The following is a 57,671-nucleotide window of genomic DNA, read 5'->3' as shown; positions in this document are numbered from 1 at the left end:
ACAGGCGGTTGGCGCGCATGCGGATGGCCTCAATCGTGTCGCGGGCCTGCAGGATGACGAAATCGGCATTGTTGCCAACTTCAATACCGTATCCTTCAAGATCCATGATCTTGGCCGGTTCTGTGGTGACGGCGTCAAAGCAGGCGCGGATATCATCGCGCGACGTCATCTGTGCGACATGTAGCCCCATCGATGCAACTTCAAGCATGTCGCCAGAACCCATCGAATACCAGGGATCCATCACGCAATCATGACCGAATGCAACAGTAAGCCCGGCCTTGCGCAATTCCGGCACACGGGTCATGCCGCGACGCTTCGGATAGGTATCATGACGGCCCTGAAGCGTGATGTTGATCAGCGGGTTGGCAATGGCGGAAACTTCTGCCTCGACCATCAGGGCGATCAGCTTTGAAACGTAATAATTATCCATCGAGTGCATGGATGTCAGGTGTGAGCCGGCCACCCGGCCCTGAAGCCCCAAACGCTGGGTTTCATAGGTCAGCATTTCGATATGACGCGACAGCGGATCATCAGATTCATCGCAATGCATATCGACCATAAGCCCACGGTCCGCCGCCATTTCGCAAAGTTCTTTGATGCTTTGTGCACCATCGGCCATGGTGCGTTCGAAATGCGGAATGCCGCCCACAACATCGACACCCTTATCAAGGGCGCGGATGGTGTTTTCCTTGGCGGTCGGGCTGCGCAAATAACCATCCTGCGGGAAGGCGACCAGTTGCAGATCGATATAGGGTGCGACCTGTTTCTTGACTTCCAGCAAGGCATCAACCGCCAGCAACCGGTCATCGCAAACATCGACATGGGTGCGGATGGCAAGCAGACCCTTTGATACGGCCAGATCGCAATATTTAAGCGCGCGCTCAATCACCGCTTCGGGGGTCAGAAGCGGTTTAAGTTCCCCCCACAACGCGATGCCCTCAAGCAACGTGCCCGACTCATTCATGCGCGGCAGACCAAGTGACAATGTCGCATCCATATGGAAATGGCTGTCGACAAAGGGCGGGCTGACCAGCATGCCACCACAATCAAGTACCTCGACCGAGGGCACATCGATATGTTCGGCAATCTCGATGATCTTGCCGTTCTGACACGCGATATCGACACCGGTTGGGCCGTTGGCGATATTGGCGTTTTTCAGGATCAGATCGGGTTGCATGATGTCATCCTTGGTCTGGTGGTGGCAGTCATAGTTGGGGTGCAGTGCTTAACGCTGGCCCTTGAACCATGGCACAAGAAGTGCCTTGGGGTAATCGGCTTTGCGGGCGACAACAATAAGCGCAATGATCGACAGGATATAGGGCATCATCAGGAAAACCTGCGATGGCAGGAATGCGCCGACCTCGGTCTGCAGGCGTACCTGAAACGCATCAAACGCGCCAAAAAGCAACGCACCGATCAATGCCTTACCCGGTCGCCAGCTGGCAAATACGGTCAGCGCAATACAGACCCAGCCACGGCCATTGATCATGCCGAAGAAGAACGCATCAAAGGCCGACATGGTCAGAAACGCCCCGCCCAATGCCATCAGCGATGAACCGACAACGACCGCCCCAATGCGAAGGCCATAAACCGAAAGTCCCTGTGCCTCGACCGAGGACGGGTTGTCGCCAACCGCACGGATCGCAAGACCAAGCGGTGTGCGATACAAAACCCAGCCGGTGACAAACACCAGAACAAGGGCGAGCATTGTCATGGCCGTTTGCGAAAACAGCGCCTGACCGATGAAGGGTAGGTCGGACAGGAACGGTATATCAAGCGGACGGAACGGTTCGATCCGCGGCGGGGACGAAACATCGGGCAATGCCGTGCGATAGGTGAAATATGACAGACTGGTCGCAAGCAACGTCACCCCGATGCCTGACACATGCTGGCTTAGCCCCAGTGGCACGGTCAGGATCGCATGGATCAGGCCAAAGAAGCCCCCGGCAAGGGCGGCAACCAGCACACCACCCCAAAGCCCGGCACCCAGCCACACGGCCATCCAGCCCGCCATGGCACCGGCGGTAAAGATGCCCTCGATCCCAAGGTTAAGCACACCGGCGCGTTCGCAAATCAAGGCACCCAACACGCCAAAGATCAACGGGGTCGCAATGCGAATGGCGGCTTCCCAGAAGCTGGCGGCAAGAAGAATATCAATGATTTCCATGGTCTTTCCCCTCAGCCTTGCGCCGATTTGCGATCAAAGTGAACCCTAAACCGGGTCAGGAACCCGCCGATCAAAACGCACAGCAACGCCATGGCAACGATCAGGTCTGCGAGATAGCTTGAAACGCCAATCGCACGGCTCATGGAATCTGCCCCGACAAAGACCGATGCAACAAAAAGCGCCGACGCAATCACCCCAATGGGCGACAGACGGGCCAGCATGGCCACCACGATCCCGGCATAGCCATAACCAGGCGAAAGGTCAGTTGCGAGGTACCCGCGCGTTCCAGCCACTTCCGATACACCGGCAAGTCCTGCCAGACCGCCTGATAGGGCGGCGACAAGGATCATGGTTTTGGTCACCGAAATGCCGGAAAATCTGGCAGCAGCGGCATTTTCCCCAACCGCACGAATTTCAAAACCCCAAACCGTGCGTTTGACGAAAATCGCCAGTGCGACGGCCGAAACCAGTGCGATGAGAAGCCCGATATGCACCCGCATGCGGTCAAGAAGGGCCGGAAAAGCTGCACTATCAATGATCGGTTCAGACTGCGGCCAGCCCATCGACATCGGGTCTTTAAGCGCCCCTTCAAGCATCATCTGCACGAACAGCAACACGATGAAGTTCAAAAGAAGGGTGGTGACGACCTCGTCCACACCAAGGCGGGTTTTCAAAAGCGTCGGGCCAATCAGCATCAGCGCACCAGCAGCCATGCCAGCAATAATCACGACCGGGATCATCACCCAGCTTGGCCCGTCAATCACACCCGAACCGACGGCAACGGCGGCCATGGCCCCCATGTAAAGCTGGCCTTCAGCGCCGATGTTCCAAAGCTTGGCCCGAAATGCGATGGCGGCCGCAAGTCCGGTGAGGATCAGCGGGGTTGCGCGGGTCAGCATTTCAGAGGTTGAAAATACCGAACCGAACGCACCGCTGATCATAAGGCCATAGGCCTGAATAATCGGTGCACCGGCAAGGGCAAGTGGAATGGCGGCCAGAAGTATGGCGATGGTTGCGGCCAGAATCGGCACACCATAGACAAGAAACGGGCCGGGATTGCTGCGGGGTTCAAAGCGGATCATGCCGTTTCTCCCGGATTGGTGGTCGTCGTGCCATCGGGGGCATGCTGGGCTGTTTTTTGTCCGGCCATCATCAGGCCAAGCTCGGAGCGATCAATACTGTCGGTTGGCATGGCGGGCGTAATATGCCCGGCATGGATCACCGCGATCTGATCGGAAATGGTCAGAAGTTCATCAAGGTCTTCGGAAATCAGGATCACTGCGGCTCCGCCCTGACGGGCTTCAAGCAATCGACGATGGACTTCGGACTGCGCACCGACATCAAGGCCACGTGACGGCTGATTGGCAAGGATCAGCTTGGGCGACTTTTCCAGAACACGCGCAAGGATCAGTTTCTGTATGTTCCCACCTGACAAAAGGCGCGCCGGGGCATCAGGACCCGGGCAGCGCACATCATAATCGGCAATCGCATGTTCCGCACGTTTGCGGATGGCGTCGAAATCAAGGAAGCCTAGTTTTTGGTATTCCGGGCTTCGGACATCCTCAATCGCAATATTTTCGGCCACCGTCATTGATCCGACCATGCCATCGTGATGGCGGTCTTCGGGGATGCGTGCGATGCCGTTCTGCGCGAAGGTGTGGGCGTCAAACTTGGTGACTTTTTCGCCAAATATTTCGACTGTGCCGCTATCGGGTTTATCAAGCCCGGCGATCAGTTGCGCCAGCGCCGCCTGTCCATTGCCCGATACCCCGGCGATGCCAAGAATTTCGCCTTCCCGGGCGGTAACATTCACCCCATGCAGGGACCGGCGGGAATCTCCGCGATCAATGGTCACATCGGCAAGGGTGATAACCGGTTTTCCCGGCGCGCGCGGTGTGCGGCGGCTGACCGGGACTTCGCGACCGACCATCAGTTCGGCGATGGATTTGTGGTTCGCATCGCTGGTTTTCATTTCGCCAACCTTGGCCCCGCCGCGCAGCACCGCAATCCGGTGCGATACGGCAAGAACCTCGGCCAGCTTGTGGGCGATGATGATCACCGCAAGGCCGGTTGCGGCAAGTTTGCGCAGGATGGCAAACAGGCTGTCGGCTTCTTGCGGTGTCAGAACCGCGGTAGGTTCATCAAGAACCAAAAGCCGCGCATTGCGATAAAGCGCCTTGAGGATTTCAACGCGTTGCTTTTCGCCGACGGTCAATTTGTGCACCGGCTGATCCAGATCGACATTCAAGCCCGATCCGGCCATCAGTTCACCAAGCTTTGCACGCGCTGTGCTGCGATCACGACGGAGCCTGAAAATCGGTTCGGTCCCAAGGACGATGTTATCAAGACCGGTCAGGTTTTCGGCCAATGTGAAATGCTGGTGAACCATGCCGATCCCGGCATCAAGGGCTGCCTGCGGGGCGCCCGGTTCAAGCTGCTCAAGGTTACCATCGCGACCAGCAACCGTAACGGTGCCCTCGTCTGCGACATAGTGACCGAACAGGATGTTCATTAATGTGGTTTTACCTGCACCGTTTTCACCAAGCAGGGCGACGATTTCGCCCTTGTGAACGGTCAGGTCGATGGCGTTATTGGCAACGAGTGGGCCAAATCTTTTGGTGACACCTGCCAGCGACAGCAGCAGGTCTTGCGACGTTTCAGAGGATTTGTGCGCAGCAGATGACATTCGGGTAATCCGTTTTGTTTTTATGCGTCACGCTGTGGGGCAGTGGGCGGCTTTGTGGTGGGTATCATGTCGTAAATGACAAAGGGCAGTTCGATTGTTTAACCGAACTGCCCAGTGATTTCAGCGAAATCTTACATTGATGATTTCGGTTCTTCGTCGTTTACGTCGACCGTGAAGGACCCATCAAGGATTTCAGCCTGTTTGGCTTCGACTTCTTCAACCGTGCCGTCCGGCAGCAGTGCCGGATCGAGAACGACAGAACCGCCGCCATATTCCATGTAGCTGAACTTGCCGTAATCTTCGGCCTTGAATTCACCGGCTTTGACCGCCTCGATCGCGTGGTCAATGGTGGCTTCCATGTGCCAAAGTGCGGAACCCAGAATGGTGCCCGGATAATCAGCCGCGGTGTCGATCACGTTGCCAACGGCCAGAATGCCGCGTTCCTTGGCGGCATCGGAAACGCCAAAGCGTTCGGCATACATTATGTCCGCACCGCTATCGATCATGGCAAAGGCTGCTTCTTTTGCCTTGGGCGGGTCATACCAGCTGTTGATGAAGGTCACCATGAACTCGACATCCGGATTGACCGATTTCGCACCAGCCATGAAGGCATGCATCAAACGGTTCACTTCCGGGATTGCAAAACCGCCAACCATGCCGATCTTGTTGGTTTCGGTCGCCTTACCAGCCGCCATGCCGACAAGGTAGCTCGGCTCGTGGATGAAGTTATCAAAGACCGAGAAGTTTTCCCCGTCCGGTGCAAAGCTTGACCCCATCAGGAACGCGGTTTCCGGATAGTCGGCCGCAACTTTGCGCGCAGCACGCTCAACACCGAATACTTCACCAACGATCAGGTCGGAACCGTTTTCGGCATATTCGCGCATGACGCGCTCATAGTCGGTGTTGGCGACGTTTTCGGAAAACTCATAGGAAATGTCGCCGCGTGCTTCGGCGGCATTAAGCGCCTTGTGAATGCGCGATACCCACTGCTGTTCGACCGGAACAGTGTAGATTGCCGAAACCTTGAGCGGATCGGCGGCCTCGGCCGGTGCACCAAAGCCGAACGATACGACGGCGGCTGCGCCAGCGATGGCCGACAGCATGGCACGACGCGATAGGCGGAAAGTACCAGACTTCATTTTTGTCCCCCTGCGGATTTATTGCCGTTATGCGAAACTCAACCTTTTGCATAGATTGTGGGCAGATTGTATACGCGATCACAAAAGAGGCAAAGCACCTTCTGTCCAAATGGTCAGTTTTCCACTCTTTGGTGTAAGTATTTGGGAATGCACGGGGTTTGGGGTGAATTAACGCGTGCAATTGGCGGGTTTCTGCGCAGCCAAAAGGTGATCGGTGGATATCCCGGTGCCGATTGGTGCTGTTTCGCGCAGGCCCGATACCCGAGTCCTAGCTGTATCAACCGCATTTGTGACCATGCGGTAGCAGGGGCAAAATCTTCCGGTTTTTCGGGCATAGCGGTTAAGATTGTCTAAACAGGTGACGCACTTTCTAACACAATGCGAATCCTTGAAAAATTTCGGAGTCGGTTAACTCTTTCATTAACTATTTCGGTTGATGCTTTCATCAAGATTTCAAGGGGGAACCTAGAAGGCATCATGACAAAAAAGACATCTTTACCACTTGATCAGGTGATGGTTGGCGATTGCATCGAGCTGATGAACAGCCTGCCGGAAAAATCAGTCGATCTGATTTTTGCCGATCCGCCCTATAACCTTCAGCTTGGCGGCGATCTTCTGCGCCCGAACAATTCCAAGGTCGACGCTGTTGACGATCATTGGGATCAGTTCGACAGCTTCCGTCACTATGACGAGTTCACGCGTGACTGGCTGACGGCGGCGCGCCGCGTGCTTAAGGACACCGGTGCGATCTGGGTGATCGGTTCGTATCACAACATTTATCGTGTTGGTAATATGCTCCAGGATATCGGGTATTGGATCCTCAACGATATCGTCTGGCGCAAAACCAACCCGATGCCGAACTTCCGCGGCAAGCGTTTCTGCAACGCGCACGAGACCCTTTTGTGGTGCTCCAAAAGCGAAGAGCAAAAGGCCATCACCTTTAACTACGAAGCGATGAAGCAGCTTAATGAAGGCCTGCAGATGCGCTCTGACTGGTTGATGCCGATCTGCTCTGGCTCGGAACGTCTTAAGGATGACAAGGGTAAAAAGGTCCATCCGACCCAGAAGCCCGAAGCGCTTTTACAGCGTGTTCTGATGGCGACCACCCGTCAGGGTGATGTGGTGCTTGATCCGTTCTTTGGCACCGGTACCACCGGTGCAGCCGCACGTCGTTTGGGTCGTCACTTCATCGGTCTGGAACGCGAAGAAAGCTATGCCGAAGCCGCGCGTGAGCGTATTTCCAAGGTTCAGATGCTGGATGGCGACAGCCTTGAGCTGACCGAGTCGAAGCGTTCCCTGCCGCGTATCCCGTTTGGTGCGGTGATCGAACGTGGCCTGCTTTCGCCGGGTGACAAGATCTATGACAACCGGGGCAATGTGGCCGCCATGGTGCGTGCTGACGGCTCGATCAGTCACAAGGACAATGCCGGTTCGATCCATCAGATCGGTGCCCACGTTCAGGGCGCACAGGCTTGTAATGGTTGGACTTATTGGCATTACAAGTGCGATGGCCGACTGGTTTCGATCGACAATCTTCGCAGTCAGCTGCGTAAGGAAATGGGTCAGGTCCCTGCCTGATCCAAGCCGCAAAACTCCGGCTAAATCCTTGATGCCCAAAAGAACCGGCGTGGTTGCAAAACCCGCCGGTTTTGCTTTTGCGCAAAATTCTTGTTATATTCCGATCATCAAACTTATCCGCAAGGATAGATGGAGAAGAATATGCAAGCAGGTGCAGTAGGGGGTGCAGCATACGCACCCAACCCGGTACAAATTCAGCAGGCAGCCGCGCCAATTGCTGAAACGGGTAACAACGACCTGAATTCACCGCCGACACAGCGGATCGAGCAAGCAGCAGAAACCGAAACGTCGCAGCAGGCAGCCCCGACCCCGACAGAGGGCCGTGGACAGGTGATCGATATTTACGCCTGATCGCGCCGCGCGAAGTTCAAAAAACAAAAGGCCCGTGGTTCCGAACACGGGCCTTTTTAATTGCGGTGCTTTCATTCGGCACAGCTATTTACTTCAGGCGGGCCCGTATTTCAGGGCATGACGGACGATCTTTTTCATTACAGTCGGCAGGGCAAAGTCCGAAAGCCCGTCAATGGTTGTCCAGCTGCCGTCAAGTTTATCGGCCTCACTAGAGGGTAGGGTCGCGGCCAGCACGCTGACATTGAGATGAAAATGAGTGAAGGTGTGTCCAACCGTACCGTCAAGTTCCGACCAGTTGGCGGAAACCGGTGCCTCGGACAACATCACATCATCGGGCGCCTCAATCGCGCGCCAGTCACTACCGGGCACTTCATACAAACCGCCCAGCAATCCCTTTTCCGGGCGGCGACGCACCAGAATGCGGCCATCATCTTCGCGCCGGATCCAAAACGCATAGCCAACCCGGGTTGGTTTGGGTTCCTTTTTGCGTTTCTTGGGAAGGTCGGGCGCGATGCCTGATTTGCGGCCTTCACAATCGGCTTGCCATGGGCAAATGCCGCACGCGGGATTGCGCGGTGTGCAGACCGTCGCCCCCAGATCCATCAATGCCTGAGCATAATCGCCCGGGCGGTCGGATGGGGTTAGGGCAGCCGACTTTTCCTTGATTTCCGGTTTGACGTCGGGCAACGGCGTTTCCAGCGCAAACAGGCGTGAAATCACCCGTTCGATATTGCCATCCACCGGGCTTGCATGGCGGTTAAAGGCAATGGCGGCAACTGCGCAGGCGGTATAGGGGCCGATGCCCGGCAGTTTCAGCAACCCTTCCTCGGTATCGGGAAAAACGCCGTCATATTCCGATGCGACGACTTTGGCGCATTTATGCAGGTTGCGGGCACGCGCGTAATATCCCAGCCCCTGCCAGGCATGCAAAACATCATCAAGTTCGGCATTGGCAAGATCGGTCACCGTTGGCCAGCGTTTCAAGAAGGCAGCAAAATAGGGCCCCACCGTTTGCACGGTGGTTTGTTGCAGCATGATTTCGCTGAGCCAGACATGATAGGGATCTGGCGTATCGCCGGGTTCTGATCGCCAGGGCAGGGTGCGGTGATGGCGGTCGTACCATTCCAGCATGCTTGCTGCTAGGCGTTGGGTATCCTGATGGGTGAAATGCACGTCGATCCCGTGTTATGTTGTTTTGCGGACGCAGAGTTTTGGTCCGAAGGTATGCAGACCCTACGAAAGAAGCGGGCGTGAGCAAGAAAAAAGATAGTGTTGGTACGAAAAGTGGCTCGGTGATGGATCAGGCATCCAAATCGGTTGCGCCCAAAAAGAAGCAGGGCTTTGTCCCGCTAGGCAGCTCGGAACGTCGGATGGGCCTGCGTAATGTTGCACCCCTTGTTGGCAACCTGACCCGGCCGCTGGTGCGCAAGCGCGGCTTTTTCCAAACGGAAATCATCCTGCATTGGGCCGAGATCGTCGGACGTGATCTTGAACAATACACCATGCCGCTGAAATACAGCCCGCCGCCCAAGGAAAGCATGGCCGGTGGTACATTGCTGATCCGGGTTGTCGGGCCGGTAGCCCTTGAGCTGCAACACCGCATGCCGCAGATCATCGAACGGGTGAACAGTTATTTTGGCTATCGTGCAATCAACAAGATCACGATGCTTCAGGGCGATATTTCACGGCCCGAACGTACCGTTCACCGCCCGACCGAGGTGCCCGAAGCCGACATCAGCCCGACCAGTCAGGCCGACCTCGAAAAGATCGAAGATCCGCATCTTCGCGAAGTTCTGACCCGCCTTGGTCGTCACATCGCCGGTGCAAGCGGCGGTTTGCGCCCGAAAACAGGCAAAAAATAACGCCCGAACGACCGTAACCCTGGGCATTTGATAACTTGCCCTGCGGTCACGATCTGTTGTCTTGCGCGTCGTCGATAATCGAATCAGTTTCATGAAATGAACGATCACGGAGTTGCCGCAATTGCGCACCACTTTGGCGACTCGTTGGTGGCATAGCCGTTTTCGGGGGTGTGTTGACTCGCGCGCTGCAACAGGCTTGTAATCACAAAACTTTGTTTTAACGGAGGTTTCCTTGCTAAAGGCAGTTAAGTTTCTTGCTTGTGCGTTTTTGATGATGGTTGGGGTCGCAAGCACCCAACAGGCACAGGCAGTTGAATGGAAAGAACATGTGCTGGGCGACGAAAATGCGCCGGTCACGATGATTGAATATGCATCTTTGACCTGCCCGCATTGTGCGTCCTTCCACACCGAGGTTCTGCCTGAGATCAAGGAAAAGCTGATTGATACCGGCAAACTGAAACTGATCTTCCGCGACTATCCGCTGGATGGTGTTGCGCTGCGTGCGGCCGCAATCGCACAGTGCGCGGGCGAGGATCGTTATTTCGGTGTGCTTGGCATGCTGTTCAAATCCCAGATGACCTGGGCACGTTCGCAGGACCCGATTGCCAGCATCAAGGAAGTGGTCCGCTTTGCCGGCATGACCGGTGATGCGGTTGATGCCTGCATGGCCGATCAGGAATTGATTGATGGTATCGTCGGCTCACGCATGCGCGGCGAACAGGAATTCAACGTTAATTCCACGCCAAGCTTCGTTCTTGATGGCGATACCATTGCCGGTTCGCGTGACGCGGAATTCTTTATCGAAAAAGTCGAAGACCTTATCGACTAAATAAAACAATTCTGCCGGACACCGCATGTGTGGTGTCCGGCAACAAGGGACAGGGTCGGACCGGGGGACATGATTGGTCCAGTTTAAATCGCTAAAGCTGACGGGGTTCAAATCCTTCGTCGATTCAACAGATTTATTGGTTGAAGACGGGCTGACCGGTGTTGTCGGCCCGAACGGTTGTGGCAAATCCAATCTTGTCGAAGCACTGCGTTGGGTGATGGGGGAAACATCGGCCAAGCAGATGCGTGGTTCGGACATGTCCGACGTGATTTTTGGCGGCACATCGTCGCGTCCGGCGCGCAACGTCGCCGAAGTATCCGTCACCCTTGATAATAGCGAGCGCAAGGCGCCCGCGATGTTCAACGACTTTGACATGCTTGAAGTCACCCGCCGCATCGAACGTGGCGGTGGGTCGAACTATCGCGTCAATGGCAAGGATGTGCGTGCGCGTGACGTGCAATTGCTGTTTGCCGATGCCGCAACCGGTGCACGGTCAAATGCCATGGTTTCCCAGGGTAAAATTGGTGCACTGATCGGGGCCAAACCGATCCAGAGACGCCTGATCCTTGAAGAGGCCGCCGGTATTACCGGCCTGCATTCCCGCCGCCACGAGGCGGAATTGCGCCTAAAGAACGCAGAACAGAATATGGAACGTCTTGAAGACGTTCTGTTGCAGCTTGATGGCCAGATTGCATCGCTGCAAAAGCAGGCAAGACAGGCCGAACGGTATCGCAAGCTTTCCGAAAGTGTCCGCGAGACCGAGGCATTGTTGTTCCACATCCGCTGGTCCGAGGCCCAAAAACGCCAGGAAGATGCACGTGAATTGCTGGTCGCGGGCGAAAGTGCTGTGCGTGATCTGACCTCATCGGTGACCGAGGCGACCACGGTTCAGGCCCATGTGGCCGCAAGCCTGCCCGATCTTCGCAAAAAAGAGGCCGAGGCCGCCGCCGCCCTGCAGCGTCTTCTGATCGAGCGCGAAGGCCTTGATAAGGACAAGGCCCAGATCGAAACCCAGATGGGCCAATTGCGTGCGCGTATTCAGCAAATCGATGCCGACCTTGCGCGTGAGGCCGAACTGGCAAGTGATGCGCAAGGCGCGCTTGAAAAGCTCAAGAACGAGCGTGAAGAACTCCGCGAGGCCCAAGGCGGCGAAGATGACGCCCTTGATGAAGCCCGCGAAATGGCATCCGAAAAGGCGCTTCGCGTCGAAGAACTGGAAGCCGATGTTGATCAAATGACCAACAAGGTCGCCGAGGAAGAGGCACGCCTCAAATCGGTGCAGCAGCGTCTGAGCGAACTGAATGCCCGCCGTGCGCGCCTGACCGAACGCCATGACGAGGCGGTTGCCAAGCTTGATGATATCCGGATTGAGGCCGACTTTTCCGAGGCGCTTGAAGAAGCAAGCATGCATCTTGAAGAGTGCGAGGAACTGGTCGAACAGCGCAAAATGGCCGTCGAAGAGGCCGAGATGCGCTTGGCCGAAATGCGTGACCGCGAAGATGGTCTGAAAACCGCCGAAGGCGATGCACGCGATGCCCTGCGTGATGCCGAAAGCCGCAAGGCACGCCTGACCGCCGAGATCGATGCACTTGAAAGCCTGCTGCGCGGCGGTGACGATGATAAATATCCCGGTGTGATCGAAAGCATCACGGTTCAAAGCGGCTTTGAACTTGCCATGGCTGCTGCCCTTGGTGAGGACCTTGATGCCCCGGATGCAACCGATGCCGCAATGCATTGGGCCGCCATTGATCCGGCGACTGATGACCCGGCCCTGCCGGACGGGGTAACGGCCCTTGCCAAATATGTCGAGGCACCCGCACTTTTGAACCGGCGTCTGTGGCAGATCGGCATTGTGGAAGACGAAGCAACCGGTAACTTCCTTGCCAAAAACCTAAAGGTTGGTCAGCGCCTTGTGTCGCGCGACGGGGCGCTTTGGCGTTGGGATGGCTATCGTATTCTGGCCGGGGCGGAATTGCCCGCTGCGGTCCGTCTGCGCCAGCGTAACCGACTTGATGAATTGCGCGGCGAACTTGAAGAAGCCGATGCGGTTGTCGAAACCGCAAGCGAGCGGGCCGAAATCGCCAGCGAAAATGTCGAACGCCTTGATGAAGAAATCGAGGCGGCCCGTACGGCCGAACAGGAAGCACACCGTGCGGTGCGCGATGCCGAAAACGCGGCGTCATCTGCACGCGAAGAAATCGCCAATATCAAACGCGATGCCAGCGCGATTGAAAGCCGCCTTCAGAACGCCGAAGAGGCCGAAAAACGCGCCAAGCAGGACCTCGATGAACTGATTGCCGAACAGGAAGAACTCGCCGCCCTGCCAGAGGAAAGCAGCGAGGGCCTGATGGAAATCAAGGCTGAGCTGATCGAAAAGCGCGCCAATCTGGCCGATGCGCGTGCCGACCATATGGAAGCCCGCAGTCAGCTTGAACGCATGCAAAGCACCATGTCGGGCCGGCGCAAGCGCCTTGAATTCGTTGAAAACGAAATTGCCACCTGGAACGAACGTGCGTCAGGTGCCGGTGAACGGGTTGCCGAATTGCGTGAGCGCCAGGAAGAAGCGCGCATGGAGATCGAGGAGCTTGAACTCAAGCCCGAAGAGATCGAAGAACGCCGTGCCATTCTTTCTGACCGGATCGAACTTTCCGATCAGACCCGTAAAGATGCGGCTGATGAATTGCAGCGCGCCGAAAATGCCCAGCGCGAAGCCGATATCAACCTGCGCGAAGCCGAACAGAAACTGGCCGAGGCCCGCGAAGGTCGCGTGCGCTGTGAAGCGCTGCTTGAGCAAGCCGAACAGCATCGCCGCGATCTAATCGAACGTATCCGCGAACGTGTCAATGCGACGCCGGATCAGTTGGTTGAGCTTGGCAAGATTGACCTGACCAAGGACCTGCCAAGCGAAGGCGACATCGAAGCCCGTCTGCAACGCCAGACCCGCGAACGCGAAAATCTCGGGGCGGTTAACCTGCGTGCCGAGGTCGAACTGGCCGAGATGCAGGAACAGAAAGACACCATGGTGTCTGAACGCGATGATTTGATTGCTGCCATTGAAAAACTGCGCAATGGCATCAATCAGCTCAACCGCGAAGCCCGTGCCCGTTTGAAAGCGGCCTTTGACGAGGTGGACAAGCACTTCCAGCAACTGTTTGTCCGCCTGTTTGGGGGCGGCGGTGCGCATCTGATGCTGACCGATGCGGATGATCCGCTTGAAGCCGGGCTTGAGATCATGGCATCCCCGCCGGGCAAAAAGCTTCAGCATCTGTCATTGCTTTCGGGTGGTGAGCAGGCACTTACGGCCGTGGCCTTGCTGTTTGCGGTCTTCCTGACCAATCCGGCCCCGATCTGCGTCCTTGACGAGGTTGACGCCCCGCTTGATGACGCCAACGTTGACCGGTTCTGTAAACTGTTGGAGGCCATTGGCCGCCATGCCAATACCCGCTTCCTGGTCATCACCCACCACCGTATGACCATGGCCCGCATGAACCGTCTGTTTGGGGTGACCATGGCCGAGCGCGGTGTTTCGTCCCTGGTCTCGGTCGACCTGCATCAGGCTGAAGTCTATTCAAAGAAAGAACAGACCGAGCTCGACTTCACCAGCTAATCCGTGCCGCTTATTAAGCAATCCATTAATAAACTGATAGGGCACACGATGTTACACATCATTGAAACTCAATGATGGTGAAGGCCGAATGTCCCAGAAAGTGCGCGAGCTTTACGAACAGTTTCCCTATCCGTTGCGCGATCCAGGGCAGGAAAAAGACCGCCTGTTAATGCCGCCGATCGATACCTTGTCACGGGTCAATCATTACTGCTTTGGCGGGACAAAGGAATTTGATGCCACCTTCCGTGCGCTGGTTGCCGGTGGCGGCACCGGGGATTCGATGATCTGGCTGGCGGAACAGTTGCGCGATGTCGGTGGATCGGTCACCTATCTTGAACCATCTGCGGCCAGCACCAAGGTCGCCCGCGCCCGGGCAGAGGCACGCGGTCTTTCAAACGTCACCTACGTCAATCAGACCATCTCTGAATTTGCCAGATCGAAGCCCGAGCCGTTTGATTACATCAATTGTGCCGGTGTCTTGCACCATCTTGAAGACCCGGAAGAAGGCCTTCGCGATTTGACGTCGGTGCTTAAGGCCGACGGTGCGATGGGCATCATGGTGTATGGCGAACATGGCCGCCTTGCCGTGACCGAGTGGCGCAAAATGATCGAGCCATTGCTGGAAGGCAAAGACTTGCAGCAACAGTTGGCGATGACGCGAACATTGCTATCGGCCCTGCCCGAAGACAACATGCTGCTTAAAATGGGCGGTGGCCCGGGCTTCATCAAAGGGTTGCTCGAAAACGATCCTGAAATTGTTGATTTGCTGCTTCATCCCGTTGAATGCGCATATGACGTCCACGGCGTGTATGATTTCGCCTCTTCCGCGGGCCTTCATGTTGCGGCCTTTACCGGCTTCTTCGGGTTTGGTGGAACCGGCAAGGCCCATTACAAGATCGACAATCTGGTGCGTGATCCGGCCATTCTGCGCGAATTGGTGGCCAAGCCGCTTCGCGATCAGCAGGCCTTTTGCGAACGGTTCAGTGGCGCGATGCCGCTGCATGCATTCTACCTGACCCGTGAAGACAAGAGCCAAACTGCCGAAATGCTGCCCGACGCAGAACTGGCACCTTACTTCTTCGTCCCGCCCAACAAGACCTTCTTTGATGATCTGGTGGCGCTCGCCGGACAACCTGTTCTGATCGAAGACGGCAGTGGCAATGCGGTTGACCTGACCGGTGGACCGGATCTGGCCCGCTTGCTGGCGGTCTTTGATGGCAAGAAGACGGTCGCAGAACTTGTCGCCATTCTGCGCGATGAAATTCTTGATACCCAGCCGATTGATATGAACTCGATTGCGATTAATACGCTGGGGGCTGTGTGGGCGCTGTTTCACAAGTTCGATTGGATGCTGTCATCGAAGCCTGGCGGCTGGCAAAAAACCGACGGCGAGAGAACACTTAGCGTGCGCAAGATCTGATTGGTTTACGGGGGGAGCGCCACTGCAAGCGTCGTTTGCTCATCGCTGGTGAATCGGGAATGCTCGCTGTCTTTAATCCACCGATATTTCATGGTTTTGGGCAAAAACGCTCCTGATTTTGGCAAATTGCCGGGGCTGGCTGAAAAACACCAAATTTGTCATCTGTGGTCTCAAAGGGTATAAAACTGGCAGGAACCAAGGAAAACCGCCGGTTGCGGGCCAGTGGCGCAGATCACTGTCAATTCTTTTGACTGCGACTATTGCCTAACTCTAAAAGTGTTTTCCTTCACATTTAAGGGGTTAAGTGACTGAAATAATTATTATTATTTCGGTTTTCAAAGGTCCGGGGAGACGGGGTTTTACAGCTTGACAGCCCATGGGGTGCTAAGTATGTTGCCCGCGCATTTCCTTGCGACGTTTGCAGGGCTGCCAAAGCGGGGTTCACGACAATGAGCGATGATAAAGATCGCGCTTCATTAGCAGAGCTTGAGAGCAAACTGGCAGCCGTAGCAGGCAAGCGAGAGGAACTGCACAGCCCGAACCGGGCGACCGGCAAACCATCTCAAGGGATGGCGCTTGGCATGAGGATTTCGGCGGAAATGATCGCTGCGGTTCTTGTCGGCTTGCTGATTGGCTGGGCGCTGGATCGGGTGCTTGATACGACACCTTGGCTGCTTGTTCTGTTTGTTTTTCTCGGAGCAGGTGCCGGAGGTTTGAACGCTTATCGCGTTGCCAAGGGTTTTGACAGTGCTGTCGGACTTGGTCGTGCGATGGGGGAGCGCAAGCAGGGGAACGGGGACAAATCCGAACCCTGATAATATTGAGCGAGGATTACGGTGGCTGGACCGCTAGAGCAGTTTGAAATCAAGCCCTTGGCCGAACTTTCGGTTGCCGGCATTGATATTTCCTTCACCAACTCCGCACTTTGGATGGTGATCGCAGCCGTTCTCGTAACGGGCTTCATGACGCTTTCGATGCGTCGCGGCGCGCTGGTTCCGGGCCGCTGGCAGGGATCTGCCGAGGTGATGTACGAATTCGTCGCCAATATGCTCAAGGACAACGTGGGAAGCGCAGGTCGCAAATATTTCCCGTTCGTCTTTACGCTGTTTATGTTTGTTCTGTTCGGGAACCTGCTTGGCATGATCCCGCACAGCTTTACCTTTACGAGCCACATCGCTGTTACCTTTGCGATGGCTCTGGTGATCTTCCTCGGTGTGACGGTCATCGGCTTCATGCGTCATGGTACGCATTACCTTCGGATGTTCTTCCCTGAAGGTGCGCCGATTGCGACTGCGATCATTCTGATCCCGATCGAAATCATCTCCTATTTCTCTCGTCCGTTCAGCCTGGCGATCCGACTGTTTGCGAACATGACCGTCGGCCACATCATGCTGAAAGTTATCGGTGGGTTCGTTGGCCTGATTGGCATTCTCGGCGTGCTTCCCTTTGCTTTGCTGACGGGGATTACTGTTCTGGAGTTCGGCATTGCTGCGCTTCAGGCTTACGTCTACACAATTCTCACCTGCATCTATCTCCATGATGCAATCCACATGCACTGATGTGTGTGGTTTGGTGTGATCTCTTCTGATTGCCTTTAAGAAATTCGAAAGGGTGAAGTTATGGAACTCGATGCTGCTAAGATGATCGGTGCTGGCCTGGCTGCTATTGGCATGATTGGTGCCGGTATCGGTGTTGGTAACATCTGGTCGAGCCTGATTGCGACTGTTGGCCGTAACCCGGCTGCAAAAGGCGACGTTGAACTGTATGGCTGGATCGGCTTTGCTGTTACCGAAGCTATTGCACTGTTCGCACTCGTCGTTGCGCTGATCGTTCTGTTCGGCTAATCGGCGCCTTTTGCGCGAATACACGGCCCGGCGAGGCACTCCCTCGCCGGCGTCGTTGAATTCGGGAGTAGGCTATGCCGCAGTTTGATATTGCGACGTTCTCGGAACAGATCTTCTGGCTGTTCGTTATTTTCGCCATCTTGTATTTCCTGATGTCGAGAATTGCGCTGCCGAAGGTTGGTGAAGTTCTTGAACGCCGTCAAAAAACCATCGAAGACAACCTTGGCAAGGCTCGGGCGTTGAAAGACGAAACCGATGCCGCCATCGCGAAATACGAGGCTGCTTTGGCAGAAGCTCGTGAAGCCGCTCAGGCTGACATTCGCGAAGCATCGGAAAAGGCTGCTGCAGAGCAAGCCAAGAAAACCGAAGCTATGGTCAAGAAGCTGTCTAAAAAGACATCTGATGCCGAGAAGGCAATTGCGGACGCCAAAGCGGATGCAATGACGGGTGTTGCAGAAGCAGCATCGGAAATTGCCCGTGAAGCAACCGACAAACTTATCGGTGTCAAGGTTCAGGCCAAAACTGCCGACAAGGCTGTTTCGGCAATCGTAGGAGAGTAAGACAATGGCAACCCAAGAGGTTACTTTCCTTACCGATCCATACACCTGGACCACGCTTTCTTTCGTGCTGGTCGTCGGTTTTGGCGGTTTCAAAGCCGTCAAAGGGATCTCTGCCGCACTTGATAAACGTGCACAGAAGATTTCCGACGAACTGGACGAAGCACAGCGTCTTCGCGAAGAAGCCCAGGAGCTTCTGGCCAATTATCAGGCCAAACAGCGTGAAGCGCTTAAGGAAGCTGACGAAATCCGTGCGCATGCCAAGGTGGAAGCCGACCGTATGCTCGAGAACGCCCAGGCAGAACTGAAAGCGGCGCTCAAACGTCGTGAACAGCAAGCTCTGGACCGTATCTCCAACCTCGAAAGCCAGGCTATCGCCGAAGTTCGTGCACATGTTGCCGAAATCGCAGCCAAGGCAACCATGGCCCTTGTCAGTGACAAGGTTTCTGGTGCAAAGGCAGACGAGTTGGTTGATAGCGCGATCGCGGAACTCAAAGGTCGTCTGAACTGATTTTTTCCGGTTTCCGGAAACTGAAAACCCCGCAGCGATCCTGCGGGGTTTTTTATTGTCGACTGATAGGCTTGGTTTCTTCGGAAACGTTACCGCTTTTCAGCTGCAAGCACGAGGAATGGCGGACGTCGGCGATGATTATCCCAGCGTTCATCGTGTCCATACTCTTGGGGTTCAGGCTCGAGAAGACGTAGAAGGTTAAACCCTGCGTCTAGTAACCCATTTACATAGCTTTCGACGGTTCTGTGATATTTGATGACGCCGTCAATGAACCAGCTCGTTTCGCGAGGGCCCTCATCGCGATAATTATCCAGAGGCCAGTGCAGCTTATTTCCATCGGCATCCAAAGCCCACTTTTGTGCGGCAAGCGCAGTGCAGATAGGATGTTCGACCGAAAACACAAGCCTGCCTGTGGCAGGAAGCCATGAAGCGAGCTTAACCAGAATATCTTCGTAGTTTTGTACATAATGCAGCGCCAACGAAGAGATTATGCAGTCAAATTTGTCTGTGACCTGAGGTTCGAACGTCTCAATTGCAGCATTGAGATAGGTTACTGCATTGTCGTCAGTCTTCTCGCGTGCGGCAGTGATCATATTCTTTGACGGATCAATTCCAATAACCGATGTGGCACCTTTTGACCTGGCAAAGCGCGCAAAATCGCCAAAACCGCATCCAATATCAAGCAGGTGCAAACCTTCGAGTGATTGAGGAAGCAAGCTACGAATTGCAGGTTGCTCAAGTACGTCGTTCAGTGCGGTTCCCGACTTGCGAAGCTCTTCGTATCCCTTATAGAAATCGGGATCGTCGTAAATGTTTTGCGGCTTGGGCATATAGACCTGCATCTCGTAAGCACAAAATGGCATGGGTTCCTTGAGAACAGGCTATTCTGTTCTCAAGGAACCTGCCAAGTTTTTGATCATTAATGATATGCGATTTGCCGCGGCAACGTCTTAAGAAAGCCGATCCCGGTCATGCGGTTCATCAAGGTCCAAGACCGGGCCCAATGGCACCACGCCGGACGGATTGATCGTCGGGTGGCTTTCGTAATAGTGGCCCTTGATATGGTTCATAAAGACCGTCTCTTTGATCCCCGGGTGCTGATACAGATCGCGGGTATAGGCCCAAAGATTGGGATATTCATTCAGCTTGCGCAGATTGCATTTGAAATGGCCATGATAGACCGGATCAAAGCGCAACAAGGTCGTGAACAGCCGCCAGTCGGCTTCGGTAAGCTGGTTGCCAACAAGGTAGCGTTGCTTTGAAAGGCGTTCCTCAAGCCAGTCCAGCGCATCAAACAGCGTGGTGACGGCTTCTTCATAGGCGGATTGCGTGGTGGCAAAGCCGGACTTGTAAACACCGTTATTCACATCGTGATAAACCCGCTCGTTCACTGCATCGATTTCGGTGCGCAAATCTTCGGGATAGAAATCAACCGCCGTTGCGCCAAGATCGTCAAACGCGCTGTTCAGCATGCGGATGATTTCAGCCGACTCATTGCTGACCAGCTTGTTGGTCTTCTTATCCCAAAGCACCGGCACGGTGACGCGACCGGTGTAATCCGACATCGCATCGGTATAGACCTGATGCATGAAGTCACGGTCTTCGAGATGGTCAGGAAGGCCCGCATCGCGGTCAAACTTCCAGCCGTTCTCACCCATGTGCCAATGAACAACCGATACACTGATCATGTCTTCCAGTCCTTTAAGGGCACGGAAGATCAGCGTGCGATGGGCCCAGGGACAGGCGTAGGATACATACAGGTGGTAGCGGCCCTTTTCGGCCGGAAACTCGGCATCCTGATCGGCAGACACCCAGTTGCGAAAAGCTGAATCCTGGCGTTTGAATTTTCCGCCGTTGCTTTTGGTGTCATACCATTTGTCGTGCCAGACTCCGTCGACAAGTAATCCCATGTCCGTTTCCCAAATTTTGTTAATCGGTTCTGGCAGGCATTCTGCCGCGGTTAGGCTTTATTGTGCTTATTTGCGCGTTGAAGACAATCCGTTGATGTGACATTAATTTGTTTCCAATCGTGCAACAGTACCCCGCTCAGGAGCCGCATAATGCTGATCGGAAATCTTGACGGCATGACCGTCTTTGCCCGTGTCGTCGAGGAACGCAGTTTTTCCGGTGCGGCGCGCAAGCTTGGCATGTCCAAATCCGCTGTCAGCAAACATGTAACCAAGCTTGAAGACAATCTTGGCATCCGGCTTCTGAACCGAACCACCCGTCGGCTTAGCCTGACGGATGCCGGGTCGACCTTCTATCAGCACTGTGCGCGTGTGGTTGAAGAAATCGAAACAGCCGAACATGCCCTGACCGATTTGCGCGGCACGCCGCGCGGCACATTGCGTATTTCAGCCCCCCTGACCTTTGGGCAGATGTATCTGCCACAACTGGTGACCGAGTTCATGGATAAGTATCCCGGGCTGCACGTCGATATCCATCTGGCCGATCATATGGTTGATCTTGTGGCCGAGGGGATTGATATGGCGATACGCATCACCCGGCTTAAGGATTCAAGCCTGATTGCCCGCAAACTGGCCGATTTTACAGGCCATGTGGTGGCCTCACCGGGTTATCTGGAACAGTATGGCGAACCCAAAACGCCACAGGAACTGGCCGAGCACAGAACGATTTCCTACACCAACGTGCCAAGCCCCAATATCTGGGACTTTGATGGACCTGATGGTCAGGTTTCGGTCCGGGTTAATCCGGTGATGTCATGCAACAATGGTGAATTCACATCCGTCGCGGCCATTCGCGGCCTTGGCATTGCCCGTGAACCGGAATTCATAGTTGCAGAGGCGCTGAGCGAAGGGCGTCTTGTTCGCATCCTTCATGATTACGATCCGCTCAGCAGTGGCGGTATTTACGCGGTCTATCCGGAACGCCGCCACCTGCCCAGCAAGGTACGTGTGTTTATCGATTTTCTGGTCGAAAAATTCAAAGGCGGATTGTGCAACTTCCATCAGGAAGCCTGTGCGGAGTACCGTGAAGGACGTGGCCGTCAAAGACCACGGCCCTAATCACTTGCTCTCAACCCGCCAGCCCAGCAAACAGATCGCGCCGATCAAAAGGGCGACAAACGGGATCGGCAGCAAGTTTGTAATGCCGCCAATCACGGTCTTGAAACTGTCGGTCTGAAGGAACCCGGCCCAGTTGCTGCCATGCCAGATACGATCATCGGGCACATGTCGGAAATCGGGCAACCCATCTTCGATCCGGCCGATATAGCCATCATTTTCCGCAACCAGCCCGGCTAACAGATCCGGGGTGGAATTGGTGTTTCGGGTTTCGGCGGTCAGGACATCACGATCGACATGCAACGCGGTTTGACTGCGATCATCCTGATCACGTACCCGAACCCGGATCAGACCCCGGGTTTCAATCGGAACAGTCGCCTGCCAGGATTGATCGGGCAGTTGTTCGAAGGCGGCATTGATCTGCTCGCCGGTTTCCGGATTGATCACGCTGGCTGCTTCGGGGGCTGCGCCAATCTTGCGCCAATTGAGGATAAGGCTCTCGCCATCCGGGCTGCGTTCGGTCAGGACGGTGTTTTCATCAAGAGCCGGTTCCTTCATCAGCCAGTGTGACAAGCGCCGCAGCAACTCTGCCACAGGGCCGCCGCCATCATGGCCGCGCTGCCAAAGCCACATCTGATCGGAACTCAGCATCGCCACACGGCCTTCCTCGACCCGCTGCATGGTCAGAAGGGGCAGTTCATCCACACCGGTCAGAAGCGTCATGGCATCGGGATCTGAAATGCGCGTTTCGATCTGACGATACCACTGGCCCCATTTCGGGGGCGTGTTGGGGGATCCGGCAATGGCGGTTGTAACCGGGTGCAGGCGGCCGGCCTGATTAACACGGGGGACAAAGGCCTGTTCGATAACCCGGCCGGTCGGGGTGGCAGGCATCAGGTCATTCAAGGCGGTGCTGGCAAGCCCGTCCGGGCCGACATATTCCGGCCCGGCGACGACCAGTGCCGCGCCACCCCATTTGACGAAATCAACTACCTTTTCCAGATAGTGCGGCGGCAAGACGCCGCGCATCTGATAGCGGTCAAAAATGATCAGATCAAACTGACGCAGGCGCACTTCAAACAGATCGCGGATCGGAAACGGGATCAGCGCCAGTTCATTGATCGGCGTGTCATCGCCCTTTTCAGGCGGGCGCAAAATCGTGAAATGCACAAGATCCACACCGGGGTCGGCCCGCAAAAGGTTACGCCAGGCACGCTCGCCCGGGTGGGGTTCACCAGATAACAACAACACGCGCAACCGATCACGCACACCGGTGGTTTCAAGGATCAGCCGATTGTTGGATTTGTCGGTTTCTTCCTCAAGCGTATCCATGCGCAATTCGGCAAGAACCGATCCGGCATGCGGCACCGGGATGCTGACCCGGCGTTGTTCGTTGGCGGGCAGGGCAATTTCACGTTCCGTGCCGTCTTCAAGCAGCATCCGAACTGGGATCGCCGTGCCGGGGGGCAATTGTGGATCGACCGCCTCGATCATGAATTCGGCATCCTTGCCGACAATGCCGTAATCGGCACTTTGGCGGATGACCAACCGGCGATCACGTTCATCGCGCCCGCCACTGATCAAAACATGCAAGGGCGCGTTCAAATCAAGGCTGCTTGGCACGTCATGAACCTGACCGTCAGTGATCATCATGACCCCGCCCAGCCGTTCACGCGGCAAGCCGCCCAGCAGCCGGTCAAGCACGGCAAACATTCGGGTATCGCTATCCCCCGGAACATCTTCAAAGCGAAGCTCCACCGATGGATCCTCGGCAAAGCGATCTTGCAGTTCGGCAATCGCCGCATCGGTTTGTGCTGCGCGGTTTGCGATATTCTGGCTTGCCGACCGGTCGACAAGGACCAGAATGATATCGCTAAGTTTTTCGCTTTCACGGTCGGTAAATTGCGGTGCCAGAAGGGCCAAAAGAACCAGCACCATCACCACCCCGCGCCAGACCGTGCCACGCAGACGAAAGATCGTGAAGACAATGACCGCAACCAAACACAAAACAGCCAACCCTTGCAGGATGGTGATATCGAGAAGCGGGGAAATCTGAAGGTTCTGCCATCCCTGGTTCATCGGCCCAACCTTTCCAGAATGGCCGGGATATGCACCTGATCGCCCTTGTAACTCCCGGTCAGGGCATACATCACCAGATTGACGCCAAACCGATAGGCCATTTCGCGTTGCCGGGGGGATATGTCTTCGCTGCGCAGTTCATCGCGGCCTTCGGGAATGATCCAGGCCGATGCCCAGTCATTGCCCCCAAACAGAACCGATGCGACCCCGTCCAGACGTTGGCTGGGGCGGGCATCAAGCCATAGCGGTTCGGAAAACCGGCCAAATGCGTGATCGAGCAGATAGAAACTGCGAAACAGGATGTGATCACTTGGCGCACGATCCAGAAGCGGGACTTCCAACCCGGCCAAAAGACGCCGCAAGCGCGCCGGTTGGACTTCGCGGTCGCGGCTGTCGATCAGGATCATGCCACCATTATTCAGATAACGGTTCAATCGTTCCTGTGCGCGTTCGGAAAACGGCTCCTGCCCGTCAACCAGTGGCCAATAGATCAGCGGATAGAAACTAAGCTCGTCGGTCTCTGGATTAACGCCATCGACGGTGTTGAGGTCTGCCGCACTACGCCGGCGTAAAATTTCGGTTAGGCCTGTCATGCCCGCACGGCTCAGGCGATCTACCGGGGCATTCCCGGTCTCAAGATACGCCAGACGCGGTTGCAGGGCGGCCTCGGGCAGTGTTGCCGCCATGGATGCTGCGGGCATCATCATGCTTGTAGTGGCCACACCCGTCAGGACGGCGGCCAGCAAAAGTGATGTCAGGGCATTGCTGCGTCGACTGCGCCGCAGCGACACATTGTTCAGCACAAGCAAAATCGCGGCATCAAACAAGATCAGGATAAAGGCCGCCAACAGACAAAGGGCGGCAAGATCAACCTGGCTTTGATCGGTGATTTCGCGTGTGCTGATGCCCGATGGCCAGACCACATCGCGACCGATATCTGAAAGTGACGGACCAAGATTAAGCGCAACCGCCTGTCCGTTTTCACCGTAAATACCCGGTGGATGGCGCGGGTTGGGTGTCGGAAGCGGGGTTTGAACCGGCAGGATCAAGGCATCTGGCTGATGAGGTCGGCCAAAGCCGTCCAGAATGGTCTGGGCTGGCAGGCTGCTTTGCAGTTCGGCATCGCTGCGATTGCTCGGACTGGCAAGGGGAAGAAGCCGCTGCCACAGCTCGACAAACAGGCCCGACATCGGCAGGTTCGACCAATCGGCCCATGGCGTGACATGGAAAAGAACAATCCGTCCGGCATTGCGCGGTGTGCTGGTGATCAGCGGCGTCCCATCGGTCAAACGTGCCCACGTCTTGCTAACAATGTCGGGGTCGGGTTCGGCCAGCAATTGGCGGGTGACCGTGATGTCGTCAGGCACTTCGACCCCGTGGAACGGGCTGTTGTCCGGAAAGTCGAGCAACCTTTTGGGCTTTTCCCACGACATTGACCCGCCAAAGTCCCGGTTACCCAGTCTGAGTGTGACGGGCAGGAATTCGTTGCCGATCTGCGACGAACTGTCGCCCGCAAACCGCACCAGCATGCCGCCTTCGTTGACCCAGCGTTCCAGCGCGTCAAATTGGCTGCCCAGCCCTGAAATCGGCCCGGCGGAAACCAGAACATCGACCTTGTCTTCAAGCAATGTTCCAAGTGGCGCATAAGTCACATCGGCATAGGGCGAAAGCGCCCGATCAAGGAAGAAATACTGATCAGACAAAACCCCCGGACCGTCGCCGGAACTGACCACGACGCCAACCCGGCGTTGCTGCCAGCGCGCACCTGTCTGAAATACCGACGCGGCACTTTCGACCCCCTCAATGCCCACGGATTGAATGGCGTTGGAAATATCGCGCGGCAACAAAATGGCGACATCGCTTTGATCGCTGTCAGGCGTGATTTCGACCGTATGGCGCAGGATGACATTGCCGCGTTCGCCGCGGGCCAGAAGATTAATCTCGCGCGGTTGGTCATCGCGATTATGGGCCAATGTTGCCAACATGCCGGTACCAGACCGGCTAAGCGACCGGATGGCGATACGGTCGGTGATGGTTGGTGAGATCGTTGTGATTGGCGCGATATCAAGCAGTTCGGATGCGATTTTGGCCTTGCCGGGGCTGTCCATCTCGCTGGTTAGCCACAAGATGCTGCCAACAGCCCTGTTCATTTCGGGGCGTTCGGAAATCAAATCCGAAAGGGCGGCATAATCCGAGGGCCAAGGACGTGGTTGCAAGCGATCAAACAGGTTCTTGGTATCGTTGGGCGATACCGGCCCGACAATGTCTGGCAGTTTCCATGTGGTGGCACCTGCGGCCTCGGGCGCGGTTTGGGCAATATAGACCGTTTGCAACTCGAAACGGGCCTGATTGGCGATCTGTTGCAATGCCGTGCGGTATTGCCGCCAGTTCGCCGCACTGTCCCAGCCATTATCGGCAATAATCAATATCGCGCCATCGTTGGCGGCAAAATCATTGCGGTTCATCACCGGGCGGGCAGCGGCAATGATCAGAAGTGTCAGGATCAAACAGCGCAGAATGGTTTGCCAGATCGGCGCGCGCTGAATATCGCGGCGTTTGCTTTTAAGACCGCGCAAAATACGCGCAGCCGGGAAGATAACGGTTTTGGGTGACCGCGGTGCCGATCTGATCAAAAGCCAGACAATCGGCAATGCCAGCAGCCCGGCCAGCATCGCAGGATACAGGAATGTGATGGCCGACAGGCTCATGACATCTCCTGCGTGTTATGGCGATGCAGGTTAGGACGGCCGCGCCCGTTCGATCCGCTTTGATTTTGTCGTTCGCTCAGATGCTGATACAGGGCCAGCAATGTCGGGCTGGCACTTTCGGATGTGACATGCCGGTCATAAAGCCAGTCATTCTGGCGCGCGGCATCGCGGACCAATGCCCGCCATTTCTGGGCGCGAAGTTTATAGCCCTCCGTAAGGTCTTCGAACTTTTCGCTGCGAAAAATCATCTGAGCATCGGTATCAAACAGATCAACCCGTCCCTGAAATGGTGGGGCGATTTCCGCAGGATCAAGAATTTGCACTAGCGCGCCGTCATTTTGATACTGGCCCAGACGCCGCACCGTGCGTGCCGATTGTTCGCTTTGATCCGCAAATTCAAGGAAGTCACCCAGGATCAGAACCGAATGTTTGCGGCCGGGATGAATGTTTGTCGCCTGGCCTGCGATGCTTTGCGGACTTGCCAGCATCGCGTGACCGAGTTTTTCAAGATGTTCTGCCGATGTGATGCGCGTGCGTTCGCCATCAAAGGTGCCAACGGTTTCGCCGTTGCGGATCAAAAGGTCGGCCAATGCGATGGAAATGATCAGGGTGCGTTCGGCCTTTGACGGCAGTTTGTCACTTGATGCCCAATAGGTCGACGGCGAAAGAACCGGCCAGATCCAGTAATTATGACTGGCCTGCCATTCGGTCTGACGGATGAAGGTATGTTCGCTGCGCGCAGACCGCCGCCAGTCAATCTGGTTGGTTGGATCGCCGGGAACATAGGGGCGGAATTGCCAGAAATCACTGCCCGGTCCGACCTTGCGATTGCCATGCAGGCCGCTGCGCAGACTGATGGCCGTTCGGCGCGACTCATCAATCAGCTGTGGCAGTTTCGCCGCAAGGGCGCGGGCGGCGGCAACATGATCCTGCACGGGGGCGGTGACCAATTAGTTTTTCTCCTGCAGGTGGGCAAGCGCATCGGTAATCAGCCCTTTTGCGGTAAAGCCTTCGGCGCGTGCGCCATAGGTCAGGCCAAAACGATGACGCAAAACAGGAACGGCGAGTTCTTCGATATCCTCAATCGATGGGGCAAAGCGCCCAAACAGCATCGCACGTGCCCGACACGCCAGTGACAAGGCCTGTGCCGCACGTGTACCGGGGCCCCAGGCGACGTTTTCACGAATATCGGCAAGTGATGTGCTTTCCGGGCGGCATTCGCGACACAGGGCGATGATGGTATCAAGAACGCGGTCCGGCATCGGCAGGCGGCGGACAAAGTCCTGTGCCTCGACCAGATCATCGGTTTGAAGAACCTGTCGCGGGCGGGCCGGATACCGGCCGGTGGTTTCGGTCACGATCTTGCGTTCTTCATCGGCATCGGGATAGCCTAGCCGGACCTCAAGCAGGAAACGGTCAAGCTGTGCTTCGGGCAGGGGATAGGTGCCTTCCTGCTCCAACGGGTTCTGGGTGGCCAGAACATGGAACGGTTCGGGCAGTTTGTGGCTGTAACCGGCAACCGATACTTCGCGTTCCTGCATTGCCTGCAACAGGGCCGACTGGGTACGCGGGCTGGCACGGTTGATTTCATCGGCCAAAAGCAACTGGCAGAATACCGGTCCCTTGATAAAGCGAAACGCGCGTTTGCCGTCCGCCCCTTCTTCAAGAACTTCGGAACCCAGAATATCAGCCGGCATCAGATCGGGTGTGAACTGGACACGCTTGTCAAGCAGGCCAAGAACCTTGCCCAGCGTGTGCGCCAGAAGCGACTTGCCAAGGCCCGGCGCACCGACCATCAGCACATGTCCACCCGATAAAATGCCGATAAGTGTTTGCTCTACGGCATCATTCTGCCCAAATATAATACTGGAAATCATTTTGCGGGCTTCGGCCAGCCGTGCGACACACTCGTCCAGACGGGCTGCATCGCGTTCAAGACTGCTTTCCTGGGAGAAACCCATTTCTTCGGGGAATTGTGGCGCGTTTGTCATGGCGGTTGACTGTGCTTCCTATGTTGCAGTGCAGGCGTTGGCAGGCCAGAGAACGCAGATGAAATCGCAGAAGTATAACGGGAAAACGTCTGGTTCAGGATCAACTCTACAGCATGAATGAAAACCAAAAAACCATCGATCTCGCCGAGAAGTTGTGGACGCGCTTGCGCGGGCAGAAGTCCGACACCGGGCGGCACCCACAAATCTGTGGCGATATCCCTATGTCTATAGGTCGGGATGGAACCTGGTTCTATCAAGGTGGTCCGATTGGCCGAATTGAGCTGGTGAAGCTTTTTTCTTCCGTGTTGCAGCGTGATGAGGAAGGCGGGCACTGGTTGGTGACCCCGGCCGAGATGGCCCGGATCGAGGTCGAGGACGTCGCCTTCATCGCGGTTGAAATGCAAAATGAAGGCGAAGGCAAAGATCAGAATATCCGTTTTCGGACCAATATCGACCAGTGGGTGGAACTTGATGATGATCATCCCCTGCGCGTCGAACACGACCCCGAAACCGACGAACCATCGCCTTATGTCGGGCTTGAGCGCGGCCTTGAAGCGCGCCTGAACCGGTCGGTATTCTATCAATTGGTCGAATTGGCCGAAGAAATTAGTGACCCTGACAACAACATGATACGTATCGGTGTTTACAGTCATGGGAAGTTTTTTGAGATCGGTCGGATGGAGGCCACGGAATGACACCCGATGACATCGTTGCCGCCTTGCGCGCGCCAACTGGCGATGTTTTGCAGCGCCGTGGCGACCATGCGGTGGACTTTCCGGGTTCGAAATCGCGCGCACGTGCATTTGCTGACGGGGAACTGATTTCGCGTCCGGCAGCCGTTCTGGTGCCGCTGGTCAAACGCGATGCGGGTTTGCATGTGATCCTCACAAGGCGTACTGATCACCTCAGCGACCATGCAGGTCAGATTAGTTTTCCCGGTGGGCGGCAGGAAGAATTCGACGCCACCCTTGAAGAAACCGCGCTCCGCGAGACAGAGGAAGAAATTGGTCTTGCCCGACGTCACATCGATCTGGTGGGCCGGATTGATGATTATTACACCGTGACCGGCTATCAGGTAACCCCGGTCGTTGGTTTGGTCACACCGCCATTTGATCTTAAGCCCGATGACCACGAAGTGGCCGAAGTGTTTGAAGTGCCACTCAGTTTCATTCTTGATCCGCGAAATCAGAAACTGCAAACCGTGACGTTCGAGGGCACCCGCAGGCGGTATTTTGCGATTCCGTATCGCGAATATTACATCTGGGGCGCGACTGCCGGGATGCTCGTCAACTTCTCTGAAGTCATCCGGGCCAATGCACCATCGCTTAACCGTTAATCCGAATATTAGGACAGAGCTTTATGTTGCGACAAATCATCCAGATCGGTCTTCCTCTGATCCTGCCCTTTGTGATTTACGGGCTGTGGCTGAAATGGGCCCGTGCCAAGGCCATCCGTGAAGGTCATGACATCATCCCGCCATGGAACAAGGGGCCGTGGCTGATGCTGTTTGGTTTGGGCGTGTTGTTGACCGCTGTAATCCTGATTTTCACTGCACTTGGGACTGGTGCGCCGCCCGATTCCATTTATCATGCGCCGGTATTGCGTGACGGCGTGGTCGAGCCGGGCTATTTCGAACCCAAGGAATAGAACAGCCCAGCCACCGTCGTGGCACTCGATATGACAGGTGGCAACAAGGCAGCGATGACAGCACTCGAAGTAACCGGCAGATTGCGGCCATACGGGATCATGGTCGCCGATGATACCGCCCGCGTGTTTGATGCCATTGCGCAGCAAGGCGGTTGTGCGCGCTTTGTTGGCGGCGTGGTGCGTGATGCGTTGCTGAAACGCGATCTGGTCGATGTCGATATCGCTTGCGATCTCGCGCCCGAGGAAACGCAGGCCGCGTTGGAAAAGGCAGGTATCCGGGTCATCCCGACTGGCCTGAAACACGGAACTGTCACGGCAATTACCGATGCCGGTGCCTATGAAATCACGACGCTGCGTGTCGATGTCCTGACCGATGGCCGCCATGCGGAGGTCGCCTTTACCGACAGCTGGCTTGAAGATGCCAAGCGCCGAGATTTTACCTTCAACGCCATTTACTGCGACCTTGATGGCACGATCTATGACCCGTTTGATGGCGAAACCGATTTGCGCGACGGGCGCGTGCGGTTCATCGGGGTGGCCGAAAACCGCATCGCCGAGGATTTCCTGCGTATTTTGCGGTTCTTCCGCTTTCAGGCATGGTTTGGGCGCCCGCCGATCGATCCCGTCGGGGCAGAAGCCTGCCGCAAGGCAGTAAACGGCCTTCATGATATTTCGGTCGAACGTATTCGCGACGAGATGTTCAAGCTTCTGCGCTCGCGCAGTCCTGCCGGCACGATCAATGACATGATCGGGTTTGGCATTCTACCCGCCATTCTGCCCAAACTGATCCACACCGATTGCCTGCGCATCATGCAGTGGCTTGATAGCACCGCCCTTGCCGATCCGGCGATTCAGCCCGATCCGTTGCGCCGTCTTGCAGCACTGTTTGCGCCGGGGGGCGATCGACGTAACAGCGATGATGACGAAGACAATCTGGCAGCAGCCGAACGCTTTGCGCGTGATTTGCGATTGTCGAACGAAGAAACCGACCGTTTCGCCGAAATGGTTGCGCATGCGCCGCTGATTGATCCGAAACTGCGGCCGGAAATCGTGCGCCGCGATCTGTACCGGATGGGGGCACCCGCATTTCGTGATGCGGTGCTCTTGGCGTGGAGTGCGCGCGCCGCGGTGCCACCACGTTGCACACGCGCAGAAAATGACGAATGGAAAGCCTTGATTGAGGCCGCAGCAAACTGGCAACCCGTGAAATTGCCGATACAAGGCCGCGATATTCTGAAAGCGGGCCTTGCACCTGCGGGGCCGCGTGTCGGTGCGCTTTTAAGACAGGCCGAGGAATACTGGATCGATCGCGACTTCCAACCCGGTCGGGATGAATTGATGGACTATATTGCCCGCCAGATCACGGCAGGCGATGAGGAGAAAGAATGACGACAGGCGCAATTGGACATCGGATTTGTTGTTTTGGCGACAGTCTGGTCAATGGTGTTCGCGACGGTGAAAAGGGCGGTTGGCCGATGCGTTTGGCCCGGCGTCTTCTCGACGAGGCCGGTCGTGACGTCACGATCTATAACCTTGGTATTCGCGCTGAAACGTCCGAGGGGCTCAAGGCCCGCTGGCAGGTTGAAGCCAACCTTCGGATGGTTGAAGAATTCCCGACGGTCCTGATCTTCAGTTTTGGGGTGAATGACGCCAACCACGCCGAAGACCGGGGCGAGGAAACCACCATGCGGGTTTCCCCGGCAAAGTCGGCCGCCAATGCCGCCGAAATTATCGGGGCGGCATCCAAACTGGCACCGACCCTTTGGGTCGGGCCGCAGGCCGTGATTAACGGCAGCAAATCCAGTCAGGAAATCAATCAGCGCCTCGAAGGGCTGAACCAGATTTATCTCGAAACGGCGCGCGGGTTTGATGTGCCCTATCTCGATCTGCTTGCCACGACGCTTGAAGACGATACATGGCAACGCGCATTACGGCGCGGCGATGGCTATCACCCGGACAAGTTCGGTTATGACCGGTTGGCAGAGTTGATCTGGGAATGGGGTGCTTTGCAAAAGACCATTGGTCTTTCGGCGTCAGACGACTAAGGGTCGGGCAACCGATCAGGTCAGAATATCGAAATACTGACCACGTCCGCCGGCACCCGCGGTCAGGTTGTTCAACGGATCGCCAGATGCGCTGTATGTCGGCGACGAGATCTTTTCGACATAGCTGTCTGAAATCGTTTTCTGTTCACCGTCTTTCAGGAACTGCTTTTGTTCACTGCGGTCACGCTGATAGGACTGAACAGCGCGCTCGATCTCCTGATCCGATGTCAGGACAGAGGCGCGTGTCCCATCGATAATTCGGTTTTGTTCGGCAAACCGTTGCTCATCGCCACGTTGCTGGGCGATGGGGCTGGTCTGGCGGACGGGATTGGACAGCGAAAGATCAGAAAAAGGCGCGATATTTACCATTGACGGAACTGCTCGTTTGAACCGATTGGTGTTTTTAATTCGGCCGGAATATTACTCAGAGTGACTCGGATTTGAAGCCCTAATTTGCGCTTCAGAGCGACAAAAATGACAAGTCTTTGAAAAAGCGATCAAAGAAGTTTTGGTTCGCTTGCGTTGTTGCTGTCCGGGTCATAAATACCTGCCGCGAATCGGCGTGGACTGGTCTTTGCAAGCGCCTTGAGTTTTGCCGCTTCGACCGAAATATGATCAAGGGTGATGTCGGTGCGTTCTGCCGGAATCCGGATCAGCGCGGCACTGACACTCATCAGATCAAACCTTGCAGGTTGGCCATCGCGACCCTTGCCGGTCAGGTATCCACTTTCACGTGTTTCCGGGTCATAGAAACTTTTGATCTGGGCATCAAACATGGCCTGAACGCGTTGGACGGCCGCGACCGCATCTTCGAAGTCAATCGATTGCACATAGGCAAAGAAATCATCACCGCCGATATGGCCGACAAACCAGTCATTCTGGCTAAGGACCTTGCCCAGGATATCCTTGAAAAGCAGGATCGCGCGGTCACCTTGGCGGAAACCGTATTGGTCATTGAACGGTTTGAAATTGTCGAAATCAAAATAGACAGCAAACCGGCGTCGGCGCGGCTCGGCCAGGGCGCGGGCGGCATAGCGGTAAATCGCACTATTGCCGGGCAGTCGGGTCAGAGGGTTTTCATCGCGCGCATTTAGCGTATTGCGTTCATTGACCGCCCGCAAAAGCGCACTTTGATCCAGAACACCCAGATACTGGTCATTTTCCGTCAGGATCACCCCGTCCAACGCCTCGGTCGCGACAAAGGTTTCCAAAAGCTCCGACAGGCTGGTGCGGATATCGGCAACCGGACAACGGCGCAAAAAACGTTTGATATTGGCCCGGTTGGCCGGGTTTTGCAGCAATTCACGGCCAAACGGCGTGTAAATAAACGCCTTGAATTCTGAATCCCGGACAATGCCCAATGGCTTGCCATCATGGTCGACCACCGGCACCAGCGAGATATCCGGATTTTGTTGGAAGTAACTCAGGATATCGACCGGATTGATATCAATCGGCAGGGCCGGTGTTTCCAGCAGGTAGGATCTGACAACATCATCATCGCGATCTGACTGGCGGCGCGAATCTGCCGCGATGTCGGCGGCTGAGGACACAATATCGGTCTGTTCAGGAATATCGAGTGATGGGCGCGCGATAAAGAAACCCTGCACCAGATCACAGCCCAAACGCCGACAGCACAGGAACTCCTCACGGGTTTCGACACCTTCGGCGACGACCTGTGCCGCGATCATGTGGGCGAACGCCGTGATTTGCGTGACAAACAGTTCCTTGCGACGGTCACGGTCGATGCCATCAATAAAGAACCGGTCGATCTTGATGATGTCAGGTTCGCATTCATAAAGCGCACGCAACTGGGCAAAGCCGCTGCCGTAATCATCAATGGCAATCTTGAAGCCCTGACTGCGGTACCGCACCAGAATGTCTTTGAGGTATCCGGCATTGCTGATGTCGTGGCGTTCGGAAATCTCAAGGAAGATGGTATCGCGTTCAAGTCCGGCATCGCTCAGCAGGGCGGCGGTCTGACCGGGTTGGTAATCCTCGGTTTTCACGACGCGATTGTCGAAATTATAAAAAAGCTTGAGCCGCTTGGCGCCGGGAAAGCGCGCGAATTTCTCGATCGCCTTGGCGCGCAGCATCATATCGACACTGTGCAGGTTGCCAGTATCCCATGCGGTATCAAACAGTGCCTGAATGGATGTAAATCCGGCTTCTTCCCAGCGCCGCAAAAGCGCCTCATAGCCGAAAACATGACCGGTGTGCGGACTAACAATGGGTTGGAAGGCGAAGTCGACTTTTTCGACGACCTGCTGCCAGTTACGGAGCATGACCGGTTGGGTCATGGGTCGGTCAGATATCCACTGTTCATCTGCATCAAAGGTCAAATGCAGTACCCCGATCTTCAAAATGGTCGGCTTTCCCGGAAGTTGTGAGAATTAGAAGTTCCGAGGTTTGCTGTTATCCCAGATATGACAACAAGTTCATGACAGTGGGGTTACGAATATGTGACATCCGCAGAAAACATCCACTTTTTTATCAAGAAACGGCTGGATGTCTATACAAAGGGGTTAGACAAATCGGCGAACCCGATACTGCCTCGACTAACCAATTGCCCGTGTGGCCAGCGGATGATGTTCCTGAACCAGTCCGCGCAGGCGTGACTCGAGAACATGGGTATAAATCTGGGTGGTCGAGATATCTGAATGGCCCAGCATCTTTTGCAGGCTGCGCAAATCTGCACCATTGGCCAGAAGGTGACTGGCAAAGGAATGGCGCAAGACGTGCGGCGATACCTTTGATGGCGGGACACCGGCCTCAATCGCCAGATCCTTGATCATTTTCAGAAACATCTGACGGGTCAAATGCCCGGTTTTCCCCCGTGACGGGAAAAGGTATGAGGATTGCCCGGGGCGATCAGCATGGCCGTTTGATTTGTCTGATGGAATGAAGGCATCGCGCACTTCAAGGTACTCACGCAGCGCATCACGGGCCGGATCGGAAAGCGGTACCAGCCGTTCCTTGCTGCCCTTACCACGCACAATCAGCATCTGCGGATCACGCGCCGCTGCTGCAAAGGGGAGCTCGACCAGTTCGGAAACGCGCATGCCGGTGGCATACATCAGCTCCACCATCGCAAGTAACCGCTTGCCCTTGATACCCGGATGATTGGTTGCTGCGATGATCAGACGATCAATTTCCTCAATCGACAGGAATTTGGGCAGTGTCTGGCCCTGTTGCGGACTATCGATATTCGACGACGGGTCATCATTGCGATACCCGTCGGAATAAAGGAACTTGTGAAATTGTCGTAACGCTGACAGGCGCCGCGCCTGTGTACGCGGGGCGAGTCCGGCAGATCCCAGTTCGGCCATATAGCGCCTGACATCCGCATCGCTTGCCGATACCGGATCGGCTTTGCCCGCAGTCAGCGATGACGCATAATCTTCAAGATCACGCCGATAGGCATCAAGCGTATGCACACTGGCCCCGCGTTCAGCGGCCATCATTTCCAGAAAGGCCGATATCAACGAGCTTGTCAGTGCCTTGGCCATGACCGGTCCTGCCAGTGATTAAAGAGCCTACTGATTAAACGACATCAGCAGTTCTGTCGCCAGACGCCGCGCGTCATTTTCCTGCCCGATGACCAGAAGCGACGTCACAGTATCGCTCAGGACCTTGGGGTCGGCATTATCAACGGCGGCGACCTGTTGGGCCTGAATGGCCAATGCCGCGGTTTTCGCCTTTTGCCGCGCAGCCGCAGCTGCGTTGAGTTGATGCGAAACCGCACTGCTGGTTGTCATGCGTTCTTCGGCATAGGGCGCGGTCAGAATGCTGTCCCACAAAGTATTGGGGACTTCGATGCCGAAACCTTCAAACAGGTTGAAGATCAGTTCGCTATAACGTCTTGCCGCGGCCTGATCACCGCGCGCAGCCTGCATTTCCTGCCATTCGACCATGCGGGCGCGATGACGGGCAAGGGCGGCTGCGCGATCAGATGCACTTTGCACATCCTCGGCCGAGGCCGAGTTGGGCATGACAGTTGCCGACGCCATGCCGCCACTTGATGTCGGTGCGCCCGGTACGACGGCACCGCCAAGACCGAAGTTTTGCGTCGGGCCGGATTGCGGATCAGACCCAAAACTCTGCGAAGAATTTCCATCCGATGCCATGGCTGTCCGTCGAACGGCACCTGTTTCCTCAAGGCCGGAAATCGCCAGAACCGGATAAAGCAGGCTCAGGCGAGATGAAATATCGTTTGAGGCATTGGCCGATGATTTGGCAACCTGAAGCCAGTTCTCTGCCCGCTCGAAACTGTTTGCGGCAATTGATGCCCGAAGGGCAGGAACAGCAAACCACGAAAAGTCACCATTTACCGGAATGTCGGTCATCAGCGGCGCTGCCAACCTTGCGGCCTGCATGAAATCGCCTTCAAAATCGGCGGCTTCAAACAGGGCAGCCAGAATTTCGGCCCGGGCGGCGGCAACATCACTTTGTGCTGCAGCCTGATAAAGCTTTGCATACTGGCGCGCCTGAATGCCTTCGCTGGCATCATCAAGAACGCTTTCCAATGCCGCCGGTTCGAAATTCACCGACTGATACACATCGGCCAGCTTTTCCGGGCTGATCAGGCCAAGATTTTCTGCCTTGCGGGCGGCTTCCAGGCGAACATCGGTCGCAGTCGCATCGGCAGTGGTAATGCCAATGATGGCGGCTGGATTGTCGGTTTCAAGCTGGCTGGTCGGGATCGATTGTTTGGCAATCGCCAGAAGTGCCAGATCGATCGGGCGCAAGTCATTTAGCAAGTCGGCATCGGCAGTACTGCCACTGCGGATTGCGGAAACCAGACCAAAGAAGGTGGCATCGCTTTCACCACCCATTTCACGCACAAGGTCGACGGTGAAGGCCGCCGAAGTCGGATCATTGGCATAAAACGCGCACATCGCCGCCGCCTTAAGCCAGAAAAGCTCCTCGTAACTTGCGCCGTAACCTTCAATCGCGTCACATGCCGCATCAATTCTGGAGCCAATCAGAAGGGCGTTGACCTCTGCCTGTGCCAGCATCGAGCCGCGCGATCCTTGCGGGGCGGAGCGGACAAGTTCGATGGCGTCATCAAGCGCGCCCATCTCGATCAGCTTTGCAACACGCGCTTCAAGCAGGCTGATATCAGCCGAGCCCTGAGGCAGGGCGGCTGCGGACAGGAGCATGCGTTTTTGCAAGTCACGCGCAGCGTGGGTCGCCGGGGTCGCGGGCAATTCTGAAATCAGTTGTGCAGCAGACCGGCGGGTGGTGCCGTTCCACATATCGGTGCCAAGGCCGCCACGCGATTGATCAATGGTCCCGACGGCCTCGGCGTCGACTGCGCCAAGTGACAGCGATTGCACCGCGTTCGGATCCGACGGGAATGTATCAGTCTCGGTGGTGCCAGATGACGTATTGCCAAAGCCGCCTGATCGCGGGGCCGATGTGGCCCCCGGATTGGTCGGGCTTGGGGCAACCTGGCGTTCCGCGTCCTGTTCTGCTTCCTGTTTTAAAAACAACGGCACGGGGGCCGAGTTTTGCGCGCTTGCAGGGGCGGAACCAAGTCCCGTTCCCGTCATCATGGCCAGTACACAGGTCTGCATTAACAGGCGGGAACGCAATGTCATCTTAGTTAAACCTCGAATTCGGGATGGTTTCTTCGATTTGGGCGGTCGGGGCAGGAATGTCCCAAGTCACCAGGAAAGTGGCACCGCCGGCAATCACGGCGATAACCAGCAACAGGATGATGCGCGATAAAATTCTCATTTTAATCCAGACTTCGAAGCGTTTAAGCGATGGACGCGAATACCAGTATGCGGACGAAAATCAAAGATGCAAGAACCGCAACCGCCAATCATTCTGGCCATCCGTCCAAGTTTCTTGAACCTGTCATCGCATTGGGGTGGTCGCACTCCAATTCGGCAACTTAAAGGCAGTATAAGTGCCTGTTACTCACAGAGAGTTAATGCCATCGCGCAGAACAACATTGGGCAAAACGATGCATCGGCATGCCTAAAGTGACTGAAAAGGGCAATTTGGCGCAGTATTTTTGTCGTGTTTTCTGTGCGGTTTGCTTGCGTTCGGGGGCAAGCTGGCCTAAAGATTTGGGTAATTTGTATCTCAATGATTGAACCACAGGACTGCAAACCGAACATGGACAGCAACATTGCCGAGTCGGGTTTGCACGAAGACGTGATCGCCAAAATTCGGGATGGCCTCAAAGGCCGGACATTGGTGTTCATTGGACTGATGGGTGCAGGAAAAAGCTGCATCGGCCGTATGGTCGCCAAGGAACTCAAGCTGGATTTTGTCGATGCCGACCGCGAAATTGAAGAAGCCGCTGGCTGCTCGATCGCCGATATCTTCAAGCTGTATGGCGAAGAGGCGTTTCGCGACGGCGAGGAACGTGTAATTGCCCGTTTGCTTGATGGTGAACAGATCGTGTTGGCCACAGGCGGTGGTGCGTTCATTCGCGAACGTACCCGACAATTAATCCTCGAAAAATCCGTATCGGTCTGGCTGCGCGCCGACCTTGATCTGCTGATGCACCGCACCAGCGGGCGGACCCATCGTCCGCTGCTTAATAACGGTGATCCCAGACATATTCTCGCGGATCTGATCGAGACGCGTTACCCGGTATATGCCGGGGCAGACATTATTTTCGACTGTGATGAATCCTCAAAGGAAGCCACCCGCGACGCGGTTCTTGAACTGCTTGCCAATTCCTTTGATGACGATGGTCAATTGATCAAGACAGGAACCTGACAGAGTGAGCAATCACGACACCCTTCGCGTCGACCTTGGCGAGCGCAGCTATGACATCCTTGTTGGCAGCAACCTTTTGGCCGATACCGCCAAATATATTGCCCCGTTCGTCAAGAAGGCCGGTGTGGTCGTGATCAGCGATGCGGCACTGTCGGATAATCATTTGCCGACCGTTCTGACATCGCTTGACGGGGCGGGTATTCCTCATCGTGAAGTCGTTGTGCCGTCTGGTGAAAAGTCCAAAAGCTTTGCCATGTTCGAAAACGTTGTCGAACAGATTCTGGCGATGGGGATCGAACGGTCCACCCTGATCATTGCCCTGGGTGGCGGGGTTGTCGGCGATCTTGCCGGGTTTGTTGCGGCGTCTTTGTTGCGCGGTCTTGATTTCGTTCAGATCCCGACCACTTTGCTGTCGCAGGTTGATAGCTCCGTTGGTGGCAAGACCGGGATCAATTCCAAGTCAGGCAAAAACCTGATTGGTGCGTTTCATCAGCCGCGTCTGGTTCTGGCCGATACATCCGTTCTTGATACCTTGCCAGCACGTGAATTGCGGTCGGGTTATGCCGAGGTCGCCAAATACGGCCTGATCGATGATCCGGAATTCTTTGCCTGGCTTGAAGAAAACGGGCAAGCGGTTCTTGATAAAGACGGGCCCGAGCGCCGTCAGGCCGTGATCAAAAGCTGTGCGGCCAAGGCCCGCATTGTGTCCGAGGATGAACGCGAAGGCGGCAAACGCGCGCTTTTGAACCTTGGTCATACCTTTGGTCACGCGCTGGAGGCCGAAACCGGATATGGCGAAAAGCTTTTGCATGGCGAAGCAGTTGCCATGGGCATGGTCATTGCCCATGACGTTTGCGGTGCCATGGGTATGGCGCCTGCGGGCGAGAAAGACCGGATTGTTGCCCATTTGAAATCGGTGGGGCTTCCGGTGACGGCGTCCGAGGTCACGGGCATGCATTGGGATATCGACAAGGTGATCAGTCACATGTCGCGCGACAAAAAAGTCCGCGACGGCGAGATCACCTTTGTCATGACCCGCGGGATCGGCAAGGCGTTTACATCCAAGGCAATGGATGTTGAGAAAATGCGTGCCGCGATCACCCGATCCTGTCGCGGTTGATCAATATTATACTGATCCACAATGCGTGTGGGTCGACGGACGTGCATGGTGGCGATCACTTCGCGGTGGTGACTTTGACGCCAATGTGTTGTTGTTAACTTGTTTAACGGCATTTGACCTTATAGATGAACACAGAACAAACTTGCTCTGTTGCAATCACCGCTTGGAGACGGCCCTGAATGACGATCACGATTGTCGTGATTTTTTTGCTGCTGATGCTTTCGGCATTCTTTTCTGGCTCGGAAACCGCGCTGACGGCGGCGTCGCGTCCGGTCATGCATCACAAGGAACAGGATGGTGACATTCGGGCCGCAATCGTCAACAGGTTGCGCCGGTATCAGGAACGGTTGCTGGGCGCGATCCTGCTTGGCAACAACATGGTCAACATTCTGGCCTCTGCCCTTGCAACATCGGTGATGATCGAACTGTTTGGTGAAAACGGTGTCGTGTATGCGACGGCGGTGATGACCGCGCTTGTTCTGATTTTCTCGGAAATTCTGCCAAAGACCTACGCGCTTCAGCATGCTGATACCATGGCGCTGCGGGTCGCGCGCCCAATGAGCATCCTTGTCGTTCTGTTCGCGCCGATCACCCAGACCATTCAGGTCCTGGTGCAGGCCACGCTGCGCCTGTTTGGTAGCGGCGAGGGCCCCGGTCTTGATAGCGAACGTGAATTGCGTGGTGCCATCGAACTGCATGCCGATGACGTGGTAGTCGGTAACCATCATGCCGAACGCACGATGTTGCACGGGGTGCTTGATCTTGAAGATGTCGGCGTTTGGGAAATCATGGTGCACCGTCGCAAGGTGCAAATGATCGACATTTCCCGCCCGATGGAAGAAATCCTTGATACGGTCCTGGCAAGCCCGCACACCCGTATTCCGATCTACGAAAAGGATCCGGACAACATTGTCGGCGTCCTGCATGCGCGTGAAGTTCTCAAGGCGATTGTACGCGGGGCCAAGCCCGCCAGCGCCGAGGATGTCCGCGAACTGAGTTCCGAACCCTGGTTTATCCCGGATTCAACAACCCTTGCCGATCAGCTCAAGGCGTTCAAGGAACGGCACGAACATTTTGCCATCGTTGTTGACGAATATGGCGCGTTCGAAGGCGTTGTGTCGCTTGAAGACATTCTCGAAGAAATCGTTGGTGATATTGCCGATGAAACCGACGTCGAAGTGGTTGGTGTGCAGCCGCAGGCCGACGGGTCGGTCATTGTGCGTGGCGATGTCACCATTCGCGACCTGAACCGTCGTTTCGGCTGGCGTCTGCCTGATGAAGAAGCCGCCACTGTGGCCGGTCTTTTGCTGTATGAAACCCGGCGTATTCCAGATGTCGGGCAACAGTTCCGTTTCCATGGCTTTGAGTTTGAAGTGCTGCGGCGTATTCGCAACCAGATCACCCGTGTGCGTCTGCGTGCGGTAACGGATCCGGCCGGGGAAGAACAGGAATAAACCTTCTTCCCTGCTTTACCGGTGTGTTGCCGACAAACCACTATAGCGTAAAAAATTTCAGCTTTATCTACTTATGGGTTAAACTCTTGTTTCAGGGTCTTGACCCAAAGGATTGCAGGGCCACTTGCAAATAAGGGCCCGTCACACTGTGTCATCCAGTGACGTCATTTCTATGTGACGTCAGTCAGTGTGAAACCAGATGATCTGATCGGGTTTGGGCATGTGGCAACAGCAACCTGCAGAGAGAGATGCATGGATACTAAAATTGTACCGGGTGTGGTCCAGGAACAATCCATCGCGACACTCAATCCCGCCGATTCCGTGATGGACGCCGTCACCATGATGGCCGAGCGCAAGATTGGCGCTGTCATCATCGTTGATAACAACGCCAGACTGGCGGGAATTTTTACCGAGCGTGACCTTGTCAACCGCGTGGTGGCAAAGGGGCTGGATGCGGCATCTGTACCGCTTTCCAAAGTCATGACCGCTGATCCCGATACGCTTGGCCCGAACGATTCAGCCATGAGTGCGCTTGATCTGATGAGTGCACGGCGATACCGCCACCTGCCGGTTGTCGATGGCGACAAGGTTGTTGGCATGGTGTCGATCCGTGACCTGTTTAACGTGGTCAAACGCCAACTCGAAGAAGATGTGCGGGAACGCGAAAAGTTCATCTTCGGCTCGGACTACGGCGTGGCCTGAAGCCACCGGTTTTCTGGATACGGCATATGGTATCGATCTGACGGGGAATTCCCCGTCAGACCTGTGCGCCGTGAAGAATTCCGATGAATTTCCCGAAATTCCGGCGACCGTCTTTCGCCGCCAGGCTTGGGCGGCGGGAATGACGGAAAATGCGTTTGCGACTTGACAGCATGCAGGTGAACGTCTTTACGTTTACGTAAAGGAGAAATTCCGATGCCACTGTCCCGCCCCGCAGAACGCGAACACATCCATACACGCACGGTGACCTGTCAGGGGTTCCGGCGCAAAGACGGCCTTTGGGATATCGAAGGTCACATCACCGATGTCAAAACCTATGGTTTTTCCAATCATGATCGGGGTGAAATCCCCGCTGGCGAGCCGGTCCACGGGATGTGGATACGTGTTACCATTGGCGATGATCTTGTTATCCGCGAGGTCGAGGCCGTGACCGACTTTGCCCCGTTTTCTGCCTGCGATGCGATTGCCCCGAATTACGAAAAGCTGGTCGGTTTGAAGCTTGGCCCGGGCCTGCGCAAACAGATCCGTGACCGGGTGGGGGGCGTTCATGGCTGTACGCATCTGAATGAATTGATGGGCCCGGTTGCGACCACGGCGTTTCAGACAGTTTTCCCGATCCTTGCCAAGGAATCCCTGCAGGCGCGGGATGAAAACGATGACAAGCCGCCACGACGCAATCCCTTGATCAATACCTGCCATGGCTGGCGCAGTGACGGACCCGCCGTCAAACGGATATCTCCGGAACTCTATACCGGTGACGATTAACCGGGGCGTCTTGCAAGTGCATCTGTGCGGTCCAATATCCAAATGGTCCGTAACGTGTAATTGTCAGGTGGCGTGTGTTCATGTTGCGCCGGTGTGGAAACGCCAATAACGAGAAAGATTGCAAAGGCTTCTTGCACCCGTTTGAAATGGCGGTGTTCTGTTGTTGCGTGACTGCCATACTGCTTCTGACGGCATCCATGGCGAAGGCACATGATCTTGCATCGCCGCAGGCAGAAGCCGGACAAGCCAATCTTGATGAACAGGATGGCTTCCTGATCTTGCAGACCAACCTGCACCCCCCCTATCAGGAACTTCAGAACGGCATACTCAGCGGATATTCGGTTTCGATCCTGAACTGTGTGTTTGATAGGCTTGATATTGGCTATGGGCTGGCGATTGCCCCCCGTCAACGCAACCGCGAAATGGTGCGTACCGGCAAGGCGGACGGGTTCTTTTTGGCCCGCATCAGCGACGCGATGGACGAATACGCCGTGGCGTCAAATCCGTTGGCGCTTGAAAAATGGGTTTGGGTGTCGCCCGCGATCAAATCGGATGATCCCCGTGTCAGTCGGCGGCCAAAGCCTGGTGATTTTTCTACAGTCGGGGCGATACTGGGATCGAACGAGGCCGAATGGCTGCTCGAACAGGGTTACACCGACGTCATGCGTGTACCTTCGATTGCGTCACTGGTCGGGCAAGTCGCAGCAGGTCGGGTCGAATATGCCCTTGTCGATAAGCACAGTTTTGAATTCGCCCGCAAGGAACTGCAACTGACAGCCGATAAGTTCCGGATGCAGTTCGAACGCTATGTGCCACTGGTTGTGTATTTTTCCAAACATTACGTTGCGACTTTCCCGCGGCTGCTTGATGACCTCAATGCTGTTTTGGAATTTTGTGAAACCCGCCCGATGCATTTGGAAGCCTGGGAACGCGAAGCAATCCAGAATGTTCAACTACCCGGTATTCGCCAGTTTGCAAGTTCCCCGGAACTTCTGGGCCATGTTTTTAACCAGTTGGATGAGACAGAAGTACAGGGTTCTGATCAGAAGCGCCTGACCGATCAAGAATGGATCACGCTGGCGCGCGAAGGTGCCGCAAGTGCAATCGCGACCGAAATCCTTGGCAATGATTTGTCAAAATACCTTCGCACGTTTCAGGCCAGTATTGGCGAACAAGTGGCAGAGGCATTCGTTTTTGACACCCATGGTCAGATCATGGGCATGAGCCGCCTGACATCGGATTTTGATCAGAGTGACGAAGCCCAGTTTCAGATGATCGATAGCCTTAATCGTGAAAAGGCACTGATCACTGATATTTGGTATGACGCCTCGACCCGTGCGTTCCTGTCGCAAATCACGGTGCCGATCATTGACCCGGATAGTGGTCAGACACTTGCCGCCCTGACCGTGGGCCTGAACGTTTCCGCAGCGTTGCGTCCGGAAAGCTGAAATCAGGCATCGGTAGGAATGGGTAAATCGCCCGGATTACTTGCCGGACGGCTCGGAAATTTCAATCGCGATATTACTGTACCAGTCCGCCGCGGCCTGCATCTCCGCATCCGTTAGGTCCTTGGCAATCGGTGTCATCACGTCATGAACCCGCTTGCCGGTGCGAAAAGCCTTGAGTTGCGTTTCGATATAAATGTTGGTCTCGCCCGCCAGATTGGGGGCGTCTTCCAGTGTGGAAATGCCATTCGCACTGTGACAGCCAACGCAAAGTTCGGGTGCATCATCTTCGGATGTGTCGGCGGGCAGGGTGCCTGAAACCTCGAAATGGCTGAACCAAAGCGCAACCTTGCTGATCTGATCATCAGACAGGCCGCTTGCCACCACGGTCATCATTTCATGTTCACGGTCGCCGGTCTTGAAGGCGTTCAGCTGGGCAATCAGATAATCGACCGGCTCGCCCCCGATATGCGGCGCAATCGGAATGCGCGCCAGTCCATCAAGCCCGTGACAAGTGCGACACATTCCGGCAACCTTGCGGCCATCCTGAAGGGCGTCGGCATTTGGCGTGGACGCATCTTGGGCCGCCACATTGGACACGCCCCCGGCGGACAAAAGCCCGCCGAGGAGTGCGATCATAAATCTGCGCATCAATTGCCCTCATACCAGATGCGATACAGCGCACCGGCCAGATCATCGGAAACAAGGATCGAGCCATCGCGCAATTGGGCAACATCAACTGGACGACCAAGATATTCCTCGTTCTCGTCAATCCAGCCTTCGGCAAACGGTTCGATGGTGGCATTGCCTTCAGCGTCGATGAAGGTCACCATCACCCGCGCGCCCACCGGGGTTGTGCGGTTCCACGACCCGTGCTGGGCCGAAAAGATCGCGTTCTTGTATTTGGCGGGGAACATGTTGCCGGTATAGAAGCTCATGCCAAGGTCGGCGGCATGGGCCACGGTTTCAACCGCCGGCATGACCACATCATACGGCACTTCCTGACCGGCATATTCATTGGTGCGGACATCACCGCCGCCATACCACGGATGGCCAAAATGTTGGCCTGCGGCGGTTTGATGGTTGATCTCACCGGGCGGGATATCATCGCCCATGCCATCAACCTGGTTATCGGTCCACCACAGCTCACCGGTGACCGGATGGAAGTCATGACCAACGGAGTTGCGCACCCCGTATGTGTAGACTTCGCGGCCGGTGCCATCGGTATTGATGCGGATGATGCCACCAATTCCCCACTCGCGATAAAGATCCAGCTTGTCTTCCGGTGCCACGTTAAACGGTTGACCCAGCGAGATATAAAGTTTCCCGTCCGGGCCGATTTTGCAGACACGCGCGGTGTGGTTGTAGCTTTCCTCGGCCGGCGGGATCAGATCGCCCTGCTTAACCACGTTGAACGCGGCAACGTCCGGGCTTTCATAGAAAAACTCGGCTGCGGGGAACACCAGAACACGGTTCTGTTCTGCGATATAAAGGAACCCGTCAGACGAGAAACACGGACCGTTCGGGATGCTAAACCGAAGCGACGGGGCGAAGTCCTTGACCTCATCGGCGACACGGTCCTTGTTGCGGTCTGTTACCGACCACACCTTGTCCTTGCGCGTGCCGACAAAGACCACAACCCCCTGTGGCCCGACGGCAATATGGCGGGCGTCGGGGACAATGGCATAAAGACCGATCTTGAAACCATCAGGAAGCTTGATGCGCTCAAGGGTCTTTTTGATCCCTTCGGCGTAGTCACCACCCTGTTCGATGACGGTGAATTCTGTCGTTCCGGTTGATTGGAAGTTGGAGAGTTTTTCAAGATTGTCCGGCGCAGGTGCTTGCGCATAGGCGGTTCCGGACATGGCAAGCGCAATGCTCGCCATTAGAAGGCGTTTCGTCATTACGTAGTCCTCCCGATTGTCGCGGATGCCATTGACCGGCATCCGTGCCGCGCGAATTTCACCATTCGCACGGCTTGTGTATAAGCATTGCGCCTAATCGGGATGAACGTCTAGGTTGATTTCACTATGTGGAATTATTCTTAATTGTTTTTGTTGGCCAGGGCGGTTTCGTATTCTGCTGGTGTCATGGTTTTGAGTGCCAGCGCGTGCACGCGATCCTTCAGCAACGCATCAAGCGCGCCATATACAAGGCGCTGGCGATTGACGCGGTTCTCGCCTTCGAATTTTTCGGAAACCACAAGAACGGAGAAATGGGACTCGCCACGCGGGTCTGCACCGGCGTGACCGGCATGTTTGGACGAATCATCATTGATCTGTAGTTCGACCGGGTTGAATTGTTCGGTCAGGATGTCACGGATCTGGTTGGCGACCTGCATGGTAAGGGCCTCTGTTTTCTGGTGATGTTTGCAGATTGCTGCAAAAACGTTTCTTTACGTCACGTTCTGTCATGCGGCGACCGTTTTTCAAGCCTTTTATCGCATTTAAAGCGCCCGTATGATATTGCGCGCATCGAATTTTCAGAACATATAGACGCAAATGAACCGAGGACACCGCAACAAGCGCAAGACGCTTTACCATGAAGAACCCGTTCTGCCGGAATGTGACTGGCCGGAATGTGACGGGCATGGGGAATTCCGTGCGCCCAAGGATCGCAAGTTGCGCGATTATTACAAGTTCTGTCTGGAACATGTCCGCGAATACAACAAGTCCTGGAACTATTATGCCGGCATGAAGGCCGAGGATATCGAAAACGACATGCGTCGCGATACCCACTGGCAACGCCCGACATGGCAGTTCGGTCATATCCGCGGATCAAAAAAACCGTTCAATTTCAAATTCAAGGACGGGTTCGGCTTCTTTAACGAAGACGGCGACCAGACTCATCATGGCCCCGGCGCCGAAGCCAGGGCCAATGCCGAACGCAAACGCAAAAGCGAAGAAGCCCAGCGTCGCGCTGGCGCCATGGGCATGCCTGCCGAACAGCAAGAGGCCATGGCGACCCTTGATCTTGGCTGGCCGTTCACCCGCGATGAACTCAAGACGAAATACAAGGCACTTTCCAAAAAGTACCACCCTGATGCCAATGGCGGCGACAAGGCGGCCGAGGAACGGTTCAAGCGGATCAGTGCGGCCTATACGTCACTCACACGCTATATCCGTGATCTTGAAGCGCGTGTGACACTTTAGCTTTCTGGCTAATTTTCTGCGAAATTTGATCAAAACCGGTCTATCTGGTTGCAGTTTGCGTATCTGGAAGGTCTTATCGACCAAACCTTTTGCGATAATAGATATTTTTTGCGCATCTTCCCTTTGTGTGATGCGTCATAACCGCTATTAATGAGCAAGTTTAACGAAACGACCGCGTCACCAGCGCCGGTCCGAAAAACGCGCGAGTACTTATGAGCCAAGGTTACGAAGCGAGCGGTGCAGCGGCAGAACATCCGCTTGATACACCCGACATCACCATTTCCGTCCGTGAAACGTTCGGGATTGATATCGATATGGAAGTCCCGGCATTCAGTCAGGGCAGCGAACATGTGCCGGCGATTGATCCGACCTATCGTTTTGATCGCGACACCACGATGGCGATCCTGGCGGGTTTTGCCCATAACCGCCGCGTGATGATCCAGGGTTATCACGGCACCGGTAAATCGACCCATATCGAACAGGTGGCAGCGCGCCTGAACTGGCCGTGCGTGCGTGTGAACCTTGATAGCCACATCAGCCGTATCGACCTGATCGGCAAGGACGCGATTGTTCTGCGTGATGGCAAACAGATCACCGAATTCCGCGAAGGCATTTTGCCTTGGGCGCTCAAACGCCCTGTCGCGATGGTGTTTGATGAATATGATGCCGGTCGCCCCGATGTGATGTTCGTGATCCAGCGTGTGCTTGAAGTTGATGGCAAGCTGACCCTTCTTGATCAGAACAAGGTCATCCACCCGCATTCGCATTTCCGCCTGTTTGCGACGTCGAACACGGTCGGTCTTGGCGATACCACGGGCCTGTATCACGGCACCCAGCAGATCAACCAGGCGCAGATGGACCGTTGGTCGATCATTGCGACGCTCAACTATCTGTCGGTCGAAGACGAAACCAACATCGTCACCGCCAAGGTTCCGGCGTTTGATAATGCCGAAGGCCGCCAGAAGATCGAGGCAATGGTTGCCCTTGCCAACCTGACGCGTCAGGGCTTTGTGGCCGGTGATATCTCAACCGTCATGAGCCCGCGTACCGTGATCACGCTTGCAGAAAACGCCAAAATCTTCGGGGATGTTTCCTATGCCTTCCGCGTAACGTTCTTAAACCGTTGCGATGAAGTCGAACGTCCGATTTTGGCGGAATATTACCAGCGTTGCTTTGGGGAAGAACTGCCTGAGGAAGCCATCAATGTAATGGTCCGCTAAGGCGTGGCTCTTAAGCAGATTGGCGAACTGGTTCCACAAGCGAGTAGTGCGATGAAGAATGATGAGGCTCTTTCCGGCTTCTTGCGCGGCACGGCAGCGACGTTTCGTGCGCTTGCCGGGCGCAATGATCTGGAAGTCGGCTTTGTCAAAGGCGGGCGTCCGGGCGGCTATGGTGAACATGTGCGTTTGCCGATGCCCAAACAGTCCATGCCCAAGGATGAAGTCGCCGATCTGCGCGGTGTTGCCGATGGCTGGGCGCTTAAGATGCGTCACCATGATGCGACCCTGCACGCCAAGCGCATGCCCGAAACCGCCGAGGCTCAGGCTGTTTACGATGCGCTTGAAACTGCACGTGTCGAAGCAGTGGGATCGCGGTATTTCCCCGGTGTGCGCAAAAACCTTCGCGAACATGCCGAGCAGGACTGCCATGCCAAGAACTATCACCGTGTGACATCACGCGACGATGCCCCCTTTGCTGATGCGATCGGCATGCTGGCGCGTGAAGTTTTTACCGGTGAAAAGGCCCCTGAATCCGCTGGTCCGCTGATTGATCTGTGGCGTTCACATATCGAAGAAAATGCCGGCTCAGACCTGAGTAACCTGCGCGATCTGCTCGATGATCAGGATGCCTTTGCACGTGGCATGCGCAAATTGCTCGATCACCTGTCGCTTGAAGACGACCTCGACGATGCCCCGCCCGAACAGGAAGGCGAGGATGACGAGCAAAAAGACGGCGAAAATGATCCCGATCAGGAAGATATGGAAAGTCAGGGCGGCCAGCAGGGTCAGAATGACGATTCCGAACCTGATGGCAGCGATGATCAAACCGATGCCGGTTCCGAAGAAGCCGAAGCCGGTGAAGGCGATATTGACGACCAGCAGCTTGAAGCCATGTCGCAGGAAGAAAAGCCTGCCGGACCGGGCGAGCAGCCGGAATTTGATGGTCGTAACGAGCCGGTCGAACGCGGCTATGAGCCGTTTACCCGCGAATTTGACGAGGTCGTCACCGCAGATGATCTGTGTGAAAACCTTGAACTGTCGCGCCTGCGCGCGATGCTTGATAAGCAGCTGGCCAACCTTCAGAACGTGGTTTCCAAGCTTGCCAACCGTCTGCAACGCCGCCTGATGGCGCAGCAGAACCGCGGCTGGGACTTCGACCTTGAAGAAGGCATTCTTGATGCCGCCAAGCTGGCCCGGATCGTCTCGACCCCGTCGACGTCGCTATCGTTCAAGCAGGAACAGGATACCGATTTCCGCGATACGGTTGTCACCCTTCTGATTGATAATTCCGGCTCCATGCGTGGTCGTCCGATTACGATTGCCGCCCTGTCGGCTGATATTCTGGCCCGCACACTGGAACGTTGTGGTGTTAAGGTCGAAATCCTTGGTTTCACCACCCGTCAGTGGAAAGGTGGCCAGTCGCGCGAAAGCTGGGTCGAGGCCGGAAAACCGCCAAAACCCGGTCGTCTGAACGATCTGCGTCACATCATCTACAAGGCTGCCGACACGCCTTGGCGTCGGGCACGCAAGAACCTTGGTCTGATGCTGCGCGAAGGGCTGCTTAAGGAAAACATCGACGGCGAAGCGCTGCTTTGGGCGCATGAACGTCTTCTGGGTCGCACCGAACAACGCCGGATCATGATGGTGATTTCCGATGGTGCGCCGGTTGATGACTCGACCCTTTCGGTCAATTCCGGAAACTATCTGGAACGTCATCTGCGCGAAGTGATCGAATGGATCGAAACCAGATCACCGGTCGAACTTCTGGCGATCGGGATCGGTCATGACGTCACGCGCTATTACCGTCGTGCGGTCACGATCAACGATCCGGAAGAACTCGGTGGCACCATGCTACGCGAATTGTCCGATCTGTTTGACGAACAGGGCGCGCGTCAACCCAAACGCCCGATGCGCCATGTGCCCGCCGATAACGCGCAGGCCCGCGATCACGCCACAGGCGATCGCGACCGCTGGTAAGGGCAGGGGTGCTTAAAGGATGACCGTGATCACCCGCTTTGCACCAAGCCCGACCGGATATCTTCATCTCGGCCATGCGGCCTCGGCCTTGTTTTCTGCAAAACAGGCTGGGCCGGATGGCCGTTTTCTTTTGCGGATCGAAGATATCGACCAAACCCGGTGTCGTCCGGAATATCTTGATGCGATCTATGAAGACCTCGCCTGGCTTGGCTTTGAATGGGACGTGCCGGTTCGGGTGCAGTCCGATCACTTTGCCGATTATCAGGCGGTGCTGGATCGCTTGTCGGATATGGAATTACTTTATCCGTGCTTTTGCACCCGCAAGGACATTCAGGCAGAAATAGCCCGCATTGGCAACGCACCGCATGGCCCGGATGGCGCGCTTTATCCCGGCACCTGTCGGCAGTGTTCGCCAACCGAACGAAAGGATCGCATTGCAGCCGGTGAAAGCTATGCACTTCGTCTTGATATGGCTGCGGCGATCAAGCAGGTCGGCAAGGAACTGGCCTGGTTTGATCGCGCTTCAGGCAAACAGATCGCCACCCCGGAAATCTTTGGCGATGTGGTTCTGGCACGCAAGGATACCCCGACCAGCTATCATATCTCGGTCACCCATGATGATGATCTGCAGGGCATAACCCTCGTCACTCGTGGTGAGGACTTGTTTTTTGCCAGCCACCTGCATCGTTTGTTGCAGGAATTGCTGGGCTATGACGTGCCGGAATATCACCATCACGGGCTTCTGACCGGACCTGATGGCAAACGCTTTGCCAAGCGTGACAAATCCAGGACGCTCAGATCCATGCGCGAAGAGGGGCTTTCGCCTGCTGACGTGATCAAACTGGCTGATCAATTCTGATTGACCGGGGCGGGGCGGTGATCCCTTAGTAAGCCGTAATATTTTGTGTTTTTCATATTCCCGTTGTCGTTGATTATTACCTCCGTATAGGATGTTTTGATCGAACGATGATGTCGGGGGCACAAGACCAGATGAAAAAAGATGCTGGCTTGGTTAGGGGAATTGCGAAACGCATTCTCGACCCGGGCATAGAAATGAGTGCCGGGGAAGAGTTGAACGGAAAGGTTCAGCGTGACCTTCTTGATCTGGCCTATCGCAACAATTGGGCTAACATTCTGGTCAATCTGGCCGCTGGCACCAGCATGGTTGCGATGTTCTGGCTGCGCGGCGATTTGCGCGCCGAAACCGTTATCTGGCTTCTGGTCGTCACCTTGATTTGCAGCATTCGGCTTTGGGGTGGGTATCTCTATCACCTGACGCGTGAAAACAGTACGGAGCTCTCCTCTGGTCTGCTTCGAAAATGGCGATTTCGCTATCAGATCGGGGTAATTGTCACTGGACTGCTATGGTCCATGGTTGGTGCGATTGAAATTCCCGCTGTTCAGGGCGAAAGCCAGTTTCTGACCATGATCATCATTGCCGGTATGGCTGGGGGTGCCACGGGTATTCTTGCTCCTGTCTTTCTCGTCGGGCGCTTTTATCTGTGTGCGCTGCTATTGCCGCCAGCCGTGATCCTGTCGGTGATGGGGGATGCGAACTATATCCTGTCCGCCTTGGCGCTGGTGTTCCTTCTGGTGATGCTGGTTACACATCGCAACAATCACGCGGTTCTTTTCAGATCTTTTGTCCTCAAACATCAAAATCAGGGGCTGGTCGAAGACCTCCGGCAGAAAAACCGGATTACCGAAAACTGGAATGCCACCCTCGAAGCGCGGGTCGAGCAGCGCACAGAGGAGCTGCGCAATCTGGTCGAACACGATGCCCTGACCGGTATCCTTAACCGTGACGGGATTGTCGCCTGGTTCGAACATAAAAAGAGATCGGACGCGCTTCTGGATTACGCCGTGCTGTTTATCGATCTGGACCGGTTCAAACAGATCAATGATGGCCTCAGTCACGCGATAGGCGATGAAGTCCTGCGTGCTGTCAGCATGCGGCTTAGGGAATGTGTTGATGACCGCCATGCATTGGGGCGTTGGGGCGGGGATGAGTTTCTGATTGTTCTGGCCGCCCCGCATGAAGAGTTACACCCACTGGTCGAAACCACGGTTGAACTGGCGCAGCGCGCGGTTAATCAGCCGATCAATATTGTCGGTCATACATTGCACGTCGGGTTCAGTACCGGCGTGGCCTTTTCATCTGGACGTAATCCGTCGATATCGGAACTGATCCACTGGGCGGATCTGGCCGCGGCCGAGGTCAAACGATCCGGCCGGGGCAGTGTGCATAACTACGACAAGATGCTGCTGACGGAACAGGAACGTCGCCTGAGTGTGACACAGGCGCTGCGTCGGGCGCTGAGTGCCGATGAGTTTTATATCGAGTACCAGCCGGTCATTGATGCAACCCGTGGCGACATCATCGCCTACGAGGCCCTTTTGCGCTGGAACAGCGCGGTGCTTGGCACTGTGCCGCCCGATGAATTCATTCCGATTGCCGAGGAAAGTGCGCTCATCGTTGATATCGGGGAATGGTGCATGCGGTGCGCCTGTCAGACCCTGCATGACCATACCGAGATTCCGGTTACCACGAAAATTGCCATCAACGTTTCGATCCGTCAGATCGTGATGCCGAATTTTCCCGATATGGTTTCGCGCATCCTGACGGAAACCGGACTTGCATCCAATCGGTTGGTGCTGGAAGTCACGGAATCGATCTTTGAAAAACGCCAGACGTCCCAGATTTCCGCCGTGCTTGATCATCTGCACGCGATGGAAGTTGGCATTCATATTGATGATTTCGGGACCGGGTATTCATCCTTGTCGCGCTTGCACGAAATTCATGTCGATGCGGTCAAGATCGACAAGTCCTTTGTCTTGTCGATGGATGAAAATGCCCGCGTGGTGATCGAGGCGGCAATTCTGATCGCCCATCGCTTTGGTCTTAAAGTCATTGCCGAGGGGATCGAGACGCCGCAACAGCGTGCGGAACTCCGCGCGATGGGGGTAGATGCCTATCAGGGATACTTCTTTGCCCGTCCGGGGCAGCTCCCGTGTCGCGACATTCACTGGCAAACTGATCCGGATTTGCCAGCCTGACTGTGTTTCTTTGAAACTGGCGCAAAAAAAACGGCCTGCCGCAAGCGTGGCAAGCCGTTCATAGTCCTGTTCTGCTGGGGGACAGAATCAGCGGCTAAAATCAATCAGAACAAGGAAGCTGACCGGCACAAGCGCCAGCGCGACATAAATCCAGAAGGATGCGATCGGAACGCCGAACGCGGCAAGAACATAACCGGCAAGGTAAAGTGCCAAGCCAATTACAGCGACCAGCAGAATGCCCAAAAGCGGCAGAGAAACTTTGCTATCTGATTTCATGTCCCGTCATGCTCCCGAAACGGATTTCTTAACTCATGGTGTTGAACCTACCATGCTGTGCGCGTAGGCGTTTTGATCCGTATCAATAAACGCGACAGATTGAATCCAAAGGCCTTTGCAGGCATCAAGCAGGGTGCTCTTATTATATAAACACAGAGAATCGATTGTTCGCATTGTGTCAGGATGGCGCAATTGCCTGTAAATGGGGTCTTTGTTATTGTCGCCCCGGTTTGGAAAACATCAGATTCCGTGCGGTTGAGTTGGGCAAATACCGGCACAAACCAAGGATTATCGTCAAAACAGCTCTGATAAGCGTTTTTGTCGCGGTTTTCGGTTGATGAAGGCTTGACGGCATGGGTTAGAGGCGGTAATAACCCGCTTCCAAGCGCGGGCCTGCATGTTCAGGCCAAGCGTCCTTTTGCGAATTTATAGACCAGGAGATCAGGTCATGGCACGTCGCTGCCCGGTATCCGGCAAAGGCGTTTTGGTCGGCATGAATGTGAGCCACGCCCACAATCGTACCAAACGTCGTTTCCTCCCGAACCTGCAGCCGACCTCGCTGCTTAGTGAGTCGCTCGGTCGTTCGGTGCGTCTGCGTCTGACCACCAATGCTGTCCGCACCATCGAAAAACGTGGTGGTCTGGATGCGTATCTGCTCAGCACTGCAAATGCAAAGCTGCCGGCAGATTTGGTGAAAATCAAACGCCAGGTCGCCAAAGCTGTTGAAGCAAAAGCTGCCTAATTAAGGCTTCTGCTTTACAGACAGAATTTACGAAGGCTCGCTTTTTAGCGGGCCTTTCGTTTTTTTCGGCTCTGTGCCTGGGCAACCGATGCGTCGGTTTTGGCCACACCAGACAGGCTGCCAGACATTGTCGGGCGGCTTTTTTTGTGCCGTATCGCACGGCAGTTACCCAAGGGTTCCTTGGGCTGCGCAAGGGTACTGTCTCAATAAACGCGACTCGGCAGAACACGAGCTTTGCGCTTTTGGAAATTTGCTCTATACTTTGCTCTATCAGTGGTTTACGTCGCCGTGTCGCCCGGTTTGGTGAAACGTCATGATATGTTCATCAACAGCGATTCCCGGACCTGCTAAATAAGGCAAGCGACTCGGTAAACACGGTGGAGCGGATGGTATGCATTTATCGCCCAATGCGTGTCCGGCACTTGTTCTTAACGCCGATTTTCGGCCGTTGAGCTACTTCCCGCTATCTCTTTGGTCATGGCAGGATACGCTCAAGGCAGTCTTTCTTGAACGCGTCGATGTTCTGTCCGAATACGACCGCGAAGTACGCTCTCCTTCCTTTAAAATGCGCCTGCCGAGCGTTATCTCGCTCAAGGAATATGTCCCGCTTAAAAGCAGCCCGGCCTTTACCCGGTTTAATGTCTTTTTGCGCGATGAATTTTCCTGTCAGTATTGCGGTGACCGCCTGCCGACAAATGAACTGACCTTTGATCATGTCATCCCGCGTGCGCGCGGTGGGCGAACCAATTGGGAAAACATCGTCACGGCCTGTTCTGACTGCAACCTGTTTAAAGGCAGTCGATCGGTGCGCGAGGCTGGCCTGCGACTGCGCAGGACGCCGGGACAGCCCTCGATGCACGAACTTCAGACCACAGGACGCCGTTTCCCGCCAAACTATCTTCACGAAAGTTGGCGGGATTTTTTATACTGGGATACCGAACTGGAATACGACTTCTAGTCGACACCGAAACTTTTACAGAGTTCGGCTTGGCAACAAAAAAAGCCGACGGCAGGACCGTCGGCTTCATTGTATTCGCTGGCTCAAGAAACCTTACAGATCGAGGGTAAGCTTTAGAAGTGCCGTACGTCCTTCGCCATAGCCGCAGGCCGTGGCCGAACTGCAACCTGCGACATATTCCTTGTCAAATAGGTTGCTGACATTGAGGCTGAGGTTCCACTGGTTCTCAACGCCGTAGCCAAGGCCAGCGTCAAACAATGTTGCTGCCGGTACTTCGTACTGGTTGGCCTCGTCCGCATAGGATGCGCCTTGATAACGTACACCACCACCTAGGCGAAGGCCGCTGAGCGTGCCCTGACGGATGGTGTAATCGAGACCAAGGGTCGCCATCTCGGTCGGGACGGTGACCGGTTGCTTACCAATCACACTTGCGTCTTCGTCCTTGGTAACTTCAAGGTCGTAGGCAGTTGCGCTAGCGCTGAGCAGAAGGTTCTCAGTGATGTTCGCCTTGGCTTCAAACTCGATACCCTGTGAGTTAACTTCACCAAGCTGACGCTCGTTCTGGAAGGTGCCGGTAATCACGTTCTGACGGGTCAGGTCAAATACAGCAACCGTGAAAAGGCCATCGAAGCTATTGGGGACGTATTTCAGGCCTGCTTCATACTGGCTGCCGGTTTCCGGTTCATACACCCCTTGGGAGCTTGAACCGAGAACCGGGTTAAAGAACGTTGCAGCGCTTACATACGGGGTCAGACCATTGTCGAAGGTATATGCCAAGCCAGCGCGACCGCTCCACTCACCTGTGGTTTCGCTATAGTTGTTGTACCGGGAAATCGGATCGTCGCCATCGGTTTTGACATAATCATAACGACCATTCAGCGTCGTGATCCAGCCGTCACCAAACCGGATTTGATCCTGTGCATATACACCGATCTGGTTCATGACAATGTCCTGATCGAGATAGGCAGATCGTGCGACCTGTGCGGTGCCATGTACGGGATTCAGCGGATCAATATCGGTACCTGCGCCGGAATATTCTTTGCGCGACATATCAAACCGCTTTAGGTCGATGCCACCAAGCAATGTGTGATCAAGTGCACCGGTCTCAAAGCGTTGTTCGAGCTGGTTATCAAGACCGATGGATGTGATCTGGGTGCGGTGTTCGAACCCCCAGCGATCAAGGTCGTAATTGGTGGTTGTTGGTGATGTTCCACCGGTGGCATAGCCACTTGGGTAGTAGTAAATCTCATGAATGTCTGCATGTCCGATCCGCGCATTCTGGCGGAAGGTTAGGTCGTCATTGAGATCGTGTTCAAGTTCGTAACCGACCATAACCTGACGGCGCAGGTTTTTATCAAGGTCGGGTTCAGAGAAGTTGGTTTCCGGATCAATCTTGCCATAAGGCGCATCTTTGGCAGTGCCGAAATAGGGCAGGAAACCAAGGCCACCATTATGCTTGCCGTCCACGAAGGTAAAGCTGCTAAGCAGGGTCAGGCTGGTGTCTTCGTTCGGCGTCCAGGCTAAGCTTGGTGCAACCGTCCCCTGGAATCCTTCATTGTCGTCGGCCTGTTCGTCGCCATTGGTAAAGTTACCGGTCAGGCGGTATGCTGCAACGTCACTAAGCTTGTCGCTGAAATCGATGCCTGTGCCATATTTCCCAGTCTCGGTGACGGAAAATTCAAGACGGCGCAGTGGCACATCGGTCGGGCGTTTGCTGACATAGTTTACCATGCCGCCGGGATTGGTGCTGCCATACAGGACAGAGGCGGCACCGCGCAGAACTTCTACCCTTTCAAGATTGTAATCATTGACCAAGAATGCGCCAAAGCCATAGGCGTAGTTTTGCAAGCCATCAAGATAGGCTCCGCTCTGGGTTGCTTCAAAGCCACGAATGAAGAACCAGTTGGTATCCGTGTCGGAGCCATAAGGCTGGGTGAATACGCCAGCGGTATATCGCAATGCTTCATCGACTTTATCGACACCACGGCTGTCCATCTCTTTGC

The 57,671-nt window shown here is 55.4% G+C and carries 52 protein-coding genes (2 of these 52 cut by a window edge); 30 read left to right on the top strand and 22 right to left on the bottom strand.

All coding sequences use genetic code 11. The features are described 5' to 3' along the window. The 5 genes from TH4_RS11055 to TH4_RS11035 all read right to left on the bottom strand — a co-directional run. Positions 1 to 1,177 carry the 5' portion of an amidohydrolase family protein gene (locus tag TH4_RS11055; protein ID WP_064781150.1) on the bottom strand. Its footprint begins 113 nt before the window's first position, so the window shows 1,177 of its 1,290 coding nt (coding positions 1-1,177); its start codon is at positions 1,175 to 1,177; its stop codon lies beyond the left edge, outside the window. Positions 1,178 to 1,225: 48 nt separating this feature from the next. Then, positions 1,226 to 2,167: an ABC transporter permease gene (locus tag TH4_RS11050; protein WP_062955907.1), complete on the bottom strand. Its 942-nt coding sequence runs from the start codon at positions 2,165 to 2,167 to the stop codon at positions 1,226 to 1,228. Between the two features lie 11 nt (positions 2,168 to 2,178). Beyond that, positions 2,179 to 3,249 (bottom strand): ABC transporter permease, encoded by a 1,071-nt coding sequence (locus TH4_RS11045; protein WP_064781149.1) that lies wholly within the window; start codon positions 3,247 to 3,249, stop codon positions 2,179 to 2,181. Further along, positions 3,246 to 4,853 carry an ABC transporter ATP-binding protein gene (locus tag TH4_RS11040; protein ID WP_083997064.1) on the bottom strand — a complete coding sequence of 536 codons (1,608 nt, stop codon included), beginning with the start codon at positions 4,851 to 4,853 and terminating at the stop codon, positions 3,246 to 3,248. Before TH4_RS11040 ends, TH4_RS11045 begins: the two co-directional genes overlap by 4 nt. A 131-nt stretch (positions 4,854 to 4,984) precedes the next feature. After that, positions 4,985 to 5,992, bottom strand: a complete 1,008-nt coding sequence (locus tag TH4_RS11035; RefSeq protein WP_064781148.1) for a BMP family protein — start codon at positions 5,990 to 5,992, stop codon at positions 4,985 to 4,987. Between the two features lie 477 nt (positions 5,993 to 6,469). Here TH4_RS11035 and TH4_RS11030 point away from each other — a divergent pair, with 477 nt between their 5' ends. Then, positions 6,470 to 7,570 (top strand): site-specific DNA-methyltransferase, encoded by a 1,101-nt coding sequence (locus TH4_RS11030; protein WP_063089153.1) that lies wholly within the window; start codon positions 6,470 to 6,472, stop codon positions 7,568 to 7,570. Positions 7,571 to 7,711: 141 nt separating this feature from the next. After that, a complete protein-coding gene (locus TH4_RS11025; protein WP_232308412.1) occupies positions 7,712 to 7,921 on the top strand; it encodes a hypothetical protein in 210 nt (69 codons plus the stop codon). 93 nt (positions 7,922 to 8,014) lie between these two features. Here TH4_RS11025 and mutY read toward each other — a convergent pair whose 3' ends face one another. Then, positions 8,015 to 9,094: an A/G-specific adenine glycosylase gene (gene mutY / locus TH4_RS11020; RefSeq protein ID WP_083997063.1), complete on the bottom strand. Its 1,080-nt coding sequence runs from the start codon at positions 9,092 to 9,094 to the stop codon at positions 8,015 to 8,017. 77 nt (positions 9,095 to 9,171) lie between these two features. Between mutY and TH4_RS11015 the strand changes: the two genes are divergently transcribed. The 9 genes from TH4_RS11015 (at position 9,172) to TH4_RS10975 (ending at position 18,551) form a co-directional block, all read left to right on the top strand. Further along, entirely contained in the window at positions 9,172 to 9,783 is a 612-nt protein-coding gene (locus TH4_RS11015) for a DUF721 domain-containing protein (RefSeq protein WP_063089150.1), read from the top strand. Positions 9,784 to 10,015: 232 nt separating this feature from the next. Beyond that, on the top strand, positions 10,016 to 10,612 hold the full coding sequence (locus TH4_RS11010) for a DsbA family protein (protein WP_063089149.1): 597 nt from the start codon (positions 10,016 to 10,018) through the stop codon (positions 10,610 to 10,612). A 73-nt stretch (positions 10,613 to 10,685) separates the two neighbouring features. After that, positions 10,686 to 14,219, top strand: coding sequence for a chromosome segregation protein SMC (smc, locus tag TH4_RS11005; RefSeq protein WP_064781146.1), 3,534 nt, complete (start codon positions 10,686 to 10,688; stop codon positions 14,217 to 14,219). Between the two features lie 88 nt (positions 14,220 to 14,307). Beyond that, a complete protein-coding gene (locus tag TH4_RS11000; protein ID WP_064781145.1) occupies positions 14,308 to 15,639 on the top strand; it encodes a class I SAM-dependent methyltransferase in 1,332 nt (443 codons plus the stop codon). Positions 15,640 to 16,088: 449 nt separating this feature from the next. After that, on the top strand, positions 16,089 to 16,454 hold the full coding sequence (locus TH4_RS20465) for an AtpZ/AtpI family protein (protein ID WP_040823076.1): 366 nt from the start codon (positions 16,089 to 16,091) through the stop codon (positions 16,452 to 16,454). A 21-nt stretch (positions 16,455 to 16,475) separates the two neighbouring features. Continuing rightward, on the top strand, positions 16,476 to 17,198 hold the full coding sequence (locus TH4_RS10990) for a F0F1 ATP synthase subunit A (protein ID WP_008889876.1): 723 nt from the start codon (positions 16,476 to 16,478) through the stop codon (positions 17,196 to 17,198). A 60-nt stretch (positions 17,199 to 17,258) separates the two neighbouring features. Further along, positions 17,259 to 17,483: an ATP synthase subunit C family protein gene (locus tag TH4_RS10985; protein ID WP_007089066.1), complete on the top strand. Its 225-nt coding sequence runs from the start codon at positions 17,259 to 17,261 to the stop codon at positions 17,481 to 17,483. A gap of 74 nt (positions 17,484 to 17,557) precedes the next feature. Then, positions 17,558 to 18,043: a F0F1 ATP synthase subunit B family protein gene (locus TH4_RS10980; protein WP_008889877.1), complete on the top strand. Its 486-nt coding sequence runs from the start codon at positions 17,558 to 17,560 to the stop codon at positions 18,041 to 18,043. A 4-nt stretch (positions 18,044 to 18,047) separates the two neighbouring features. Continuing rightward, positions 18,048 to 18,551: a F0F1 ATP synthase subunit B family protein gene (locus tag TH4_RS10975; protein ID WP_064781144.1), complete on the top strand. Its 504-nt coding sequence runs from the start codon at positions 18,048 to 18,050 to the stop codon at positions 18,549 to 18,551. A gap of 89 nt (positions 18,552 to 18,640) precedes the next feature. Here TH4_RS10975 and TH4_RS10970 read toward each other — a convergent pair whose 3' ends face one another. Together TH4_RS10970 and TH4_RS10965 are read right to left on the bottom strand one after the other, a co-directional pair. Further along, complete coding sequence (locus TH4_RS10970) at positions 18,641 to 19,414, bottom strand: class I SAM-dependent methyltransferase (RefSeq protein ID WP_157097739.1); 774 nt, start codon at positions 19,412 to 19,414, stop codon at positions 18,641 to 18,643. Positions 19,415 to 19,501: 87 nt separating this feature from the next. Beyond that, a complete protein-coding gene (locus TH4_RS10965) occupies positions 19,502 to 20,461 on the bottom strand; it encodes a glutathione S-transferase family protein (RefSeq protein ID WP_064781142.1) in 960 nt (319 codons plus the stop codon). A 150-nt stretch (positions 20,462 to 20,611) separates the two neighbouring features. Between TH4_RS10965 and TH4_RS10960 the strand changes: the two genes are divergently transcribed. Further along, the gene (locus tag TH4_RS10960; protein ID WP_008889880.1) at positions 20,612 to 21,577 is read left to right on the top strand and encodes a LysR family transcriptional regulator; all 966 of its coding nucleotides are present in this window, start codon (positions 20,612 to 20,614) and stop codon (positions 21,575 to 21,577) included. On the opposite strand, the gene TH4_RS10955 is transcribed toward TH4_RS10960, so the two are convergent. From TH4_RS10955 to TH4_RS10940, 4 genes are read right to left on the bottom strand one after another with little or no spacing between them, the layout of a single operon-like run. Then, the gene (locus TH4_RS10955; protein WP_064781141.1) at positions 21,578 to 23,653 is read right to left on the bottom strand and encodes a hypothetical protein; all 2,076 of its coding nucleotides are present in this window, start codon (positions 23,651 to 23,653) and stop codon (positions 21,578 to 21,580) included. It lies immediately after the preceding gene. Beyond that, positions 23,650 to 26,361: a DUF4159 domain-containing protein gene (locus tag TH4_RS10950; protein ID WP_064781140.1), complete on the bottom strand. Its 2,712-nt coding sequence runs from the start codon at positions 26,359 to 26,361 to the stop codon at positions 23,650 to 23,652. The genes TH4_RS10955 and TH4_RS10950 overlap by 4 nt, the downstream gene beginning before the upstream one ends. Then, on the bottom strand, positions 26,358 to 27,311 hold the full coding sequence (locus TH4_RS10945) for a DUF58 domain-containing protein (protein WP_064781139.1): 954 nt from the start codon (positions 27,309 to 27,311) through the stop codon (positions 26,358 to 26,360). The genes TH4_RS10950 and TH4_RS10945 overlap by 4 nt, the downstream gene beginning before the upstream one ends. After that, positions 27,312 to 28,352 carry an AAA family ATPase gene (locus TH4_RS10940; protein ID WP_063089141.1) on the bottom strand — a complete coding sequence of 347 codons (1,041 nt, stop codon included), beginning with the start codon at positions 28,350 to 28,352 and terminating at the stop codon, positions 27,312 to 27,314. It abuts the gene before it with no gap. A gap of 113 nt (positions 28,353 to 28,465) precedes the next feature. On the opposite strand from TH4_RS10940, the gene TH4_RS10935 reads away from it, so the two are divergent. The 5 genes from TH4_RS10935 to TH4_RS10915 are packed head-to-tail and all read left to right on the top strand — an operon-like array spanning position 28,466 to position 32,044. Beyond that, positions 28,466 to 29,047 (top strand): DUF1285 domain-containing protein, encoded by a 582-nt coding sequence (locus tag TH4_RS10935; RefSeq protein WP_064781138.1) that lies wholly within the window; start codon positions 28,466 to 28,468, stop codon positions 29,045 to 29,047. Beyond that, entirely contained in the window at positions 29,044 to 29,688 is a 645-nt protein-coding gene (locus TH4_RS10930; RefSeq protein WP_064781137.1) for a CoA pyrophosphatase, read from the top strand. Before TH4_RS10935 ends, TH4_RS10930 begins: the two co-directional genes overlap by 4 nt. Positions 29,689 to 29,711: 23 nt before the next feature. Next, positions 29,712 to 29,999 (top strand): hypothetical protein, encoded by a 288-nt coding sequence (locus TH4_RS10925; RefSeq protein WP_064781136.1) that lies wholly within the window; start codon positions 29,712 to 29,714, stop codon positions 29,997 to 29,999. A 30-nt stretch (positions 30,000 to 30,029) separates the two neighbouring features. Beyond that, positions 30,030 to 31,388 (top strand): CCA tRNA nucleotidyltransferase, encoded by a 1,359-nt coding sequence (locus tag TH4_RS10920; RefSeq protein WP_245227847.1) that lies wholly within the window; start codon positions 30,030 to 30,032, stop codon positions 31,386 to 31,388. After that, positions 31,385 to 32,044, top strand: a complete 660-nt coding sequence (locus TH4_RS10915) for a DUF459 domain-containing protein (RefSeq protein ID WP_064781135.1) — start codon at positions 31,385 to 31,387, stop codon at positions 32,042 to 32,044. The genes TH4_RS10920 and TH4_RS10915 overlap by 4 nt, the downstream gene beginning before the upstream one ends. Before the next feature lie 15 nt (positions 32,045 to 32,059). Here TH4_RS10915 and TH4_RS10910 read toward each other — a convergent pair whose 3' ends face one another. From TH4_RS10910 to TH4_RS20775, 5 genes are all read right to left on the bottom strand, one after another. Beyond that, complete coding sequence (locus TH4_RS10910) at positions 32,060 to 32,413, bottom strand: hypothetical protein (RefSeq protein ID WP_064781134.1); 354 nt, start codon at positions 32,411 to 32,413, stop codon at positions 32,060 to 32,062. Between the two features lie 128 nt (positions 32,414 to 32,541). Continuing rightward, positions 32,542 to 34,341, bottom strand: a complete 1,800-nt coding sequence (locus TH4_RS10905) for an EAL domain-containing protein (protein WP_245227846.1) — start codon at positions 34,339 to 34,341, stop codon at positions 32,542 to 32,544. A gap of 258 nt (positions 34,342 to 34,599) precedes the next feature. Then, a complete protein-coding gene (gene xerD / locus TH4_RS10900) occupies positions 34,600 to 35,550 on the bottom strand; it encodes a site-specific tyrosine recombinase XerD (protein WP_064781132.1) in 951 nt (316 codons plus the stop codon). Between the two features lie 27 nt (positions 35,551 to 35,577). Next, on the bottom strand, positions 35,578 to 37,644 hold the full coding sequence (locus tag TH4_RS10895) for a hypothetical protein (protein WP_064781131.1): 2,067 nt from the start codon (positions 37,642 to 37,644) through the stop codon (positions 35,578 to 35,580). Position 37,645: 1 nt separating this feature from the next. Further along, positions 37,646 to 37,783 (bottom strand): hypothetical protein, encoded by a 138-nt coding sequence (locus TH4_RS20775; protein ID WP_165374927.1) that lies wholly within the window; start codon positions 37,781 to 37,783, stop codon positions 37,646 to 37,648. 387 nt (positions 37,784 to 38,170) lie between these two features. Between TH4_RS20775 and TH4_RS10890 the strand changes: the two genes are divergently transcribed. The 6 genes from TH4_RS10890 to TH4_RS10865 all read left to right on the top strand — a co-directional run bounded on the left by TH4_RS10890 (position 38,171) and on the right by TH4_RS10865 (position 44,289). Beyond that, positions 38,171 to 38,782, top strand: coding sequence for a shikimate kinase (locus TH4_RS10890; RefSeq protein ID WP_245227845.1), 612 nt, complete (start codon positions 38,171 to 38,173; stop codon positions 38,780 to 38,782). A gap of 4 nt (positions 38,783 to 38,786) precedes the next feature. Next, positions 38,787 to 39,902: a 3-dehydroquinate synthase gene (gene aroB / locus TH4_RS10885; protein WP_064781129.1), complete on the top strand. Its 1,116-nt coding sequence runs from the start codon at positions 38,787 to 38,789 to the stop codon at positions 39,900 to 39,902. Between the two features lie 179 nt (positions 39,903 to 40,081). After that, on the top strand, positions 40,082 to 41,356 hold the full coding sequence (locus tag TH4_RS10880; protein ID WP_008889896.1) for an HlyC/CorC family transporter: 1,275 nt from the start codon (positions 40,082 to 40,084) through the stop codon (positions 41,354 to 41,356). Between the two features lie 252 nt (positions 41,357 to 41,608). Then, positions 41,609 to 42,058 carry a CBS domain-containing protein gene (locus TH4_RS10875; protein ID WP_008889897.1) on the top strand — a complete coding sequence of 150 codons (450 nt, stop codon included), beginning with the start codon at positions 41,609 to 41,611 and terminating at the stop codon, positions 42,056 to 42,058. A gap of 213 nt (positions 42,059 to 42,271) precedes the next feature. After that, positions 42,272 to 42,841 carry a DUF2889 domain-containing protein gene (locus tag TH4_RS10870; protein WP_064781128.1) on the top strand — a complete coding sequence of 190 codons (570 nt, stop codon included), beginning with the start codon at positions 42,272 to 42,274 and terminating at the stop codon, positions 42,839 to 42,841. A 167-nt stretch (positions 42,842 to 43,008) separates the two neighbouring features. After that, on the top strand, positions 43,009 to 44,289 hold the full coding sequence (locus tag TH4_RS10865) for a transporter substrate-binding domain-containing protein (protein ID WP_245227843.1): 1,281 nt from the start codon (positions 43,009 to 43,011) through the stop codon (positions 44,287 to 44,289). Positions 44,290 to 44,325: 36 nt separating this feature from the next. On the opposite strand, the gene TH4_RS10860 is transcribed toward TH4_RS10865, so the two are convergent. The 3 genes from TH4_RS10860 to TH4_RS10850 form a co-directional block, all read right to left on the bottom strand. Then, positions 44,326 to 44,937 carry a c-type cytochrome gene (locus TH4_RS10860; protein ID WP_064781126.1) on the bottom strand — a complete coding sequence of 204 codons (612 nt, stop codon included), beginning with the start codon at positions 44,935 to 44,937 and terminating at the stop codon, positions 44,326 to 44,328. Continuing rightward, positions 44,937 to 46,190: a PQQ-dependent sugar dehydrogenase gene (locus TH4_RS10855; protein WP_064781289.1), complete on the bottom strand. Its 1,254-nt coding sequence runs from the start codon at positions 46,188 to 46,190 to the stop codon at positions 44,937 to 44,939. Before TH4_RS10855 ends, TH4_RS10860 begins: the two co-directional genes overlap by 1 nt. Positions 46,191 to 46,330: 140 nt before the next feature. Beyond that, complete coding sequence (locus TH4_RS10850) at positions 46,331 to 46,627, bottom strand: BolA family protein (protein WP_064781125.1); 297 nt, start codon at positions 46,625 to 46,627, stop codon at positions 46,331 to 46,333. A gap of 160 nt (positions 46,628 to 46,787) precedes the next feature. Between TH4_RS10850 and TH4_RS10845 the strand changes: the two genes are divergently transcribed. The 5 genes from TH4_RS10845 to TH4_RS10825 all read left to right on the top strand — a co-directional run bounded on the left by TH4_RS10845 (position 46,788) and on the right by TH4_RS10825 (position 53,692). Beyond that, positions 46,788 to 47,438 carry a DnaJ domain-containing protein gene (locus tag TH4_RS10845; protein WP_008889903.1) on the top strand — a complete coding sequence of 217 codons (651 nt, stop codon included), beginning with the start codon at positions 46,788 to 46,790 and terminating at the stop codon, positions 47,436 to 47,438. A 212-nt stretch (positions 47,439 to 47,650) separates the two neighbouring features. Beyond that, the gene (gene cobS / locus TH4_RS10840) at positions 47,651 to 48,658 is read left to right on the top strand and encodes a cobaltochelatase subunit CobS (RefSeq protein WP_064781124.1); all 1,008 of its coding nucleotides are present in this window, start codon (positions 47,651 to 47,653) and stop codon (positions 48,656 to 48,658) included. Between the two features lie 51 nt (positions 48,659 to 48,709). After that, on the top strand, positions 48,710 to 50,635 hold the full coding sequence (gene cobT / locus TH4_RS10835) for a cobaltochelatase subunit CobT (RefSeq protein WP_064781123.1): 1,926 nt from the start codon (positions 48,710 to 48,712) through the stop codon (positions 50,633 to 50,635). Between the two features lie 19 nt (positions 50,636 to 50,654). After that, a complete protein-coding gene (gene gluQRS, locus TH4_RS10830; RefSeq protein WP_064781122.1) occupies positions 50,655 to 51,494 on the top strand; it encodes a tRNA glutamyl-Q(34) synthetase GluQRS in 840 nt (279 codons plus the stop codon). Positions 51,495 to 51,688: 194 nt separating this feature from the next. Continuing rightward, entirely contained in the window at positions 51,689 to 53,692 is a 2,004-nt protein-coding gene (locus TH4_RS10825; protein WP_245227842.1) for a putative bifunctional diguanylate cyclase/phosphodiesterase, read from the top strand. A gap of 87 nt (positions 53,693 to 53,779) precedes the next feature. On the opposite strand, the gene TH4_RS10820 is transcribed toward TH4_RS10825, so the two are convergent. Further along, a complete protein-coding gene (locus tag TH4_RS10820) occupies positions 53,780 to 53,968 on the bottom strand; it encodes a hypothetical protein (RefSeq protein WP_008889908.1) in 189 nt (62 codons plus the stop codon). 448 nt (positions 53,969 to 54,416) lie between these two features. Between TH4_RS10820 and rpmB the strand changes: the two genes are divergently transcribed. Together rpmB and TH4_RS10810 are read left to right on the top strand one after the other, a co-directional pair. Beyond that, entirely contained in the window at positions 54,417 to 54,710 is a 294-nt protein-coding gene (gene rpmB, locus TH4_RS10815) for a 50S ribosomal protein L28 (RefSeq protein ID WP_008889909.1), read from the top strand. Positions 54,711 to 55,101: 391 nt separating this feature from the next. Continuing rightward, positions 55,102 to 55,668 carry an HNH endonuclease gene (locus TH4_RS10810; protein ID WP_008889910.1) on the top strand — a complete coding sequence of 189 codons (567 nt, stop codon included), beginning with the start codon at positions 55,102 to 55,104 and terminating at the stop codon, positions 55,666 to 55,668. 93 nt (positions 55,669 to 55,761) lie between these two features. Here TH4_RS10810 and TH4_RS10805 read toward each other — a convergent pair whose 3' ends face one another. Continuing rightward, positions 55,762 to 57,671: the 3' portion of a TonB-dependent siderophore receptor gene (locus tag TH4_RS10805; protein WP_064781120.1), read on the bottom strand. The gene runs 274 nt beyond the window's last position; 1,910 of the gene's 2,184 nt are visible here — the last part of the coding sequence; its start codon lies beyond the right edge, outside the window — the gene reads right to left on this strand; it ends in the stop codon at positions 55,762 to 55,764.

Source organism: Thalassospira tepidiphila MCCC 1A03514 (assembly GCF_001662875.1).
Classification (GTDB): domain Bacteria; phylum Pseudomonadota; class Alphaproteobacteria; order Rhodospirillales; family Thalassospiraceae; genus Thalassospira; species Thalassospira tepidiphila.
Note: the sequence above shows the minus strand (reverse complement) of the source record. Positions and strands in the feature narration are given on the sequence as shown.

What these genes read in the sequence shown, in the direction of transcription:
- TH4_RS10825 (WP_245227842.1), top strand. Translation starts at nt 51,689, where the DNA reads ATGAGTGCCGGGGAAGAGTTGAACGGAAAGGTTCAGCGTGACCTTCTT.
- TH4_RS10980 (WP_008889877.1), top strand. Translation starts at nt 17,558, where the DNA reads ATGCCGCAGTTTGATATTGCGACGTTCTCGGAACAGATCTTCTGGCTG.
- TH4_RS10960 (WP_008889880.1), top strand. Translation starts at nt 20,612, where the DNA reads ATGCTGATCGGAAATCTTGACGGCATGACCGTCTTTGCCCGTGTCGTC.
- TH4_RS11025 (WP_232308412.1), top strand. Translation starts at nt 7,712, where the DNA reads ATGCAAGCAGGTGCAGTAGGGGGTGCAGCATACGCACCCAACCCGGTA.
- TH4_RS10935 (WP_064781138.1), top strand. Translation starts at nt 28,466, where the DNA reads ATGAATGAAAACCAAAAAACCATCGATCTCGCCGAGAAGTTGTGGACG.
- TH4_RS10905 (WP_245227846.1), bottom strand. Translation starts at nt 34,341, where the DNA reads ATGACCCAACCGGTCATGCTCCGTAACTGGCAGCAGGTCGTCGAAAAA.
- TH4_RS11040 (WP_083997064.1), bottom strand. Translation starts at nt 4,853, where the DNA reads ATGTCATCTGCTGCGCACAAATCCTCTGAAACGTCGCAAGACCTGCTG.
- TH4_RS20775 (WP_165374927.1), bottom strand. Translation starts at nt 37,783, where the DNA reads ATGAGAATTTTATCGCGCATCATCCTGTTGCTGGTTATCGCCGTGATT.
- TH4_RS20465 (WP_040823076.1), top strand. Translation starts at nt 16,089, where the DNA reads ATGAGCGATGATAAAGATCGCGCTTCATTAGCAGAGCTTGAGAGCAAA.
- TH4_RS10925 (WP_064781136.1), top strand. Translation starts at nt 29,712, where the DNA reads ATGTTGCGACAAATCATCCAGATCGGTCTTCCTCTGATCCTGCCCTTT.
- TH4_RS10970 (WP_157097739.1), bottom strand. Translation starts at nt 19,414, where the DNA reads ATGCCATTTTGTGCTTACGAGATGCAGGTCTATATGCCCAAGCCGCAA.
- TH4_RS10965 (WP_064781142.1), bottom strand. Translation starts at nt 20,461, where the DNA reads ATGGGATTACTTGTCGACGGAGTCTGGCACGACAAATGGTATGACACC.
- TH4_RS10875 (WP_008889897.1), top strand. Translation starts at nt 41,609, where the DNA reads ATGGATACTAAAATTGTACCGGGTGTGGTCCAGGAACAATCCATCGCG.
- TH4_RS10940 (WP_063089141.1), bottom strand. Translation starts at nt 28,352, where the DNA reads ATGACAAACGCGCCACAATTCCCCGAAGAAATGGGTTTCTCCCAGGAA.
- TH4_RS10820 (WP_008889908.1), bottom strand. Translation starts at nt 53,968, where the DNA reads ATGAAATCAGATAGCAAAGTTTCTCTGCCGCTTTTGGGCATTCTGCTG.
- TH4_RS10870 (WP_064781128.1), top strand. Translation starts at nt 42,272, where the DNA reads ATGCCACTGTCCCGCCCCGCAGAACGCGAACACATCCATACACGCACG.
- TH4_RS10845 (WP_008889903.1), top strand. Translation starts at nt 46,788, where the DNA reads ATGAACCGAGGACACCGCAACAAGCGCAAGACGCTTTACCATGAAGAA.
- TH4_RS11000 (WP_064781145.1), top strand. Translation starts at nt 14,308, where the DNA reads ATGTCCCAGAAAGTGCGCGAGCTTTACGAACAGTTTCCCTATCCGTTG.
- TH4_RS10920 (WP_245227847.1), top strand. Translation starts at nt 30,030, where the DNA reads ATGACAGGTGGCAACAAGGCAGCGATGACAGCACTCGAAGTAACCGGC.
- cobS (WP_064781124.1), top strand. Translation starts at nt 47,651, where the DNA reads ATGAGCCAAGGTTACGAAGCGAGCGGTGCAGCGGCAGAACATCCGCTT.
- TH4_RS10910 (WP_064781134.1), bottom strand. Translation starts at nt 32,413, where the DNA reads ATGGTAAATATCGCGCCTTTTTCTGATCTTTCGCTGTCCAATCCCGTC.
- TH4_RS10975 (WP_064781144.1), top strand. Translation starts at nt 18,048, where the DNA reads ATGGCAACCCAAGAGGTTACTTTCCTTACCGATCCATACACCTGGACC.
- TH4_RS10880 (WP_008889896.1), top strand. Translation starts at nt 40,082, where the DNA reads ATGACGATCACGATTGTCGTGATTTTTTTGCTGCTGATGCTTTCGGCA.
- TH4_RS10985 (WP_007089066.1), top strand. Translation starts at nt 17,259, where the DNA reads ATGGAACTCGATGCTGCTAAGATGATCGGTGCTGGCCTGGCTGCTATT.
- TH4_RS10860 (WP_064781126.1), bottom strand. Translation starts at nt 44,937, where the DNA reads ATGCGCAGATTTATGATCGCACTCCTCGGCGGGCTTTTGTCCGCCGGG.
- TH4_RS11030 (WP_063089153.1), top strand. Translation starts at nt 6,470, where the DNA reads ATGACAAAAAAGACATCTTTACCACTTGATCAGGTGATGGTTGGCGAT.
- TH4_RS11035 (WP_064781148.1), bottom strand. Translation starts at nt 5,992, where the DNA reads ATGAAGTCTGGTACTTTCCGCCTATCGCGTCGTGCCATGCTGTCGGCC.
- TH4_RS11050 (WP_062955907.1), bottom strand. Translation starts at nt 2,167, where the DNA reads ATGGAAATCATTGATATTCTTCTTGCCGCCAGCTTCTGGGAAGCCGCC.
- TH4_RS10810 (WP_008889910.1), top strand. Translation starts at nt 55,102, where the DNA reads ATGCATTTATCGCCCAATGCGTGTCCGGCACTTGTTCTTAACGCCGAT.
- gluQRS (WP_064781122.1), top strand. Translation starts at nt 50,655, where the DNA reads ATGACCGTGATCACCCGCTTTGCACCAAGCCCGACCGGATATCTTCAT.
- TH4_RS10895 (WP_064781131.1), bottom strand. Translation starts at nt 37,644, where the DNA reads ATGACATTGCGTTCCCGCCTGTTAATGCAGACCTGTGTACTGGCCATG.
- TH4_RS10855 (WP_064781289.1), bottom strand. Translation starts at nt 46,190, where the DNA reads ATGACGAAACGCCTTCTAATGGCGAGCATTGCGCTTGCCATGTCCGGA.
- TH4_RS10930 (WP_064781137.1), top strand. Translation starts at nt 29,044, where the DNA reads ATGACACCCGATGACATCGTTGCCGCCTTGCGCGCGCCAACTGGCGAT.
- cobT (WP_064781123.1), top strand. Translation starts at nt 48,710, where the DNA reads ATGAAGAATGATGAGGCTCTTTCCGGCTTCTTGCGCGGCACGGCAGCG.
- TH4_RS10890 (WP_245227845.1), top strand. Translation starts at nt 38,171, where the DNA reads ATGGACAGCAACATTGCCGAGTCGGGTTTGCACGAAGACGTGATCGCC.
- rpmB (WP_008889909.1), top strand. Translation starts at nt 54,417, where the DNA reads ATGGCACGTCGCTGCCCGGTATCCGGCAAAGGCGTTTTGGTCGGCATG.
- TH4_RS10915 (WP_064781135.1), top strand. Translation starts at nt 31,385, where the DNA reads ATGACGACAGGCGCAATTGGACATCGGATTTGTTGTTTTGGCGACAGT.
- TH4_RS10850 (WP_064781125.1), bottom strand. Translation starts at nt 46,627, where the DNA reads ATGCAGGTCGCCAACCAGATCCGTGACATCCTGACCGAACAATTCAAC.
- TH4_RS10955 (WP_064781141.1), bottom strand. Translation starts at nt 23,653, where the DNA reads ATGAACCAGGGATGGCAGAACCTTCAGATTTCCCCGCTTCTCGATATC.
- xerD (WP_064781132.1), bottom strand. Translation starts at nt 35,550, where the DNA reads ATGGCCAAGGCACTGACAAGCTCGTTGATATCGGCCTTTCTGGAAATG.
- TH4_RS10950 (WP_064781140.1), bottom strand. Translation starts at nt 26,361, where the DNA reads ATGAGCCTGTCGGCCATCACATTCCTGTATCCTGCGATGCTGGCCGGG.
- TH4_RS11045 (WP_064781149.1), bottom strand. Translation starts at nt 3,249, where the DNA reads ATGATCCGCTTTGAACCCCGCAGCAATCCCGGCCCGTTTCTTGTCTAT.